Origin of the sequence: Oceanobacillus caeni (assembly GCF_042678465.1) — a bacterium.
Taxonomy (GTDB): domain Bacteria; phylum Bacillota; class Bacilli; order Bacillales; family Amphibacillaceae; genus Oceanobacillus; species Oceanobacillus caeni.
This window is the reverse complement of record NZ_JBHTKV010000003.1, coordinates 1-57671: the sequence shown is the minus strand read 5'-3', so window position 1 is coordinate 57671 and position 57671 is coordinate 1. Positions and strand designations below refer to the sequence as shown.

At 35.4% G+C, this 57671-nt stretch carries 57 protein-coding genes, 2 pseudogenes and 1 riboswitch (1 of these 60 running past the window's edge); of the genes and pseudogenes, 25 read left to right on the top strand and 34 right to left on the bottom strand.

The genetic code is table 11. The features are described from left to right. A protein-coding gene (locus ACFQ18_RS03835; RefSeq protein ID WP_047186574.1) for a sodium/proline symporter crosses the window boundary here: on the bottom strand, positions 1 to 640 show its 5' portion. 824 nt of this gene lie to the left of the window's left edge; only the first 640 of its 1464 coding nucleotides appear in the window; the start codon lies at positions 638 to 640; its stop codon lies off the left edge, out of view. A gap of 111 nt (positions 641 to 751) precedes the next feature. On the opposite strand from ACFQ18_RS03835, the gene ACFQ18_RS03830 reads away from it, so the two are divergent. The 5 genes from ACFQ18_RS03830 to ACFQ18_RS03810 all read left to right on the top strand — a co-directional run bounded on the left by ACFQ18_RS03830 (position 752) and on the right by ACFQ18_RS03810 (position 5703). Beyond that, positions 752 to 1462 carry an L-2-amino-thiazoline-4-carboxylic acid hydrolase gene (locus ACFQ18_RS03830; RefSeq protein WP_379565759.1) on the top strand — a complete coding sequence of 237 codons (711 nt, stop codon included), beginning with the start codon at positions 752 to 754 and terminating at the stop codon, positions 1460 to 1462. Between the two features lie 350 nt (positions 1463 to 1812). Continuing rightward, positions 1813 to 2145: a hypothetical protein gene (locus ACFQ18_RS03825; protein WP_128715735.1), complete on the top strand. Its 333-nt coding sequence runs from the start codon at positions 1813 to 1815 to the stop codon at positions 2143 to 2145. 163 nt (positions 2146 to 2308) lie between these two features. Beyond that, a complete protein-coding gene (locus ACFQ18_RS03820; RefSeq protein ID WP_204797750.1) occupies positions 2309 to 2920 on the top strand; it encodes a TetR/AcrR family transcriptional regulator in 612 nt (203 codons plus the stop codon). Positions 2921 to 3045: 125 nt separating this feature from the next. Then, on the top strand, positions 3046 to 4137 hold the full coding sequence (locus ACFQ18_RS03815; protein WP_204797751.1) for a DUF917 domain-containing protein: 1092 nt from the start codon (positions 3046 to 3048) through the stop codon (positions 4135 to 4137). A gap of 3 nt (positions 4138 to 4140) precedes the next feature. Beyond that, positions 4141 to 5703 carry an ROK family protein gene (locus ACFQ18_RS03810; protein WP_204797752.1) on the top strand — a complete coding sequence of 521 codons (1563 nt, stop codon included), beginning with the start codon at positions 4141 to 4143 and terminating at the stop codon, positions 5701 to 5703. Between the two features lie 324 nt (positions 5704 to 6027). On the opposite strand, the gene ACFQ18_RS03805 is transcribed toward ACFQ18_RS03810, so the two are convergent. The 4 genes from ACFQ18_RS03805 to ACFQ18_RS03790 all read right to left on the bottom strand — a co-directional run bounded on the left by ACFQ18_RS03805 (position 6028) and on the right by ACFQ18_RS03790 (position 8921). Further along, positions 6028 to 6363: a type II toxin-antitoxin system RelE/ParE family toxin gene (locus ACFQ18_RS03805; protein ID WP_060669186.1), complete on the bottom strand. Its 336-nt coding sequence runs from the start codon at positions 6361 to 6363 to the stop codon at positions 6028 to 6030. A gap of 4 nt (positions 6364 to 6367) precedes the next feature. Continuing rightward, positions 6368 to 6616, bottom strand: coding sequence for a type II toxin-antitoxin system prevent-host-death family antitoxin (locus ACFQ18_RS03800; protein ID WP_204797753.1), 249 nt, complete (start codon positions 6614 to 6616; stop codon positions 6368 to 6370). A gap of 458 nt (positions 6617 to 7074) precedes the next feature. Further along, positions 7075 to 7296, bottom strand: coding sequence for a hypothetical protein (locus ACFQ18_RS03795; protein WP_047186566.1), 222 nt, complete (start codon positions 7294 to 7296; stop codon positions 7075 to 7077). A 209-nt stretch (positions 7297 to 7505) separates the two neighbouring features. After that, on the bottom strand, positions 7506 to 8921 hold the full coding sequence (locus tag ACFQ18_RS03790) for an alanine/glycine:cation symporter family protein (RefSeq protein WP_060669185.1): 1416 nt from the start codon (positions 8919 to 8921) through the stop codon (positions 7506 to 7508). A 245-nt stretch (positions 8922 to 9166) separates the two neighbouring features. Between ACFQ18_RS03790 and ACFQ18_RS03785 the strand changes: the two genes are divergently transcribed. The 3 genes from ACFQ18_RS03785 to ACFQ18_RS03775 all read left to right on the top strand — a co-directional run bounded on the left by ACFQ18_RS03785 (position 9167) and on the right by ACFQ18_RS03775 (position 9849). Then, positions 9167 to 9391, top strand: coding sequence for a DUF1659 domain-containing protein (locus tag ACFQ18_RS03785; RefSeq protein WP_047186564.1), 225 nt, complete (start codon positions 9167 to 9169; stop codon positions 9389 to 9391). Between the two features lie 34 nt (positions 9392 to 9425). Then, a complete protein-coding gene (locus tag ACFQ18_RS03780; RefSeq protein WP_047186563.1) occupies positions 9426 to 9644 on the top strand; it encodes a DUF2922 domain-containing protein in 219 nt (72 codons plus the stop codon). Between the two features lie 70 nt (positions 9645 to 9714). Continuing rightward, the gene (locus ACFQ18_RS03775; RefSeq protein ID WP_083452640.1) at positions 9715 to 9849 is read left to right on the top strand and encodes a YvrJ family protein; all 135 of its coding nucleotides are present in this window, start codon (positions 9715 to 9717) and stop codon (positions 9847 to 9849) included. Positions 9850 to 9976: 127 nt separating this feature from the next. Here the strand turns inward: ACFQ18_RS03775 and ACFQ18_RS03770 are convergent, their stop codons facing one another. The 3 genes from ACFQ18_RS03770 to ACFQ18_RS03760 are packed head-to-tail and all read right to left on the bottom strand — an operon-like array spanning position 9977 to position 12783. Next, a complete protein-coding gene (locus ACFQ18_RS03770; RefSeq protein WP_204797754.1) occupies positions 9977 to 11014 on the bottom strand; it encodes a hypothetical protein in 1038 nt (345 codons plus the stop codon). Beyond that, the gene (locus tag ACFQ18_RS03765; RefSeq protein ID WP_060669183.1) at positions 11007 to 11549 is read right to left on the bottom strand and encodes a hypothetical protein; all 543 of its coding nucleotides are present in this window, start codon (positions 11547 to 11549) and stop codon (positions 11007 to 11009) included. Before ACFQ18_RS03765 ends, ACFQ18_RS03770 begins: the two co-directional genes overlap by 8 nt. A 22-nt stretch (positions 11550 to 11571) precedes the next feature. Further along, positions 11572 to 12783: a hypothetical protein gene (locus tag ACFQ18_RS03760; protein ID WP_204797755.1), complete on the bottom strand. Its 1212-nt coding sequence runs from the start codon at positions 12781 to 12783 to the stop codon at positions 11572 to 11574. 300 nt (positions 12784 to 13083) lie between these two features. On the opposite strand from ACFQ18_RS03760, the gene ACFQ18_RS03755 reads away from it, so the two are divergent. From ACFQ18_RS03755 to ACFQ18_RS03740, 4 genes are all read left to right on the top strand, one after another. Beyond that, positions 13084 to 13614 (top strand): superoxide dismutase family protein, encoded by a 531-nt coding sequence (locus tag ACFQ18_RS03755; RefSeq protein WP_204797756.1) that lies wholly within the window; start codon positions 13084 to 13086, stop codon positions 13612 to 13614. 283 nt (positions 13615 to 13897) lie between these two features. Next, the gene (locus ACFQ18_RS03750; RefSeq protein ID WP_204797757.1) at positions 13898 to 15157 is read left to right on the top strand and encodes a hydroxymethylglutaryl-CoA reductase, degradative; all 1260 of its coding nucleotides are present in this window, start codon (positions 13898 to 13900) and stop codon (positions 15155 to 15157) included. A 151-nt stretch (positions 15158 to 15308) separates the two neighbouring features. Next, positions 15309 to 15545 carry a hypothetical protein gene (locus ACFQ18_RS03745; RefSeq protein WP_204797758.1) on the top strand — a complete coding sequence of 79 codons (237 nt, stop codon included), beginning with the start codon at positions 15309 to 15311 and terminating at the stop codon, positions 15543 to 15545. 2 nt (positions 15546 to 15547) lie between these two features. Then, positions 15548 to 16900, top strand: coding sequence for a tripartite tricarboxylate transporter permease (locus tag ACFQ18_RS03740; RefSeq protein ID WP_204797759.1), 1353 nt, complete (start codon positions 15548 to 15550; stop codon positions 16898 to 16900). Positions 16901 to 17448: 548 nt separating this feature from the next. Here the strand turns inward: ACFQ18_RS03740 and ACFQ18_RS03735 are convergent. From ACFQ18_RS03735 to ACFQ18_RS03700, 8 genes are all read right to left on the bottom strand, one after another. Beyond that, positions 17449 to 17880 carry a VOC family protein gene (locus ACFQ18_RS03735; protein WP_204797760.1) on the bottom strand — a complete coding sequence of 144 codons (432 nt, stop codon included), beginning with the start codon at positions 17878 to 17880 and terminating at the stop codon, positions 17449 to 17451. A 177-nt stretch (positions 17881 to 18057) separates the two neighbouring features. Then, positions 18058 to 18672 (bottom strand): PH domain-containing protein, encoded by a 615-nt coding sequence (locus tag ACFQ18_RS03730; protein WP_204797761.1) that lies wholly within the window; start codon positions 18670 to 18672, stop codon positions 18058 to 18060. Positions 18673 to 18959: 287 nt separating this feature from the next. Further along, the gene (gene lacD, locus ACFQ18_RS03725; RefSeq protein ID WP_204797762.1) at positions 18960 to 19937 is read right to left on the bottom strand and encodes a tagatose-bisphosphate aldolase; all 978 of its coding nucleotides are present in this window, start codon (positions 19935 to 19937) and stop codon (positions 18960 to 18962) included. A gap of 15 nt (positions 19938 to 19952) precedes the next feature. Further along, entirely contained in the window at positions 19953 to 20996 is a 1044-nt protein-coding gene (locus ACFQ18_RS03720) for a galactitol-1-phosphate 5-dehydrogenase (protein WP_204797763.1), read from the bottom strand. Between the two features lie 19 nt (positions 20997 to 21015). Continuing rightward, positions 21016 to 22362, bottom strand: a complete 1347-nt coding sequence (locus ACFQ18_RS03715) for a PTS galactitol transporter subunit IIC (RefSeq protein ID WP_204797764.1) — start codon at positions 22360 to 22362, stop codon at positions 21016 to 21018. 255 nt (positions 22363 to 22617) lie between these two features. Further along, the gene (gatB, locus tag ACFQ18_RS03710; RefSeq protein ID WP_204797765.1) at positions 22618 to 22899 is read right to left on the bottom strand and encodes a PTS galactitol transporter subunit IIB; all 282 of its coding nucleotides are present in this window, start codon (positions 22897 to 22899) and stop codon (positions 22618 to 22620) included. Between the two features lie 19 nt (positions 22900 to 22918). After that, the gene (locus ACFQ18_RS03705) at positions 22919 to 23365 is read right to left on the bottom strand and encodes a PTS sugar transporter subunit IIA (RefSeq protein ID WP_204797766.1); all 447 of its coding nucleotides are present in this window, start codon (positions 23363 to 23365) and stop codon (positions 22919 to 22921) included. Between the two features lie 13 nt (positions 23366 to 23378). Beyond that, positions 23379 to 24143: a DeoR/GlpR family DNA-binding transcription regulator gene (locus tag ACFQ18_RS03700; RefSeq protein WP_204797767.1), complete on the bottom strand. Its 765-nt coding sequence runs from the start codon at positions 24141 to 24143 to the stop codon at positions 23379 to 23381. A gap of 227 nt (positions 24144 to 24370) precedes the next feature. Between ACFQ18_RS03700 and ACFQ18_RS03695 the strand changes: the two genes are divergently transcribed. After that, positions 24371 to 25300: a 1-phosphofructokinase family hexose kinase gene (locus ACFQ18_RS03695; protein WP_204797768.1), complete on the top strand. Its 930-nt coding sequence runs from the start codon at positions 24371 to 24373 to the stop codon at positions 25298 to 25300. A 516-nt stretch (positions 25301 to 25816) separates the two neighbouring features. Here ACFQ18_RS03695 and shc read toward each other — a convergent pair. After that, positions 25817 to 27706 carry a squalene--hopene cyclase gene (shc, locus tag ACFQ18_RS03690; protein WP_204797769.1) on the bottom strand — a complete coding sequence of 630 codons (1890 nt, stop codon included), beginning with the start codon at positions 27704 to 27706 and terminating at the stop codon, positions 25817 to 25819. Positions 27707 to 27850: 144 nt separating this feature from the next. Between shc and ACFQ18_RS03685 the strand changes: the two are divergent. Both ACFQ18_RS03685 and ACFQ18_RS03680 read left to right on the top strand, forming a co-directional pair. Continuing rightward, positions 27851 to 28993 (top strand): annotated as a pseudogene (locus ACFQ18_RS03685) (DUF2515 domain-containing protein). Continuing rightward, the gene (locus ACFQ18_RS03680) at positions 28911 to 29375 is read left to right on the top strand and encodes a CBO0543 family protein (protein WP_379565747.1); all 465 of its coding nucleotides are present in this window, start codon (positions 28911 to 28913) and stop codon (positions 29373 to 29375) included. Before ACFQ18_RS03685 ends, ACFQ18_RS03680 begins: the two are co-directional and overlap by 83 nt. Before the next feature lie 717 nt (positions 29376 to 30092). On the opposite strand, the gene ACFQ18_RS03675 is transcribed toward ACFQ18_RS03680, so the two are convergent. From ACFQ18_RS03675 to ACFQ18_RS03665, 3 genes are all read right to left on the bottom strand, one after another. Next, positions 30093 to 31316: a LysM peptidoglycan-binding domain-containing protein gene (locus ACFQ18_RS03675; protein WP_204797770.1), complete on the bottom strand. Its 1224-nt coding sequence runs from the start codon at positions 31314 to 31316 to the stop codon at positions 30093 to 30095. Positions 31317 to 31708: 392 nt separating this feature from the next. Further along, the gene (locus ACFQ18_RS03670; RefSeq protein ID WP_060668843.1) at positions 31709 to 33016 is read right to left on the bottom strand and encodes an LLM class flavin-dependent oxidoreductase; all 1308 of its coding nucleotides are present in this window, start codon (positions 33014 to 33016) and stop codon (positions 31709 to 31711) included. Between the two features lie 79 nt (positions 33017 to 33095). After that, entirely contained in the window at positions 33096 to 33848 is a 753-nt protein-coding gene (locus tag ACFQ18_RS03665) for a 3-oxoacyl-ACP reductase (protein WP_060668842.1), read from the bottom strand. Between the two features lie 143 nt (positions 33849 to 33991). After that, positions 33992 to 34092, bottom strand: a riboswitch (TPP riboswitch). 320 nt (positions 34093 to 34412) lie between these two features. On the opposite strand from ACFQ18_RS03665, the gene ACFQ18_RS03660 reads away from it, so the two are divergent. Beyond that, on the top strand, positions 34413 to 34691 hold the full coding sequence (locus ACFQ18_RS03660; RefSeq protein WP_204797771.1) for a DUF4282 domain-containing protein: 279 nt from the start codon (positions 34413 to 34415) through the stop codon (positions 34689 to 34691). Positions 34692 to 35319: 628 nt separating this feature from the next. Beyond that, positions 35320 to 36084 (top strand): polysaccharide deacetylase family protein, encoded by a 765-nt coding sequence (locus ACFQ18_RS03655; protein WP_052771671.1) that lies wholly within the window; start codon positions 35320 to 35322, stop codon positions 36082 to 36084. A 296-nt stretch (positions 36085 to 36380) separates the two neighbouring features. Here the strand turns inward: ACFQ18_RS03655 and ACFQ18_RS03650 are convergent, their stop codons facing one another. The 9 genes from ACFQ18_RS03650 to ACFQ18_RS03610 form a co-directional block, all read right to left on the bottom strand. Then, positions 36381 to 37217, bottom strand: coding sequence for a DnaD domain-containing protein (locus ACFQ18_RS03650; RefSeq protein WP_204797772.1), 837 nt, complete (start codon positions 37215 to 37217; stop codon positions 36381 to 36383). A gap of 129 nt (positions 37218 to 37346) precedes the next feature. After that, positions 37347 to 37892, bottom strand: a complete 546-nt coding sequence (locus tag ACFQ18_RS03645) for a sigma-70 family RNA polymerase sigma factor (protein WP_257456160.1) — start codon at positions 37890 to 37892, stop codon at positions 37347 to 37349. A 720-nt stretch (positions 37893 to 38612) separates the two neighbouring features. Further along, positions 38613 to 38750, bottom strand: a complete 138-nt coding sequence (locus tag ACFQ18_RS03640) for a hypothetical protein (RefSeq protein WP_204797773.1) — start codon at positions 38748 to 38750, stop codon at positions 38613 to 38615. Between the two features lie 128 nt (positions 38751 to 38878). Continuing rightward, positions 38879 to 39637: an SIS domain-containing protein gene (locus ACFQ18_RS03635; RefSeq protein ID WP_204797774.1), complete on the bottom strand. Its 759-nt coding sequence runs from the start codon at positions 39635 to 39637 to the stop codon at positions 38879 to 38881. A gap of 64 nt (positions 39638 to 39701) precedes the next feature. Then, positions 39702 to 41207, bottom strand: coding sequence for a xylulokinase (gene xylB / locus ACFQ18_RS03630; protein WP_204797775.1), 1506 nt, complete (start codon positions 41205 to 41207; stop codon positions 39702 to 39704). Between the two features lie 170 nt (positions 41208 to 41377). After that, a complete protein-coding gene (locus ACFQ18_RS03625) occupies positions 41378 to 42181 on the bottom strand; it encodes a carbohydrate ABC transporter permease (RefSeq protein WP_204797776.1) in 804 nt (267 codons plus the stop codon). Positions 42182 to 42197: 16 nt separating this feature from the next. Then, on the bottom strand, positions 42198 to 43121 hold the full coding sequence (locus ACFQ18_RS03620) for a carbohydrate ABC transporter permease (protein WP_204797777.1): 924 nt from the start codon (positions 43119 to 43121) through the stop codon (positions 42198 to 42200). 124 nt (positions 43122 to 43245) lie between these two features. Then, the gene (locus ACFQ18_RS03615) at positions 43246 to 44571 is read right to left on the bottom strand and encodes an ABC transporter substrate-binding protein (protein WP_204797778.1); all 1326 of its coding nucleotides are present in this window, start codon (positions 44569 to 44571) and stop codon (positions 43246 to 43248) included. Between the two features lie 74 nt (positions 44572 to 44645). After that, positions 44646 to 45587 (bottom strand): sugar phosphate isomerase/epimerase family protein, encoded by a 942-nt coding sequence (locus ACFQ18_RS03610; RefSeq protein ID WP_204797779.1) that lies wholly within the window; start codon positions 45585 to 45587, stop codon positions 44646 to 44648. 604 nt (positions 45588 to 46191) lie between these two features. Between ACFQ18_RS03610 and ACFQ18_RS03605 the strand changes: the two genes are divergently transcribed. Further along, positions 46192 to 46506, top strand: coding sequence for a helix-turn-helix domain-containing protein (locus ACFQ18_RS03605; RefSeq protein WP_204797780.1), 315 nt, complete (start codon positions 46192 to 46194; stop codon positions 46504 to 46506). Positions 46507 to 46670: 164 nt separating this feature from the next. Here the strand turns inward: ACFQ18_RS03605 and ACFQ18_RS03600 are convergent, their stop codons facing one another. Continuing rightward, on the bottom strand, positions 46671 to 46907 hold the full coding sequence (locus ACFQ18_RS03600; RefSeq protein ID WP_204797781.1) for a hypothetical protein: 237 nt from the start codon (positions 46905 to 46907) through the stop codon (positions 46671 to 46673). Positions 46908 to 47126: 219 nt separating this feature from the next. Continuing rightward, positions 47127 to 47801 carry a LuxR C-terminal-related transcriptional regulator gene (locus ACFQ18_RS03595; protein ID WP_204797782.1) on the bottom strand — a complete coding sequence of 225 codons (675 nt, stop codon included), beginning with the start codon at positions 47799 to 47801 and terminating at the stop codon, positions 47127 to 47129. Positions 47802 to 48269: 468 nt separating this feature from the next. Here ACFQ18_RS03595 and ACFQ18_RS03590 point away from each other — a divergent pair, with 468 nt between their 5' ends. The 3 genes from ACFQ18_RS03590 to ACFQ18_RS03580 all read left to right on the top strand — a co-directional run bounded on the left by ACFQ18_RS03590 (position 48270) and on the right by ACFQ18_RS03580 (position 50109). Further along, positions 48270 to 48521 (top strand): helix-turn-helix domain-containing protein, encoded by a 252-nt coding sequence (locus tag ACFQ18_RS03590; protein WP_047184567.1) that lies wholly within the window; start codon positions 48270 to 48272, stop codon positions 48519 to 48521. Positions 48522 to 49018: 497 nt separating this feature from the next. Next, complete coding sequence (locus ACFQ18_RS03585; protein WP_204797783.1) at positions 49019 to 49498, top strand: excalibur calcium-binding domain-containing protein; 480 nt, start codon at positions 49019 to 49021, stop codon at positions 49496 to 49498. A 122-nt stretch (positions 49499 to 49620) separates the two neighbouring features. Further along, complete coding sequence (locus ACFQ18_RS03580) at positions 49621 to 50109, top strand: competence protein ComK (protein ID WP_204797784.1); 489 nt, start codon at positions 49621 to 49623, stop codon at positions 50107 to 50109. A 207-nt stretch (positions 50110 to 50316) separates the two neighbouring features. On the opposite strand, the pseudogene ACFQ18_RS03575 reads toward ACFQ18_RS03580, so the two are convergent. Continuing rightward, a pseudogene (locus ACFQ18_RS03575) lies at positions 50317 to 50555 on the bottom strand (transposase); the annotation flags it as partial. 154 nt (positions 50556 to 50709) lie between these two features. On the opposite strand from ACFQ18_RS03575, the gene ACFQ18_RS03570 reads away from it, so the two are divergent. Next, positions 50710 to 51282: a hypothetical protein gene (locus tag ACFQ18_RS03570; RefSeq protein ID WP_204797785.1), complete on the top strand. Its 573-nt coding sequence runs from the start codon at positions 50710 to 50712 to the stop codon at positions 51280 to 51282. Here the strand turns inward: ACFQ18_RS03570 and ACFQ18_RS03565 are convergent. Then, positions 51260 to 52201 (bottom strand): Kiwa anti-phage protein KwaB-like domain-containing protein, encoded by a 942-nt coding sequence (locus tag ACFQ18_RS03565; protein WP_204797786.1) that lies wholly within the window; start codon positions 52199 to 52201, stop codon positions 51260 to 51262. The genes ACFQ18_RS03570 and ACFQ18_RS03565 overlap by 23 nt on opposite strands. An 860-nt stretch (positions 52202 to 53061) precedes the next feature. Between ACFQ18_RS03565 and ACFQ18_RS03560 the strand changes: the two genes are divergently transcribed. Next, positions 53062 to 53274 carry a hypothetical protein gene (locus ACFQ18_RS03560; RefSeq protein WP_204797787.1) on the top strand — a complete coding sequence of 71 codons (213 nt, stop codon included), beginning with the start codon at positions 53062 to 53064 and terminating at the stop codon, positions 53272 to 53274. 340 nt (positions 53275 to 53614) lie between these two features. On the opposite strand, the gene ACFQ18_RS03555 is transcribed toward ACFQ18_RS03560, so the two are convergent. Further along, a complete protein-coding gene (locus ACFQ18_RS03555) occupies positions 53615 to 54277 on the bottom strand; it encodes a hypothetical protein (protein ID WP_204797788.1) in 663 nt (220 codons plus the stop codon). Positions 54278 to 55044: 767 nt separating this feature from the next. On the opposite strand from ACFQ18_RS03555, the gene ACFQ18_RS03550 reads away from it, so the two are divergent. Together ACFQ18_RS03550 and ACFQ18_RS03545 are read left to right on the top strand one after the other, a co-directional pair. Continuing rightward, positions 55045 to 57060 carry a DUF6270 domain-containing protein gene (locus tag ACFQ18_RS03550; protein WP_204797789.1) on the top strand — a complete coding sequence of 672 codons (2016 nt, stop codon included), beginning with the start codon at positions 55045 to 55047 and terminating at the stop codon, positions 57058 to 57060. Positions 57061 to 57085: 25 nt separating this feature from the next. Next, entirely contained in the window at positions 57086 to 57631 is a 546-nt protein-coding gene (locus ACFQ18_RS03545) for a hypothetical protein (protein WP_204797790.1), read from the top strand. The last annotated feature ends 40 nt before the right edge of the window (positions 57632 to 57671 follow it).

Genomic DNA, 57671 nt, shown 5'->3' with positions numbered 1-57671 from the left:
TTTGCTGTATTTCTATGAAAGCTACAGTTGGTACGATAATAAAGGCAAGCAACATGAGTGCACTTTGAACAGCGTCTGTCCACGCAACGGACATAAATCCACCCATGCAGGAATATGCAATAACAATAATAGCGACAACAATCGTGCCTAAAGTAATATCAATACCAGAAATCGAATACAACGTTTTTCCTGTTCCTGAAAACTGCCCCGCTATGTAAAATAGGGAAAATGCTCCCATAATAATGGCTGATAATAGTCGAATCGTTCTACCATGCTCTGGGTATTTTACTGCGAAATAATCTGGCAACGTATAGACATTATATTTTTTCCTCTCTTGGTAAAACCTTTTTGCTAAGAAACTCCAAGAAAAGATAATCCCGATAAACATTCCAGACAGTAGCCAAACACCGGACAAACCAGCTAAATAAATGAAACCAACCGCACCTAAGAACATATAAGCTGATTCTGCAGTTGCTCTCTCAGAGAAGGCTAAAACCCATCCAGGTATCTTATCCCCACCTAGAAAGTAATCGGATGATTGCATCTTTTTTCGACTGAAATATACACCGATTCCTAATACAATAAGAAGATAAATAGCTATTTCTGCATAAATGATAATGCTCTCAGTTGTTAAATTCATGATTACTCCTCCACAATTCCTAGTAAACGGATATATTTACAATTATAATAGAATTAGTATAATATAGATAAGAATATTGTCAATCTATTAATTTGAAGGAAGTGTATTATTTTGAGTGAAACAAAAGTTCATATACCACCATTGTCAATGGATAACATTACTGCCAAACTTTTTACACACTTAGAAAAATCAGTCATTACCCAGTTTGGAGAAGAAGGAAAAGCTTTGTTTCAACAAGGAGTTCAAAATTTCGGATATAAAGATGCAGAAGAAATTGCTCTTCAAGCCACTAAAGAAGGCGTAATTCATCGATTATATAGCTATATTCCTAGAAATCATCAAGCGGTGAGGAAATATGAAAATCTAACAAATTATGCTTTAATGGCAAAGCTCTTTGCACAAATCTCTAAAGTTATTGTTGATAGATTCGGAGAAAAAGGAAAAGATGCAATCCGAGAAGGTGTCCGCACTTTTGGCGAGGAACGTGGTCGCGGAATCGCACAACGCGCTCGGGCAAATGGAGAAGAAAATACGAGACAAAACTACCTAACAAACTATGATATGGGTAGAAGTGAACTATTCACCTACACAACGGAATATAAAGAAGGAGAAATTGAACAAAACTTCACCGTATGCCCCTTTGGCCAACAATGGGCAGATGATGATATGCATGAATATGGAATTTTATATTGTGAAATGATTGATCCTGCAGTAGCTAGAGGATTTAATCCCGATTTCAAAGTGGAACATGATAAATATATTTTAAAAGAAGGTAACTGTCATTTCCGGTTTATATTGGAGGACAATAAAGCCAATGAATAATCGGCCGATTCATGAATAACTTAAATGAATTGGCGAAAATTGGTCATAATTGAAAACAACTAAAATGCTAATAAAGCGTATAGAAAAACTAGAAAAATAACTTTATAGGAGATCCATTCTGAAAACGTTTGTTTAAAAAGCTATTCTCTGTTTATTTAGAGAATAGCTTTTTCTATTTAGTCTTTTTTTCACCTTTTAAAGCCGAGATACCATTTACACGGTTGTCCCCGAGTACTGATATCCCTACGGTGTATGCTGATATCTTACACATGAGTACTGATATTACTACGGTGTTTACTGATTTCTTGACCGTGAGCTGATATTCCAAGGTTTATACTGATGTCTTGCTCATGAGTACTGATATCCCTACAGAGTTTACCGATTTCTTGACCATGTGTGCTGATATCTCAACGATATTTACCGATATCTCGCCCGTGTGTGCTGATATCCCAACGATGTTTACCGATATTTCGCCCATGACTGCCGATATTCCTACGGTGTTTACTGATATCTTGTACATGAGTACTGATATCCCAACAATGTTTACCGATATCTCGCCCGTGTGTGCTGATATCCCAACGGTGTTTACCGATATCTCGCCCGTGTGTGCTGATATTCCAACGGTGTTTACCGATATCTTGACCATGTGTGCTGATATCCAGATGACAATTCCTTTTCAGTAAGCTGGGATGAGGTACCCCCCACAACTCCGCCGCTTCACCTACTTTTACAATCCACTCAATATTAAGTTGGTTTCCACTATTTTACTAAAAATAAATTTTTAAAAAATATTGACGATACTAAAAAGTAGTGCTATTATACCTAACAAACGTTAGGGAGGAAAAAATGACAAAGGACAGGATTATCGAAGCGACAATTAGGAATTTTGCAGAACATGGGTATCAAGGGGCTTCAATGCGAAAAATAGCGGAAGGTGTAGGAATTAAGCCAGCATCGATTTATCATTTTTTTGAAAACAAACAGAAATTGTTTATCGAAGCGATAAAAGTAATTCTAAACCATCACTTTTCTAGCATGAAAGAGACCTTTGAACAATATCAAAGTGATTCATTGCACATATTATTTTCTGAATTATTGAACAAGATAACTTTCCATCATACTTCAAACCAGGAAGAGACTAAAGCATATGTGTTAATGGTGAACTCCTCAATTCCTGATATAAAAGAAGAGGTACGTCACTATTTAGAAACCTATGATTCTTGGTTGGTTACCCAATTGATGGAAATAATCGTTATAAGATATCCACATTTAGACACAGAAGAAATAAAAGAAATCATCGATTATTTTATTTTTCTCGGAAATGGTTTATTTTGGGGAATTATCATTTATGAAAAGGACGATATCCAAAGGAATCTGAAACAAGCGACATATTTAATGAATCAATACTTAATTCATAGGTTTGGAAGTGATATAGATGAAGGACAAAAGTTTAATTGAGGATTTGGATTATTTACAAAAACAGGTGCATCAGGTATCGATGCATTTTTAGTAGCCTTTATCATCCAAATCGTTATTGGATTTGTTTTAAAAAATAGGAATACAACTTTCAAGGAGGATGCAGCATGAGATTAATTGGGAAAGAAGAAATAGAAAATATTGCAATCGGAGCAGCTTTATTAGGTACTGGCGGTGGTGGAGACCCATTCGTTGGAAAAATGATGGCACTTCAAGCCATTGAAGAACACGGACCAGTGAAATTACTTGATGTCGATGAAATTGAAGATGATGATATGATTGTCCCTTCTGCAATGATGGGCGCCCCTACTGTATTAGTAGAAAAAATCCCTAGTGGCGATCAAGCACAACAAGCTTTTAAATCATTAGAAAAAGTATTAAATAAAACGATTAAAGCAACGATGCCAATTGAAGCTGGCGGCGTCAACTCCCTGTTACCACTCGCATTAGCTGCATCTATTGGATTACCCGTTGTCGATGCAGATGGTATGGGACGAGCCTTTCCAGAGTTACAAATGGTTACTTTTTATTTAAATGATGTCAGTACAACACCAATGGTTCTGGCTGATGAAAAAGGAAATAATATGGTATTAAATACAGTGAATGGAAAATGGGCAGAAAACATAGCTCGTTCTGCAACAATGGTTATGGGTGGATCGGTCATAAACGCTATTTACCCAATGACTGGAAAACAAGTAAAAGAATCAAGTATCTACCGTTCCTTAACATTGGAAGAGGAAATCGGCCGTACCATTCGAGAAGCAAAACAGAATAAACAAAATCCAATAGACGAGATTTTAAAACTTTTAGGTGGATTTAAACTATTTACTGGAAAAGTTACTGATATTGAACGGAAAACGGATGGTGGCTTTGTACGCGGGATGGCAACCATCGAAGGACTAGGTCAAGATAAAGGGGAGCAATGTTATTTGGAATTTCAAAATGAAAATCTTATGGCAAAAACAAATAACAATATCCTCTGCATGACACCTGATTTAATCTGTGCATTAGATACGGAAACTTCCCTTCCTTTCACAACAGAAGGATTGAGATATGGAGCAAGAACGACAATAATTGGCATTCCTGCTGATAAAAAATGGCGTACCGAAAGAGGAATTGAAGTTGCTGGTCCACGTTATTTTGGATATGACAACGACTATACACCAGTAGAAGAATTGAACAGAAAGGCAGGAAATTAAATCATGAATTATCGTTTAGGTATTGACGTAGGTGGTACAAATACGGATGGAGTTCTTTTAGACCGAAATATGAAAGTTATTCACTCCTTAAAAACTCCAACTACGGAAGACGTAGAAACAGGCATTTATAATACAATCCATCAACTTGTAGAAGAAGCTAAAGTAAATGTTGAAAATATTGAATTTGCCATGCTTGGTACAACCCAATGTACGAATGCTATTGTAGAAAGAAAAAAACTAAATCGAGTAGCCACTATCCGAATCGGTGCTCCTGCCGCGACAGCCATTAAGCCACTTGCCGGTGTACCAGAAGATTTACAAGCAATTCTTGGAGGACACACCTATATGGTTGAAGGCGGACACGAATATAATGGAGACGAAATTAATACGTTAAATGAAGACAGAATTCGCTCCATTGCGGAGGAAATTAAAGGAAAAGTAGATTCGATTGCTCTTACGTCCATCTTCTCCCCTGTAGACCAAACACATGAAACGAAGGCCGAGGAGATTTTACGTGAAGTATTAGGAAATGATATTTCGATTTCTCTTTCTAGTGAAGTAGGAAGCATTGGTTTACTAGAAAGAGAAAATGCAACCATATTAAATGCTTCTATTATCAATGTAGCGAAAACAACTGCAGAAGGTTTTGAAAAAGCACTTCAACATAACGGTATTCATGCTAAAGTCTTTTTCTGTCAAAACGATGGAACATTAATGTCCAAAGAATATACGTTAAAATATCCAATTCTAACCGTTGCATGTGGGCCGACAAATAGTTTACGTGGAGCATCATTTCTATCGGATAATAAGGATGCAATTATTGTTGACGTCGGAGGTACCACATCAGATGTTGGTGTATTAGTAAAAGGATTCCCAAGACAATCATCTCTCGCGGTCGAGTTAGGTGGCGTTCGTACTAATTTCCGTATGCCAGATATTAATTCCATTGGATTAGGAGGCGGAACCATTATTCGCGTTGCTGAGGACAATACATTTACAGTTGGTCCTGACAGTGTAGGTCACCGCCTTCTGGAAGAAGCACTTGTATTCGGCGGTTCCACTCTAACTACGACAGATGTAGCAGTTGCCCTAGGTAAAGTAAAACTAGGAAATCCGGAAAATGTCGCACAACTTGACAAAAATCTATTAGAAGCGATTTACAAGCGTATGGTGGAAATGATAGAAGAAGCTGTTGACAAGATAAAAACAAGCGCAGCCGATATGCCAGTAGTTTTTGTCGGTGGAGGAAGTGTCTTATTTCCAAATGAAATTAAAGGCGCATCTCAAGTATACCAACCCGAAAATGGCGGTGTTGCAAATGCAATTGGTTCAGCTATTTCACAAATCAGTGGGGAAATTGAAAAAATTTATTCCATCAGCAAAGAAAATAGAGAAGAAATACTAAAACAAGCAAAAGAGCTCGCTATTTCAGAAACGATTAAAGCTGGAGCAGATAGTGAAAAGGTAGAAATTGTAGATATGGAGAGCGTACCACTTGCTTATCTTCCTGGTAATGCAACAAGAGTTAAAGTTAAAGCAGCTGGGGACTTGGCAATTCAGGTATAGCTAGCGGGAAGCAGGAATGGTACCACTCCTGCTTCTTTTTTTGAACTACTCTCTGTCATACTAATACTAATCAGCCACGTAACCGACCTTGCTTCAGATAAAAAACAACTCTCCAATCAACTTTCTTCAACGATTTAATTAAAAATTGGAGAAGACCCTTTCTCAAAATACCTTCTCATACATTGAAAACTCATCTAAACCAACATTAATGTGTGGATGCCTATTAAATAAAAGCATAAAAAGATGCGGACCAGATCCGAAAATTCCTAATAGTGCGCACTCAGAGCAAGTTGGGACGAAGGGTCTGTCCCTGTAGATCCCTTGTTATTCACTATTCATTTCACCTTTTTCTTCACCAAGAAGTATTTTTATATAATCTCGTTTTGAATAAAGAATTCGATAAATGGATACATAGACTTTATCTAATTTGTAAAAAACAAGGTAATTTCCACAAATTAAATATCTATAATCTGTTGGAACATCCATTTTCGATGATAACTCAATACCTAGCATAGGGAAACCCTTCAGCTTTTCGTAACACCCCATGATATTTTCAATTGTATCTACCCCAGCACCAGGATTGTCAAGCTCTTTGGTAATGTATTCTCTGATATCAAACAAGTCTTGTTTTGCAAGGGGATTGATTCTTAATTGACACATAAAATTATACTCCTAAGTCTTTTTTAACTTGTTCCTCAGTTAGCCATTCATCCCCCTCTTTTATGGCCCTCTCAGCCTCCATTAATTTTGAAAGAAGCTTGATTGTAGCTTGGTTTTTTTCATATTCCTCTATATCAAGAATAGCAAATCTCCCTCTTCCATTTTTTGTTAAAAAAACTGGATCACCCATAGATATATCTTTTAAAACATCATTATAATTTCTTAAATCAGACACCGGCTTAATATTAGGCATAATATCAACTCCTTTTGTTAGTATTATACCATTATTTTACGTAAAATTATACGTGGATTTTCACAACACTTCATTCTATATAAAATTATAAAAGTTTAACAAGGGACGAAGAATCTGCCCTTTCAGTTCTTTGGTAGTGATTCCCGATATCTTACCACGAGTACTGATATCTCAGTGATGAATTCCGATAACAAACTCACAAGGGCGGATATCTTGTCCGTGAATCCTTTGTCCCAATTCAATAACCGGTCTTTGCAATATATGCGATATAATAGAAACTTTTAACCTAAGACACTCCATCGCCTCAATAATTACCTTTTATTCGAAATAGTGTAGGCTAACCTATAGAAATTTAGAATAATTTTATGTATAATGGATATAGATAAAGAGAGAAGTGTATTAATACACTTCTCTCACAACCTCTACCGTCAGGGTGGTGGTTGTCTTAAATATTTGATTTATTTATGAGAACCACCCTTTTGCTTGTGACGGCGCGGGGTGGCTTTCTTGTCTTCTAGTATGTTTTTCCGAAAGAAAAAAGCACTTGATTCACGCACGATCCCTTTCAGAATTTCTCGTAAAAATTTTAGAAAACTTGACATTTGCCAATCCTTTTCGGCAAATGTCTTAGTTGCACTTATGCAGAGTGTATGCTTCTTTCTGCCAAGAAATGTTTCCATGATTATCACCTCCTTTCCCCAGTAGGAAAGAAGAGCGACAACCAACCACCCTCACAATATTCAGTTGCTACTTTATTTTAACATAATATAAAAGCGTTTTAATCTACTAATTTCCGACAAATACTGACAAAGATTAATGAGTGAAAATCTCCTTACTTATGTAAGCATACTCATCAGCCACAGGAACAGGCAAACCTATCCCCACAGTTCTACTGCTCCCTATCCTCCATCCGTTCCCAACACTCTATTCCATCTTGATTTTCTAATACATCCCGATAAAATACAGGGTCTTTTCCAGCTTTTCGTTGTTTCATGTAATCGTCAAGAACAATCTTGGCAATTTTAAAGAGCCTCGTAATGGCATATAAGTTAATTAACGCCATGATTGCCATGGTTAGGTCGGCAAGTGCCCAGACAAGATCAAAGGATGCAAGGGTTCCAAAGATGACCATGATAAGAACGACAACTCGGTAAATAAATAAAGTTAGTTTACTATCCTTAATATAGTAGATATTGCTTTCCCCATAATAATAATTTCCCAGAATCGAACTAAACGCAAATAGGAAAATGGCGATAGCAACAAATATACCCGCCCAGTCTCCTAGAAGATTGGTAAAAGCAGATTGCGTTATCTGAATCCCCTCTGCATCACTACCTGCAAATCCACCAGAAGCAAGAATAACCAATCCAGTTGCGCTACAGATTAATAAGGTATCAAAGAACACGCCAAGTGCTTGAACGAGTCCTTGTTTTACCGGATGCGAAACGTCAGCAGTTGCTGCGGCATTCGGTACGGACCCCATCCCAGCTTCATTAGAGAATAGCCCACGTTTCACACCCATCATGATGGCTGCACCGAAGCCTCCTCCCGCAACTTGTTCAATACCAAATGCATTAGCAAAAATAAGCCTAATAATGCCTGGTATCACTTCTAAGTTCATCGCCAATACCACAAAGGAGATTAGAATATAAATAATCGCCATTACTGGTACAATGATTTGTGAAACATTAGCAATACTCCTTATTCCTCCAAAAATAACTAATGCTGTAAGAATGGTTAAAATGATAGCAACAGCAGTAGGACTTATTGAAAATTGATTTTTAAAGGCAAGACTAATCGTATTAGACTGAACGGAATTAAATATAAGTCCATATGTAAATGTGATGGTAACCGCAAATACAATACCTAGCCAACGACTTTTTAAACCTTTCTCAATATAATAAGCTGGACCACCTCGGTAAAGATTTTTATCATTCACTTTATATACTTGACCAAGTGTACTCTCAACGAATCCAGATGCTGCACCGACAATCGCAACCAGCCACATCCAAAATAATGCCCCCGGACCTCCAAGTGCCACCGCAGACGCGATCCCTGCCATATTTCCTGTACCTACCCTTGAAGCCGCACTAATAGCAAATGCTTGGAAAGAACTTGTCCCTTTCTTCCCTGAATCAGAATACGCACGTTTATCGGTTATCACTCGAAACATTTCTCTTATGGAAAATTGAACAAAACCAGTTCGAATTGTAAAATATAACCCTAAACCAATCAAAACAATAATAAGTACATAAGACCATAGAAAATCATTTAAATGGGAAATAATACTCTCCATAAATTCCATTGATTTTTGCACTCCTTTCTTATACACCATAATAGTATACCATAAGAGCCATAGGACAGGTTTACTGTCCCAAATTAACTACAAGTACCCCACCCCTTTAACAAAGATATCTTTTTCCAACTTCCCCTTTTTATTCCTTTTTAAACACGAGTTATAACTAGATAAGGAATTTGAACCCTTCTTAAATTTCTCCCCCCTCACCTCGATTCCTTTCGATTGTATTTATGAAAGGAGGTGAGAAACAAATGGCAGCATTCGAATTAACGAAGTCTACATTACAGCTTGTTTTAAATGATGGGAATGATTTAAAAACTGGTATGCCAGTCTACAAGTATAAGAGTTTCAACAATGTAAAAACTTCCGCAACGGCGGATCAGCTATATGCTGTAGCCAATGCTTTTGCTGGTTTACAAGATCGCCCATTATACAACATCATTCGTAAAGACACAGCTGATGTTACTGCTGAGTAAAGGCCGACAAAAATAATAAAAAGGAGTGAGAGAGTTGAGAAAATTAGAGCTTAAATTTACAAACGAAGATGGAAAAGTAGTTACATTTTCACTAGATAATCCTATCGAACCAGTAGATCCTTCAGCTGTTAATGCTGCAATGGATACAATCATCAACGAAAATGCCTTCACATCGACTGGTGGAGATTTGGTAGAAAAGCATAGTGCCCGCATTGTAGAAAACACTGTGGAAGAAATCGATATTGAAATTTAACCTTAAGAAATAGACCAGCCGATGTTTATCGCTGGTCTATTTTACTAAACAAGGATTGGAGGTTTTTTCTGTGGAAGCTTGGATAGCATTCATCACAGATGTTGGTTTTCCTATCGCGGTGACGTTTTACCTATTACACCGTGTCGAGGGGAAACTGAATCAACTGATTGAATCGATACATGCATTGCCGGAGAAAATGAAATAATTAGTAAAACAGCCCCACTAAAAAAGTGAGGCTGTTTCTTTTCCAATAAATTACCTTTTAGTTAGCTAAACCTTTCACACGCGTTAAAGTAGTTTAAGTCAGTTTCCGAAAATAGGCCAATTGAATCTTATTTATTATTTAATTCAAAGTATAAATGTTCCTCTGTAGAATTAAACTTTAAAATAGACTTTTCTTGTAATAGTAGTTCTTTCACAGGTAAAATAATTGGCTGGTTATGATAACTTCCGAGTTTAAATTCTAGTTGGTTTGTACTTTCCTTAGCTTTCATTATAGAAAAAACTAGCTTCTCTGTTTCAGATACTACATAGACCTTGCTTTCCTTTAAATTTAACTTTTTTATATTTCTAAATAAAGTTGTAAAATTTCTATACATCTTTGATTCAGTTTCTGATTTAGTTATATACGTAGACACCTCATTAGGTTCTGGCCTTAAGTGTAATAATAATATATCTTCATTCTTAGTAACAAATCTGAAGGTAACGGTATAACCAGAGATTGGAATATGTTGCCTTAGATTGATTCTTATAAGATTAGATGAAGTTAAAGACACTTTTACAACCGGCTGTAATAAATCAGATACTATGCTGTTCCCCTTCCAATAATCCTCATTATTCAAAAAGTTAACCAGCTGATCTAATTTCATATGTTTATCAATATTTAATGGCTTTGATTTATTAAAAGAGAACATTAATAAAGGCAAAATCACTAAAAGAATTATTAAAATAAAAGATGAAAATACTACCAGTACAGAGTCAAACACTGTTTTGGCATCTAAAGAATAAGCTATTCCACCAAATAACCAACAAACCGCAAGACTATATGAAATAATTATAAACATAATCAAAGTAATCTTATACGCCTTTACGTTTGATAATAACGTTACTAAGTAATTGATTTGTATGATAACTCTATTTTTATCAACTTCGTTTTTATCCTGATTCAATTCTAAACTTATGTCACGTGCTAAGTCATTTGACTTTTGAATTACTCTTTCATTATGTTGACTAAAAACTATAGTTGTTAATGCCAATAATGCAGCAATAACAGCTGACACCCAACCCAGATATTGAATAGAATAAATGCTAATGCCATCCATCAATTCCCAAAGACCAACAGCAAATAAGTATGATATATAGTCATACATTTTGATTACACTTCTCTATAATATCTGTAGAAATCTCTAACAATTTATCTACTTTTGTTTTATCCGTAGTAATTGGATAGGTAATTAACCCATTGGTGTAAATTTTAAGAAGTATAGGATTATTATCGGCAAGCTCCAATTTAGCTTTTATTCCAAAGAAAGGATCTACGTCAACCGAAGTAATCTCCTGACTTAAACTTTCCTTATATTTACAGTTCAAGGGTAATCTAAAAACTTCAATGGTAACATTACTACCTAATAATTTATCCAATACTTTCCCTAAATACTTATAATTTTGAACAGATGATGTGAATAAATAAAAATAATTACTCTTCCTTATAAAGTTTACCATATTCATTTTTCCATACCTAAAGGAATTGGACCATTGAATTTCACCCATACTATTACTTTCATCAAAAAAATTCATGGCATAGAAATGGTCATTATCATCCATAAACATAATATCCTTTAGATTTTTTTCAACATTAACAATATCATTTACTTTAACGATTACCATACTGTTTGAAAGGAACAAGGCCTAAACCCTCCTTATTGGCTCATTTAATATCCAATTTAATTCCACCAAAGTAATCACGAATCTCCTCTTCTTTATCAGGAATTCTTTTAATCAGATTTTCTTCTATCGTTGTTACATATTGTGTAAAACTTTTCTTCGATTGAAAAGCATCTCTTGAAAGTTGATTATTAACAATCTCTGATCCAATTTCAATAGTTTGCTTATCTTCTAGTAGGTTAACAATAGTATAATATAATTCTTGACAAATTTCTTTTAAAATATAGCCCTTTACATTAGGCTCACTAAAAACAATCTTTAACATCCCTTTAAAGTCGATTGTTAATCCCGTGGTAAGTACTTCAACCTTATTCTGATATTTACTAACTGTTATTGTAAACTTAGAAATCTTATCACCATTAAATATACGCTCGATAACATCAGGGTCCGCAAACAAGTTTTTCCCACCTAAAGTTGCATTCTTGACACGAGGTGCTTTATCATTATCAAAGGAAATGGAATCAACACTATTTAATTGATAATCCATTCTTTTTAGCTCATCAAAGATCATGCGTATTACCAACAGAGTCAATGAATCAAAATCTGTTAGTCTTGCATTGGGCATATTTCTAGTTTGTTGGTTAACATATACTTGCTTTAAATTAACAGTCGGACCAAGCGATTCCTTTGTAAATTGAATAAGTTTATTAATAACCTTATTGTATCCTGCAAAAGTACTTAATGCTATTTTTTGATTTAAATCAAAGATAATTCCTATTTTCCCACTATATATTTCTTGTCCTTTTTCACCTGTAGTTGGATCTTGGTAAAACTCACTATATCTGAGCGTCAATTCAACAGTTTTTCCGGTTGTATCCAGATCAATTCGCGGTTCTGTAAATTCGAAGGAATCATATTCAATAAAATCATCCGATTCATAAATTTCCTGTAGCAATGAACTTATTTCAACTGGACTCAAATCAGTTTCAAGTATAGATAAAAAATATGGTTCTCCAACTGAATAACGGTCATTTAGTAAATTAGCTATATCATCTAGTACCTGATCAGACTCATCGATATTATCCCTTACTACCTGCATAACAAATTGCAAGCATTGCTGTTCATTGCCTTGAATAAAGGAGTCCTCGTCTATTCCAAAGTTGTTAGATAAATATTCACCTATTGCTGATAGTCTTTTAATTTTATTATGTCTAATTTTCTGTCTATATATCTTTTCAAATTTTTCAATATCCACTTTATTTCCCCCAATACAGAAAACAGTCAGTTTTTGTTTATATTTTCCTATAATCCTGTATAATTACAGCACTTCTATTTTCTACTCTAATCATTCAGGACTATATACCTAAATACTCCCATATTTCAATATATTTATCAAACAAATTTTTCCGTCTATAATTCCATAAATATATGATGAATCCCTTCTCTAGACTTCCCTGTAAGCTCCGCAATTATATGAAAAAAAGTACTCCCCTCCTCCACCTTGCACAAAATTTTCCTTTGGGCATATGGTGAAAGGAAAAAGGAGGAGAATACGATGTACCCATATGGCTATTATCCGTTCGTTTATATTCCGACAAATTTGTTGAATCCCACAAGAGGTCAAGTTAGCAGAGCTTATGCAGACATCCGTGGAAATGAGTTGACACCGAACTTACGTGGGCGTGTCTATTTTCAAGATGTGCCAAATGGAGTGGAAGTATCGGTAGAAGTGTCGGGATTACCGAAGTATCAGCCGGCCCATGGCAATCAAGCTCCAATTGGTCCTCACGGTTTCCATATACATGAGCATGGAGATTGTTCTGTAGGGGAAAAAACAGATCCTTTTAAGCACGCTGGTGAACATTGGAATCCAAATAACCAGCCGCATGGTCATCATCCAGGTGATTTTCCAGTTTTGTTCTCCAATGATGGTTATGCAAGAATGACGTTTTTTACCAATCGTTTCAAAAGTAAAGACATCGTTGGCAAGTCCATCATGATTCACGAAAATCCAGACGACTATCGTTCACAGCCTTCCGGGAATTCAGGTAAGCGTATAGGCTGTGGTGTGATCCAGGCGTACTAGAGAAACACCTTGACTAAGGGGACGGAACCCGATTACCCTCCCTTTCGTAAGCAAACAAACCGTCCCCTTGCTTCCATGCCTCAATATCCCCACTGCTTTTTAATATAAAAAGGAATCAATTACGCCATCCGATAATTGATGTGCCCACCACCTTCTATTACTTTAATTTCTAACTCTCCTTCCTATGGTATCTTTATCCTCCACATCGTATTCAACTAAGTTGAATACAAATAAATCCAATTGAATAAATATTACTACAGACAACTTTTAGGAGGTTATTTTCATGTCAACTCGTATTCCTGGATTCTATAACTTATTACCTGAAGAAAGGCTATCACAAATAGCCAAAGCTACCAATTTAACGGATAAAGAGCTTGAGATCATTAAGGGGAATAAAGGATTCTCGGTAAAAGAAGCAGATAGAATGATTGAAAATGTCATTGGATATATGCCAATTCCACTTGGGATTGCCGTCAATTTTAAAATTAATAATAAAGATGTCTTTATTCCCATGGCAACGGAAGAACCATCTGTAGTAGCAGCGGCTAGTAATGCAGCAAAGTATGCCTATGACTCTGGTGGGTTTACAACCTCTTATAGTGGGGCAATCATGAGAGGACAAATACAAATTACCGAAGTAAAAGATCCGTATGGAGCATTGGCAAAAGTCTATGAAAACAAAAGAGAAATATTGCAACTCTGTAACAAACAAGATCCCACACTCGTATCACTTGGTGGTGGAGCAAAGAACCTAGAAGTACATGTCATAGATGGACCTACCAAAAAAATGGTGGTAGTTCACTTATTTGTGGATACAAAAGACGCTATGGGGGCAAACGCAGTAAATACCATGGCGGAAGCAGTTGCTCCATTATTAGAAAAGATAACTAACGGCAAAGTGGTTTTACGCATATTATCTAACCTTGCTGACCAACGTATCGTACGTGCCCGTGCCACTTTTCAGGATCCATTTAATGATAATAAAGAAGCAATGAATAAGTTTATGGATGCTTATGAATTAGCAATGATTGATCCATATCGTTCAGCCACACATAATAAAGGAATCATGAATGGAATTTCATCCGTAGTGCTTGCATCAGGAAATGACACCAGAGCTGTGGAAGCAGGTGCGCATGCGTATGCTTCTAGATTGGGGACTTACCGCTCATTGACTCACTGGGAAAAAGGTGAAAATCATAGTATTATAGGTACTATCGAACTTCCCCTTGCTGTCGGTTTAATTGGTGGCGCAACAACTTCTCATCCAGTAGCAAAACTAGCCACAAAAATAATGCAAGTAGAAACAGCTGAAGAACTTGCTAGCAATATTGCTTCTGTTGGTCTAGCACAGAATTTCGCTGCGCTAAGAGTATTAGCTAGTGAGGGCATACAACAGGGACATATGAGACTACATGCAAGAAACCTCGCTTTAATGGCAGGTGCAAAAGACAATCAAATTGATAAAGTTATAGAATTAGCTGCAAAACAAGGGAAGTTTAAGTTTGATGATATTAAAAAGATTGTAAAAGCCCTTTCTTATTAGTCAAAGACTTAAGCTTGTTCATATTTGATATATTTTGCTAATAAATTATTATAAAGAAGTCTTCCATCAGTGGAGGTTTTCCTTCATCCCTCACTGATGGTTACCAAAAAGCTTGAGGTGGGATAAAAAATAAATAGTGGAGGGCGGTACCATGGAAGAGGAAAAGAAGAACCTGGTTGATATTTGGGAAGATCATGTGGATATCAAAGACCTTAGCATAGCCATGGGACTTTGTATTCTTTTTGCACTTGGTGGTTACCTAATTGCTCCAGGAAATGGCCCACAGTCATTAATCTTTGGTATCTTAGGTGGTGTCCTAGGTTTTATTATTAGTAGTATCATGATTAAGCCTAAACGGACCATTATTGAGACATGGGAGGATGAGTAAGCATGGATGTAATGATTATTTTCCAAATCGTCGTTGCCGCAATCCTTGGTGCTGGACTATATACAATCATTGGAATCGCTCCCGGTACAGATGAAACCGCGGTACTAGCACCCGTTACCATTGCACTTGCGTTATTAGGCATTTCTCCATACGTTATATTGGCATTTTTCATGTCTGCGATAGTGGCAAAGAAACTAACCGATTCTATTCCGGTTGCCATTGCCGGGATACCGGGTGGGGTAATGGCTGCACCAATGGTCGAACATGCTATGGTTTTAAAAAGTTACGGTATGCCAGATGTTAGTATAAGAAAAATGTCCTCAGGCTCTGTTATTGGTACATTAGTCTCTATTCCTTTAAGTTTCTTGATTGCAAATGCGATTCTCCCATTTGCCGATAAAATCAGCAGCTATTCAGGTTTAATCTTTTTCTTAGGAACTGTTTTTCTAGCACTTTTGTCAAAAAATAAAATTTTATCTTTAGTCATCATTGTTCCTTTCGCATTACTTATCCAAGGACTCCGTCATTTGTATTGGGGATTAGAAATTATTCCATCAGATTCAACTGTTTTCGTATCCTTCTTTCTAGGTATTACGATCGGACCAATCGCCTTTTCTTTATTTGAACTTTTAAATAAAGACCATCGTAGAAAATTACCTCGACTTGGAAATAAGGAAATACATGTTAACTATTCAAAAAAGGTTAAAGGATTACCAAATCCGTTTAAAGTTCTAACGAAAAAAGAATCCGGCACCGCGGCCTTAGGTAGTGCACTAGGTTCTATTACTTTCTTTCTTACACCAGTTGGGATGACTGTATTTTTAGGTGAGTTTTTAACAAGGCATATTAAAGATCCTGTTCAAAGAGCCTCAAGGGCTATTTCAACAATGGATGCTTTAACCAATGCCTCCTATATATCTGGTACATTAATTCCACTGATAGCTATAGGACTACCATTATCACCAATGGCAATTGGCCCAGCTGCTGGACTATTTAACGCACCACCTATCTTCACTCCTGAACATAATATACATCACATTCTTTCTATGGGTGAAATCATGCTCGTATCTATCATTGGAGCCACAATTGCACTACTTATCACTTTCTATGTAACCATTAAATATGCTACACAAATCTGTTCCTTTGTATTTAAATACATCCCTCACGAGGCACTAATTGGACTTTTCGCGGGACTAGTAGTGATGTTGGCGTTTATGGATGCAGGTTGGATCAACATTTTCGGTGTTATTCTTGTTGCCTTAGTATCAGGGCTACTCCACCGCTATGGAGTAAATTATGGAGTAATGTTCATGATACTGTACGCAGCACCATGGTTATTAGGATTATTTAGCTAAAGGTGCTTGATTCCATGGATTTGAACGATGATAAAGGTGACAAGCCCTATGTTCCATTTAAGTGAACGATATAAATTTGGACGACGGGAGACTCATGCAAATATCTAAATAATGTGCACATTAACGGGGGTTGTCTCCCTTACCTTAGTTAGGGCTGGGCGGTTACTTTTTTCTTTCTTTAACGAAAACAAGAACCAATGTTATCGATCCTATCAACACTAAATTTGATTGTAGTATCAGATTTAATGCCTCAAATGTCGTCAATCTTACCACCCTTAATTTAATCAGCCCAAGTGGGAAGAAAAAATTCTAAAAGTAGAAATCTGGAATATATTTATGTATAATGGGTATAGATAAAGGGAGAAGAACTAATAGTACTTCTCCCGCAACCTCTACCGTCAGGGTGGTGGTTGTCTTAAATGTTTGATTATTTATGAGAACCACCCCTTTGCTATGGACGGCGCGGGGTGGCTTTCTTGTTTTCTAGTATGTTTTTCCCGAATGAAATATGCACTTAATTCACGCACAATTCCTTTCAGAAAATGCATTTATTCAAAGTCTTTACTCAAAATATCAATGCGCTCTTCAAAAGATACTTCGCGATGAATTTCATGTAACATCCATACATACCCAAAGCTATCAGAAAACATAGCATTTGAAATGCCCATTTCCTCCATTCTTGTGACAGGTTGAATTTCTGTTGCATTAGCAGCCATCGCTTTGTCATATACTTCTTGGATGTTTGGAACCACGATATTAAACCAAAATGATTGCCTGTCCCCTTCTTTCGGCGCAAATAGTTGGTATTCAGGATTTTCATCAAGCATATGGAAACGCGTACCGTAAATAGTGAATACCGCTTCGTTATTGCCTACTTTAAAATCTGTCTCTTCCACAACCTCTACATCAAAAATAGCTTTGTACTGCTCTAGTGCAGCTTTACTATCTTTGACAACAAAATCAAATTCCACTCCATTCATCGTTTGGCACTCTCCTAACTTCTAATTACTTTTTATCGTCTATTACACTATCTTCCACATCACACTTGTTTTTATTCTACTTTATTTACACCCATTTAAACAACACGAAGGCGCACGGAATAACTTAAGTTTATCAGTGGCATTGCTCTAGTCATTATACATTAGCAAGTTCCCTTGTTAATTTTGAATATACTTATTAAAGATATCGCCAAAATCTTTTCGAGTATTATCATTGTATGTCGTATTTAGCCAATCAAAAGCAAATTTTGTAGCTTTTTCAAATTCATTAGCAATAGTTCCTTCTCGAAAGCGATTGTCGGTGAATAAAGTTTTGGATAAATCAAGACTTTCTTTCGCATAACCTAGGACACGTGCATCACTATCTTGAATGTGCGAAATAGTAACTAATGATTTATACAGATCAGCAATAGCCTCGCCTTCTTTTTTCTCAATATCTACAGAAATGGCTTGTCCACCTATCGTGAATTTTATTTCAAGGTCCAAATCAATCGTACCAGCGGTTTCAACAGTGACATTTTGAATGGGGTTGCAGTAGTAATCATATCGATAAATATTTCGCTTACTGCTCGTTGCCTTTTCCCCATCTAAGTGGATTAAGGCACGATTCGTGAAACAATATTCATCCGATTTCGATTTAATCAGAAAATGAATTTGTTCCCCTTCTTCATGTAATACATAATCATCTGATTCCGTTTTATCAAAATCATCTGGCCGAATAATTTTACCAATATCACTCAATCCTAGTGCATCACTAGCAATCTTTTTAAACATGTAGCACATTCTCCTCCAACGAAACTACCCACAGCAGGAATTATTCATCCGGTACTAGGAGTTGTTTCTTTGATAAATTGTCCTAACAATACTATTTTAACGTAATTTATAAATTAGTAGAAATATGAGGGCGATACTTATATAAAAACTTCTTGAATTCATTCGTGAAATTTGGGAGGGGTTGTGTGGGAGGTTGTTGCACACGTCTTTTAAAAAAACGTATTAGATAACAAGAAAACCACCCGTAGGAAGCATAAGGGTGGTTCTTGAAAGAAATAAATACCTCATTATTTAACAGCTACTTTATCTTTCCAAGAGCTAGCTGATTCATATAAAACTTTATTAAGATCTTCAATATTATTTCTACCTTCTGATCTCATCCAATCTCTACAAGCCGCTTCACCTTCTTCAGCAAAGACACTTACACCATTTTTCCAAGTTGCACGCCCACATAGTACACCATTAAATGTAGATCCCGCTTCTTTTGCAAATACAATTGTTTCTTGGAACAATTTAGCAGAGACTCCAGCACTTAAGAAAATAAATGGAACATCAGTTGCCTCACTTTGTTCTTTAAAATATTGAAGTGCTTCTTCACGTGTATAAACAACTTCATCGCTAGAAAAGCCTTCTACAAAGTTCATATTAACAGGAACTTCTACCTTTAATACATCGACATGATATTGGGGTTTCGAAAATTCCTTCATCGCTTTAATTACTTTAGACGGTTTTACCTTTGCATAGTCTTTTCCTTTTACATCGTCATTTTTAGCATCATAAGTTACAATTTCCAAAAAGAATGGAATATCCTCAGCAAGGCATTCTGAACCTACTCTTTCCATATACACATGCTTAAATTCATTGATCTTATCATCTTCATCAACATCATAATATAATAAGAATTTAACAGCATCAGCACCTTGTTCTTTCAAACGTTGCACAGACCATTCTTCTAATAAATCAGGCAATCTTCCTGGTTCTGTTACGTCATATCCAGTTTTTTCATAGGCAACAAGTAAGCCAGCATCTTTATCTCGTTTTCTTGAAGCAGGAAGTCCATATTCAGGGTCAAGTAAAATAGATGTAGAATAAGGAGTTAATTCTTCAGAAACAACTTCTTTAAAATTAACAATTGCATTTTCATCCTCAGAAGCAATCATTTTTTTCAATGAACCGCGTTGGTCAATTGCCAAAGCTCCAATAATTCCATCTTCATTTGATAAACGTTTTAATGCTTCATATTTTTTTTGACTAATTGTAATCATAAAGGTACCTCCAACTTAATTTTCAGGTGATATTTTATAAAGTAACTTAACATGATGTGAGTCCTTTTCAATCATTTTATTGAAAGGAATTTCCTTATCTTCCAGTTCGAACTCTCCAGTAATTAGTGGGGTAACATCGATTTCTTTTGTTGCCATATATCGAAGTGCTGCTTGCCATTCATATCCTGGGAAAGGACTACTGTAAGACATCCAAGAACCTCTTATTTCTAATTCACCACGAAGAATTTTTTCAAAGACTTCAGGTTTAAATGTAATGTCTTTTTTACACGTACCAATATAAACAACCTTTCCACGTTTCGCTACATATTCAATAGCTTGGACTTGTGTAATATTGCTACCCGCTGTTTCATAAACGATTTCCGGTTGTTCATTAGTCTCAAAATATTGATCCATTGAATCTTTAAGTGGATTAATTATTACATCTGCACCAATCTCTTTTGCTAATTGAAGTTTTTCCTCGTTTAGATCAACAACGATAATTTTACCTGCTCCTTTAGCACGTAATGTCAGTAATGTTAGAAGACCAATTGTTCCTGCTCCAAGCACTAAAACAGTTGCTCCCGCATGAACATTTACACGATCAACACCATGTATTGCAACCGTTAATGGTTCTACTAATGCTGCTTCTTTTAAAGAAAGTTCATTAGGGATTTTAAAGCAGTTAATTTCTGGTGCAGCAACATATTCTGCCATTGCACCGTCTTCTCTAGAACCAATAAAGCTATACTTTTTACACAAAGCAGGTTCACCTTGTTGGCAAAACTCACATTCACCACATGGTACAAGTGGTGCTACAGCTACCCTATCTCCAACCTTTAGTTTTGTAACATCTTCACCAACTTCGTCTACTATACCAGAAAACTCATGTCCTAATATTTGTGGGAAAGAATGAACTCCTCCGTTAAAGTACCTTGGAATATCTGATCCACAAATTCCGCAGTAGCCAACTTTTATAACTACTTTTCCTTTTTCAGCCACTGGTTTATCGACTTCGACTAAGTTAAATTTTTCTACGTCAACTACATTAAGTGCCTTCAATTGTTTCACTTCCTACTGTTTATTCTTGATCGTCTTCTACATAAAGGGTTTGCTTTTTATATTTTCTAAATGTATACCAGAAGCAAAATACATAGACTACTAGGATTATGGAGAAGCCTATTCCCATTTCTACAGATAGTCCTTTTGTTAATAAATAAGTAATTGGACTACCAGCTTGGTCTAGGGAAGATACACGATCTCCCTCATCTACTAATCCGACATTTTGACCCAATTTCGTTTGTACATTAATCATTTGGTTAGAAATCCAAATGGTAACAAACATGATAACAGACCCAGAAATTAAAGTTCTAAACAAGTTACCTTTATGGATCGCTACAGCCATTGCCACGAAGAAACCAATTGTAGCTAAGTCACCAAAAGGTAATACTTGGTTACCTGGTACAAGTGCTGCAATTACAATGGTTAATGGAACAAACAATAAACTTGCTGAAATTACTTGAGAGTCACCTAATAATAGAGCCGGGTCTAAACCAATTCTAAAGTTACTGCCACTAAAGCGTTTATCAAGCATTTTCTTGGCTGCATCTGATATTGGCAATAAACCTTGCATGATAAGTTTAACAACCATCGGCATTAATACCATTACTGCGGCCATTTGAATAGCTAATTGTAATGCTTGTCCAACTTCATATCCGGCAAGTAAACCAATAATAAAACCAAGGATGGCTCCAATAATTGTTGGTTCTCCAAATGGCCCCATTTTTTGTTCAATTTTTTCACCGTCAATATTAATTTTGTTAATTCCAGGAATACGATCTAATAAATCATTTATAGGAGTTGCGAACACACCCATGTATGATGAGGTACCATGTGGTATAGCAATTCCTTCTAATCCAAAGTATTTATCTGTAACTTGTCCAAACATGTCCCCAAGTTTATAAGCGATAATCGCATGTACAATTACACCAACAATACCAAGAGCAAAATTTCCTGTTGCAACATACACAATCGCTCCAGTAAATGCCATATGCCAAATGTTCCAAATATCGACGTTTACAACTTTTGTCATACGTAATAATATCATGATGATATTAACCGCAATCGCAATCGGGATTGCAATTAGTCCCATGGAAGATGCCCAAGCCATTGGGGCTGTACCAGGCCAACCTAAGTCAACTACAGATAGACCTAAATTAAAATTATCCGCCATGGATTGTGCTGCAGGTCCTAAATTTTGATTTAACAAATCTACAACTAAACCAATACCAATAAAACCAATACCTATCGTTATACCCGAACGTAGAGATTTACCTACCCCTTGTCTTAATAACAATCCAATAATGAATATGACAATCGGCAACATTACACTTGCACCTAAATCAACAATATATTGTATGACTGCCATGTAGTTCTCCTCATTTCTTGATGAAATTTTTCTTTTTGTATATAATGGTAGTAAGTATATTTTTTTATTGTGGCTAGGCTATTTTAGTACTAAAATAGCCAGCTTTTTTCTTTATTTGGATAACAGTGGGGATGGATTCCTTCATCCCCTATTTATCTTCCTATACAGGCAGTTGATCTCCTACCTTCTTTGTTTCCCAAAAAAGCTTGGGGGTGGAAGCCTTACTGCCCATTTAGGTGGGATAAATTTTTTACCTTATTTCCTTAAAACATCTAAAATTTGTTGTTCCGTTTTCTCTACACCAATACCTGAAATAAATGCAACACCATGAATAACTGGTACTCCAAGGTCTTTTGTTACTCTAGCTGTTGTTACGATTAAATCGGCATTATCTTTTTTCGATTCCAATTCATTCACTCTATACTGAGAAACATCTGCATCGATTCCTTCTCTTTTAAGTAATTCTCTAATTTTTTCTGCTGCTACCGTTGAAGTTGCTACTGCTCCACCACATGCTACAATTACATTCTTTTTCATTTTGAATTCCTCCTAAAAATTATAGATTTTGCTCAATAATTTCTTTCATTTGTTCTGTATTTTCACTGTCAATGAGACCTTGAATGAATCCTTCTTTTTGGATGGATTCTATTAATTTCTGTAATGTTGTTAAATGCTGTTGTCCATCGCCAATCGCTAACATAATGACAACTTGAACATCAACTAAATCTTCCTCACTCCCTCCCATTTCATTAAATGAAACAGGTTCTTTTAATGTAGCAAAGACGAGTCGGTCTTCATTTACTAACTTTCCATCTGTATGTGGAATTGCCACACCAGGATTTACTGGTAGCCCTGTTGGAAATTCACCTTCCCTTGTTTTTAGCGCTTCCACAAAACCTTCTTTAACAATATTATTTTGAATTAATTCATTACCTAAAGTTTCCAACAATTCCTCTTTACTGTTCACTTGTATATCTTTTTTAATATACTTTAAATCAATCACTGTCTGTCCCCCTCTAAGAATCCGCTATCACAAGTTTTACATTATTTTTTAATACATTTGATTGAATTCCCTCATCAATTACTTTATCTGTAATAATAATGTCTAAATCAGAAAACTTGGCGACTGAATTAAATGCTGTGGCTCCAAATTTACTATTATCTGCAACCACTATTTTATTTTGGCAATGTTTCAACATACGCTTTGAAATTTCTGTTTCTCCAATATGATGATTGGTAACTCCGCTTATTGTATCGATTCCACCACAACCGAAAAAACCAATATCTACAAAAATATCTTCAATATTATTAGTTGCAAAAGGCCCATAAAGAGAACCTTCATTTTTCCTTACCACTCCGCCTAAAATCACAAGATTAATAGATTCACGATGAATAAGAAGATTAATTATTGGTATCGTATTGGTTACAACGGTAATATCTTTTAAATGCAATAGTTCTTCAGCCAACATGTAGGTTGTTGTACCATAATCAAGATAGATAATGTCACCATTCTCTACATACTTCGCAGCCTCTTTTGCAATTTTACGTTTTGCAAACTCATTTTTTGTTTTCCGCCGTTCATAATTTGATTCCTGGTTTGGGGTATCTAATACAGCACCACCATGTACCTTTTTTATTAAGCCTTCTTCTTCTAATTCATATAAATCCTTACGTATAGTTTCCCTTGTAACCTTAAGTTTCTTGCTTAATGCTAGTATTTTTACCGATTTATTTTTATTCAGGATCTCAAGGATTTGAGATTTCCTTTGTTCCGAGTTCAACGTCTTACCACAACCTTTCTTGTAAGCGTTAAATTAATATTAACCCAAAAAAAATGAAAACGCAATACTTTTTGGCGAATATTTTTGCATTTCTTGTCAAAAATTTGGCATTATCTCCACAAACTTGGTTTTATTAACGTTTTCACTTTGTTTTCGTTTGCATATTTCATAAGTGATATTGTTTTTTTCTTTTGCATTTTGTATTATGGGAAAAAGGAGTGATTTTAATGATACATTTAATTTGTCCAAATCCAGCTATCGATCGAACGCTTTTAATAAAGAATTTTAGTTCTGCAATACCTAATCGCCCCTATGAGGTCAAAGAATTTCCTGGTGGGAAAAGTTTCAATGTAGCCTATGCCCTTAAACGAGAAAACCCAAATGCTAAAGTTGCTATTCACACCATAATCGGCGGGCATAATGGGGAATATTTAAAGCAATTAGCCGAGGGAAAACAATATCAAATTATCGATACGGCCGTTAAACAAAACACAAGATTATGCAATATTCTTGTTGATACGGAAAAAAGTACTATCTATCCTGTTTACGAAAAGGGCCTTCAACTAAGTGATGACATTTTAAAGGATTTCAGTGCTCAAATCGTCTCCACAGTCCAGGACAATGATACGGTAGTATTTTCTGGTTCCTTAATGAAGGGAATGCCAGATGATTATATTGTTCAAATTACCCAAAAAATAGATAAAGAGAATGTTAAAATTTTCGTTGATACAAGTGGTAGGCCTCTTGTAGAAGCATACAAATCCAATCCTTACGTCATAAAGATTAATGACGAGGAAATTATGGATTTATTTCCAAATGAAACATTGAGTACGAAAGAGGATTATATTCAATTAATAAGAAAAATTGACCACATCCCGTATTTTATTGTAACGTTGGGAGCAAAAGGCGTTATTGCTAAAATGGAGGATCAATTATTTTTTGCAAAGGCAAATGAAATTAAAGCAAAAAACCCAATAGCTTCTGGAGACTTTTTTTTAGGAATTTTAACGCATTGTATTGAAAGCAATCTTAACCATGAAGAAACCTTAAAGCTTGCCATAGCTTACTCTACTGCAAATTGCTTAAATTGGTACCCAGAAGTGAATCAAGAAGATGTTAACAAAGTTTATCATACGGTATGTTTGGAAAAATTATAAAAGTATCAATAGCGCTTGGAAACTTTATCCTAGCGCTTACTTTTTTCCCTATCACTGCATCTAAGCATTTATATGGTAGTAGATTCCTTATACGATACTGAAAGTCTTTCTTTCATAACAACTGTTGTTAATCCTGTCGCTGGATAAAAATAAAACATTTTTTTGAATAATGACTGGTTCTTGCTTTCCAAGGTATGTTCGAAGGGTGACGGGGGTGTTGGTATCCCGTTGGCGAGCCTAACAGTTGTATGCACATCATCCTCTCCCCTTCTTTCCCGAAATGTCATGTGCCTTTTAAGAGAAGCACTTCCATCCGAAGAAGAAATAGACAGTCTTTTGGATGAAGAGGATGGTGAATAAAATGTCGTCGCTATTAATCTATTTCCAATAAAAAAGGTGCAAGATTATAAAAACATATAAGATTGCACCTTTTTTATTAACTTACTGCAAGGAAATAATAACCCTCTTCTAACATTTGTTTTGATATGCTCCTGTAGCATCACGCCTCCCTCCCCTTCATCCTAAAAACTTATTCCGATAATGACTCAAGGCCAACAGAGGAAAAATATATTGGTAACTATGGTAATGAATATAAAACCCACCTGCCATTCCTTGCCCTTTTGGATAGGATAAGGTCCAATCCTTTTTATGAGAATTGTCTAGTAAAAACTTTACCCCCTTCTTTATCTCCGGTGTGACATTGTCGGATGCCGCAATGAGCGCATCCAATGCCCAGGCAGTATGTGTTAATGTGCTACTTTCAAGTGGGGTATAAGTTTGATTGATATCACTATAACAAGATTCCCCCCACCCTCCATCCGGGTTCTGAATGCTTTTTAACCATTTTAGTGATTGCCGAACGGAAGCATGCCCTGGATTCACACCGGTTGCAATCATACCGGTTATAGAAGCCCATGTTCCATATATATAGCAAATTCCCCATCTTCCATACCAGGAACCATCCATTTCTTGATGGCGAATTAGCCAATTCACTCCATTTTTTATGGCGATATGATTTTTGGACAAGTTGGTGAAGTTCCCGTAAAACTCCAGGGTCCTTCCTGTCAAATCTGCGCTAGAAGGATCCGTTAATAAATATTTAGCCCCTTCAATCGGGATAAACTTCACAATCTCTTTATCCACATTTTTTTCAAAAGCAGCCCAGCCACCGTCTTGATTCTGCATAGAAAAAACCCAGTTAATTCCTCTGTCCCAAGCCTGGCGATAAATGGGCTCATTCCGCAACAAATGAGTAATAGATCGTAAGGAAGCAGTTGTATCGTCTATATCCGGGTTCATGGTGTTCCGATCAGAAAATCCCCATCCACCTGGTAAACCGGATGGATTATGAATTACCCAGTCTCCATAACGGGAATGTTGTCGAGAAAGTAAGTAGTTATTGGCTTGTTGAATCATTGGATCATCCCAAGGAATACCAGCACGTTGCAGGGCATCATTGATTAAGGAAGTATTCCAGACGTTAGCCGTGGTGTATTGCATATGCGTATGACCATCAATCTGACAGGCCATGCCTTTTAATCCCTTTACTGCTTTTGTGATAATGGGATCATTTTTAGGATGCCTGAGGGCTAATAACGAAAAGATCATTAAAAAGGTGGAACTGAAATAATTATATAAGGTCCCATCCGGTTCAATCCGATCTAAGATATATTTTTTCGTTTGTTGGATGGCTAGTGAATGAATGTGTGCGGGAAGCCCGATGATATGTTTGATTCCTTGTTGAATAAAGAAATAAAAAGAACGCCACTCCCCGGAACGAATGAGGAAGAATTCGTCATTTTCCGCATCTCCCCTTGAAAGGAACAAATGAGAAAGATCGGGGCTTCTTTTTGTTTTCATCGTGAATTTTTGATCGGCTAGTATTAACAACGGAGCTATGTTTGTTCTTCCATAAACGGAAAAATCAAAGAAGTTAATCGGGAAAGATACTGGCAAAAGGATAAATTCGACTGGAATAGGAAAAAACGCAGGCCATTTATATTGACCAGTTAGAGCAAGCATGATTTTAGTAAGCATATGACTTTTCCCAATCCCGCCCCATGCTAAAATGCACCTCCTTGCAGCTACTAATTCTTTATCCTCCTTATCTCGGTAACCAGAATATAAAAGTGCATAATAGGCTTCAACGGTAGCAGATAAATTTCCGTTTTTCTCATCATAAAAAAGTTTCCAAGACCCATTTTTCTCCTGCCTGCTAAGGATTCTTTCGACTAAATCTTGAATGAGCTTTTCATCATTTATTTCTAATGTACGCAGTAAAATAATCATATAGGCATCCGTATAAATGCCTGTTTCAAAAGGATAATCCCAGGACCCATCAGAGGATTGATCATTTCTCAATACCTCGACGATTCGATTGATTTCATCCGTTATTTGACTTTTCACAATTACACCCCCAAAACAGCTATATCATTTTATTCCATCTCCACGGTAAAAATTCCAAATAACCTTGAACACACACTTTTATCTTTTCATCATTTATTCCCATACACATCCATAAAATAATTGGGAAAGGAGTGATACTCCCTCATGCAATGTTTAAAAAAGAAATGGGCCAGTCAAAAAATCCCACCAGAACTAACAGCCATTAAAAAGGAATTAACAAAGAAGTCAAGGCCCACCATTCATGAAAATCAATTAAATGCTACGGAATATAATTTAATCAAATACATTCATCGTGAAACGAAAAAAGGAAATGTAAATAATGTGACAAGAACGAATGCCTACTTGGATTTTTATAAAAAGCACCCTGAAATACACTGGGCATTTCTAGGTCATATGGTTTCTCGAAATGGCGGATGGAACATGACCGATTTAAAAGGAAGTCTATTATCTAGGGTTTTATCCAGGGGCGAACAGAAAGAGTTTTTCACTTTTTTGGAGCGAGGCAATTGGTTAATCTTTCAGGACATTTATCCGCAATTACTACTTTATGAAGAAAGTGTAAAAAGAAACACCAATCTTTTTTACCTTTTGCCATTGTTTCATGTCTCCTATTTCATGAGAGTCATTTGGAATTACTTCTACCAAAACAAAGATCGATACCTCTTGACCGTCGCACTTATTGTCAATGAACAAAGCTATTTGGAAAAGAGAGTCATTCAGAATCCTTATTATCAATCTACTGTATTGCAAACACTGGAATTTAAACTGCAGGAGTTATTGGATTTAAACCAAATTATCTTTCCAACCCTTGATGGAAAAATAATCGGGCAAACCATTCACCAATTCGCCTCTTTGCATGACCGGATTTTGTTAGGAAAACGTTTATATCAATTACTTTATGATACAGAAAACTATCTATCTATTTATACGTGGGCAATCCAACACCCCCACACAGGCTCAAGGAAAGATTTTTGGCCGCATGTATTTAACGATATCGATGAATCCGTCCCCTGGGGTCCTTACCAGCGAAGAATAAAAGACTGTCGCATCAAGTCCGGCGCCCCAAAACTATATAGTCCCATATTAAAATTCGCATGGAGTAATGTGGAATAGAAAGAAGCAGAGAAAGAGGACTGGTATTCGGATTGGAAAGTCATTCATTATTTAAAAAAAGATATGTCTAAAGGAAATGGAGCTATTTATCATGAATATTGTAAAACACTGGAGACAATCGAATTCTCAATCCTCGCGAAAGAGGCCTTATTACCGAAGAAGTCAAAGAATTAAAAGCTATGTATCTACCATTATTTTGGCCTCACTTATTGGAACATATTTAGATCTCTTGCTTGTAGGGGCAGGTCTGTATTCTTTCCCAAGCCGTCCCTTTTCAGAAATATTTACCATTAATATCTTATTCACGCTTTGTATCCTGCCGTTATTTTCCCTAATTATTATTTTTGTATTAAAAAGGTTACATAAATTACTTAGGTATCTTTTCCTATTCATTTGCAGTTTAGTTGCATACATAGCAGAACAAACTGCAGAACGATTAGGCTTATTTATTCATTCTATGGATTGGAAACATGAATTTTCTCTAGTTGGTTACTTTCTTTTTCTTATCGTTATTTGGATGTTTTATAAATGGTTTGAAAGCGACCATGAGCCATGAGTAAGGTGGACAGTCCCCGCATCCCATGGAGGGAAGATCCACGGTTGCATTAGATTACTAAAAGTTAAATGTGCTGCAAAGATTGGGGCATTTTACCAGATTAACGTAGTGGGAATCTGACAGCAAAATAAAAAGGAAGAAGTCTGACTCTTTGGCCTAAACTATGTGTAAAATAGTTCTCGGGGATTTGAAGCAAAATTCTAGAAAAAAAGAAAAGGCGCTCTATCATAAATGTATGCTTCCCGGCAAATACATTAGAAAGAGGCCTTTTCATGAATACAATTATATCAAAAATTAGCGAATTATTAAAGGATACAAATGACTTAATTGAGTTTGAAGAACCTAAAGTTTCGTTTGCAACAACATTTAGTTTTGATTTATAATGAATATAGAAACAGCGTAAAATAAAAGAGACTGGACGCACTAACGCCCAGTCGGTGCAACATACATGCCGCAAAATAGCGGCTAACCAATTTAAAGGACTATGAAATAGTCATCTTTCCTTGGTAGGGCAGAGGGGGCTATTTCTTTTTGTTTATATGGACGACAATTGTTATAGTCAATGTTTTATACCAAAGGTTCGTTTAACTTTAAAAGGAAGTACTCGCTTATTACTTACGGAGTACTTCCTTTTATTTTTGGTTTATGAAATTTGTCTAGTGAGATAAGGGGTCTGTCCCCCATGGTTCCCTTTTTTTGTCTTCAAATTAGTATTCATTATTTTAAAATGGTAACATTAACTGTTCTATTTCCCCATTTATATGCTTCGGCCTTTGTTGGAACATGAACATCAATTTTATTCCCTTTAATGCTTCCGCCAGTATCGGCAGCAACTGCATAACCATAGCCATCGACATATACTTTAGATCCTAATGGAATAACAGATGGATCCACAGCTATTACTTTCGCATTTGGATTTGCATTCAAATCTACACCAGTAGACGTGATACCTGAGCAACCATCACAATTAGCCGTATATGCAGTAGCAGTTGCTTGAATTACATTAAGTTCTGCATCGTCTTCGGAATTACCTTCTGATTTAGTAGATTCTGCTTTTTCATCCGCTTCTACAACTACTTTTTTATCTGCTTGAGATGCCTCTTGGCTGACTGGCTCTTGAGCCTCAACTTCTTCTGGTTCTGTTGCTGGTTCCGGTGCCTCAACTTCTTCTTCTGGTTCTGTTGCTGGTTCTTGAGCTTCGACTTCTTCTTCTGGTTCTGTTACTGGTTCTTGAGCCTCAGCTTCTTCTTCTGGTTCTGTTGCTGGTTCCGGTGCCTCAACTTCTTCTTCCGGTTCTGTTGCTGGTTCCGGTGCCTCAACTTCTTCTTCTGGTTCTGTTGCTGGTTCCGGTGCCTCAACTTCTTCTTCTGGCTCTGTTGCTGGTTCCGGTGCCTCAACTTCTTCTTCCGGTTCTGTTACTGGTTCCGGTGCCTCAACTTCTTCTTCTGGTTCTGTTACTGGTTCCGGTGCCTCAAACTTTTCTGGTTCTTGAGCCTCGACATCCTGAACTTCTTCTGTTGATATGCTTTCAGTCGCAACTTCTTTTGCTGGCGCTGTAACTGTTTCCTCCGAGACAGCATCATCCGTGGTAGATATAGTTGGAATGTCAAGCACTTGACCAATAAAGATAAGATCTGATGTGAGATTGTTCAGGGATTTTATATCCTTGACCGTTACATCAAATTGATTAGCGATCCTGGATAATGTGTCCCCTTTTTGTACTATATATTGTTCGTTTATGAATAATAGTTGATTCGGATAGATAATAGTTGACGTCAACTTATTTATATCCATTAATTTCTTTACTGTAGTGTTATGTTCTCTTGATATATCCCATAGCGTATCACCTTTTTGTACTTTAACTTCTGCTGCTGAAACGTTAGTTACTGTTACACTAGCGATAAGCATTCCTGCAGTTATCGCAGTTACTAACTTTTTCATCTTAAATCTCCCTCCATATTCTTCCAGATGTTATTCATTTTAACATAGATTTACAAAAGAAATATGACAAATGTATTACAAAGGTTTGTTTAGATTGCAGGGCCAAAGGGACCTTCCCTGTGATCCTTGTGATTCTATTAATTTTATAATTTCATAGACACAAGAAGAGGGTCTCCCCTCTTCTTGTGTCTCGACGATTATAAGACAATCATCCTTCATGCAAATAACCAGGTCCATGCCAAAACCTAAGCAACATACATGCCTTGTACAGAGCGGCTGACCTAGTAAAGTTTTTTGCAGAAATAGCTCACCTTACTTGACGGCAGGGTGGCTATTTCTTTTTGTTTAGATAGGCGACAATAGTTACGATCATTACATGAACATGATTCGAATTATGTTAATCCTAAATGTTCACGGAAAGTATGACCTTCATATTTCTCTCTGAAAATACCTCTTTTTTGCATTTCAGGAACAATTAGTTCAACAAAGTCTTCTAAACTACCAGGCAATGTAGGAGGCATAAGATTAAATCCATCAGCCACACCAGCTTCAAGCCAGACTTCCATCTGATCCACAATTTCTTCGGGCGTACCTATCAGCGTGTGATGCCCACCGCCCGCATTAAGATATCCTAATAATTCTCTTACGGTAGGTCGGGTATCATTAATAATTTCTAGTATCGTTTCGTAACGTCCGATTGGTCCAGTAAATTCTTCTACAGGAGGTAGTTGAGGTACTTCTTTATCCATTTCCCAATTCGAACAGTCTTGTTGAACAAAGAAACTCAACTGGTTTAAAGCTGTTTCAATAGGTAATTGCTCATCTAATGCTGCTTTTTTTTCTAAGGCTTCTTCATGAGTACGACCTACATAGGTTACTAAGCCCGGAAATACTTTAATATGTCTATTACTGTCTCCACTTTGTCTAACTTGTTCATCTAATTTTTCACGAAATCTTTTTGCCTGCTTCAAGTTCCACGATACGGAATAAACCGCATCGGCATATTTTGCCGCCAATGCAATACCTTGTTTAGATGCCCCCGCTTGCATTGATACTGGTTTGCCTTGGGGGCTTTTTGGTGTGGTGGATGGGCCATACACCTTAAAATAAGTACCAGCGTGATTAAATGGCTGAATGTTTGAAGGATCGATCAATTTCCCTTCTGCTCGATTATGTACAAACTCATTACTGTCCCATGAAAGGAATAACTTATTCATTAAAGCAGCAAATTCATCTGCTTTCTCATAACGTTTGTCATGAGGAGGCAGTTCATCCATACTATGATTTAACGCCTCCAAATCAGTCATAGAAGTAACGAGATTCCAACCAACACGTCCTTTTGTAATATGGTCTAAACTTAATAATTGTCGTGAAGCTGTGAAAGGATTAGAAAAAGTACTTGAAATGGTTGAAACTAATCCCACATGTTTTGTCACTTGAGAAATAGCTGTTAAATTGACTATTGGATCAAACCAAAATGCTGGCATATCACTAGAATCTTTAGCCGGAAAGGATTGATTATCAGCAAAGAATACTGCGTCAAAATAACCTTTTTCCGCTAACTGTGCTAAGGATTGGTAATATGAAATGTCCCCAATACGTTCAACGCTTGAGTCAGGCATTTGCCAAGCAGCCTGATGGTGCCCACATCCATACAGCAAGACACCTAAGTGTAGTTGTTTTTCTTTCATCTTTGGCATTTGTCATACCTCCAAACAATTATTATTCACTATCTTATATACTCCGTTTTTGAAAGACTATCCATTGTCATTTAAGCTACTAGTTCATTGTCAAACCGCCATCTACTGTGATATTTTGACCTGTAATACCGTGCGCATTTTCTGATGATAAAAAAGCGACCATATTGGCTACATCTTGAGGTGTGGTCACCTTCTTCAGTGGCGTCGACTGAGCAATTAAATCAAATACTTCCGGTGTTGTAACAGCACTGGCATGAGTCGTTTTTAATAATCCCCCTGAAACGACATTCGCTTTTATACCATATTGTCCTAATTCAGAAGCGATATTACGTGTAAAACCTATTAATCCAGCTTTAGCTGTTGTATATTCATGGTAAGGTACAACAGGATTTTGATATAAATTAGTACCTATACTTATAATACTTCCATTTTGTCGTTCAATAAATTGAGGGATGACGCTTTGAACTACATGAAATGCTGCTTTTAACGTACCATTTAGTTGTTTTTGGTAATCAACCCAGGTGAGTTCTGTGAAAGGTTTCTGTTTGTTTGGATCAAACTTAAAGTCTACTAATGCATTGTTGACAACAACATCTATTTGGCCAAAGTACTCCGTTGCTTTTTTTATCAATGTATCTACTTCTGTGCGATTGGTTACATCAGCCTGAATGGCAATAGCATTTTCTTCACCAATCTCAGAAACAAGCTTCTCAGCGGCATCCTGACTTTTATAGTAATTGATAACCACTTGAAATCCTTGTTGTGCTAAGGTCTTTACAATAGACTCTCCTAAACCTCTACTACCACCTGTTACTAATACTGTTCTCCCCATCATAACCACTCCTATATTATTAATTTTGATGAAACTTAAATAATAAAGTGATAAATAAAAAAATACGCAACCTTCACATAGAAAAGTTGCGTAAAAAGAATTAACTACATATTAAGAAAAAGGCATAATCACCCTTTTAGTATGTAATAGAATTTACACTTTCCTACGCTAGTTTTAACTAGTTCAGGTTCAAAGGGTTTGAGTAAATACTCATCTCAGTTAAATAACACCCCTAGTGAATATATTTAAGTTATAGTCAATGTTATAGTCTTCAGAAATTTATGTCAAGGGAATATGGCTGTTTAAGTATTTCTATCATCCCTTCAAAAATAACTCCAGTACCTTTTCCCATTCATTTATAGTTAGTTGCATACATAGTGGAACAAACTGCGCTTCATTGTTAAGTTTAAACTTTTATGCTAAAATTACCCTTTGCAAATCAAAGAATTTAAAAAGTCATCAGTTCTAATACTTCCTATAACGAAATAGAAATAAAATGAAGTGTTTTTTATGAAAGGAATTTTATTTCATGATGGATGGACTACGAAACAGGGAGGTGAATAAATGAAAAATTTTATTAGTTTTAATAAGATGATTACACCAACAATCATTAAAGTGCTTTTTTGGGTTGGAGTAGGCTTCTCTATCATTCTAGGACTTCTTCAAATTATAGCTGGTTTTGATTCTTACTTCGGTGGCGGTTACCAAATATTTATGGGTATATTAACTATCATATTAGGACCTATCTTTACAAGGGTTTATTGTGAATTATTAATTTTATTCTTTAAAATGCATGAAACAATACAAGAAATTAATGAGAAATTAGGTTTAAAGGATAATTAATTTTAAATGGAATATTTGATGTTAGCGTTAAAATTCTCGTGTAAGTTGTTAAAAGCTCTTATTCAAGAATGATCAAACGTTTGTTTTAAAAGGTTAGCCAGAAATTACTGGTTGGCCTTTTTTTATAAGGTTTTATTATAGCGGTAGTCGAGGTAGACGAATCAAACGTAGGAGACTTGATCCCGTAAACAAATTTATATCAAAAAATGCGAAAAAGAACAAAATCACCCATATTCACCATTATTCCCTGAAAGATTACAAGGAAATATTTCATTTCCCGGGGAATATCGACAATTTATTCTATAATTTATAAATATAAAACATTTTTTCTAAGTTGTTTATTTCTCTGAGACTACCCTTTTGCTTCCTACGGCGTCGGGTGGTTTCCTTGTTTTCTAATATTTTTTTCCGAAGAAATACGCACTAGTCTCACGCATAATTCCTCTTTGTGCACCTTATCACATTGTCATATACAACATAGTGCCTTAAAGCATTGGGGGCTAACATATTGATTAAGGACTCCATGATGGTATCCAACACATTAGCACCTCTACCCCTTCGTAACCCCTTAAACACACTTACCATATAGTAAAGATAAATGGGCAAGTTTTTAAACATGGAGGTTCATATGCACACGAATCATTTTAATTCATGGTATCGGAGTAAATGGGATAGGCAAATGGGGCAAAGTCAACCAGTAGGAGGAGCGGAAATGACAAGCAGAAAGCCTCATTTAGTGGCGAATTCGATTTTACAGAGGGAATATCCCAACACCGTTGTTTTAAGAGGATCCCTTAACGAAAATAAAGTAGCTTTAACTTTTGATGATGGTCCAGATATACGCTTTACCCCCCAAGTGCTGAATGTCCTTAATAAATACAAAATCAAAGCTACCTTTTTCCTGATGGGGGCTAGAGCAGTTGAACATTCCGATATCGTGAGAAGAATGCATGCAGAAGGGCACGTCATTGGTAATCATACGTATTGGCATCCTAATCTGACAGAAGGAAGTTTAGAAAGAGTTCATTGGGAAGTGACTTCAACAGAGGAAGTACTTGCACAGATTATAGAATACCGTCCACGATTATTTCGTGCCCCTTATGGTGCGTTAAACCGAGAGATTGTCGAATTAATGAGGCAGATGGGGTATTCTGTCATTCTCTGGAACGTCGATTCTTTGGATTGGAGACAATTGGGTACGACTGTTATTTCTGATATTGTCTTAGCAAATACGGAACCCGGATCCATTGTACTGATGCATGACGGTGGTGATTGGACAATGGATTTATCAGGCACTGTCCATTCTTTACATGACATTATTCCACGTATACAGCAAGAAGGAATAGAGTTTGTAACAATTCCTGAATTATTGAATATTAGTAAAGCAAAATAAGGGGGCACCAGTGGCAGAGATTCACCGATCCATTTAGCTCATCTTAGCAGGGGGCCAAGATGTAGTTTTCCTTACTGATCCTCTCCCTGTTAGACTAGGCTCATTCGTCGTCCTTTTATAAAGATTGCGGAAAAATTGCTAGCATCGGCAAACTTGAGATTTTTGAAGCATATTTGGCGGTTGGGTAATCGTCCAGTTGTCGTCTCCCCTATGAAGGCGACTTTGGAAATACGCACGAGTAACGGATTCCCGCTCTCGATAAGGTCTAACACATTGGACGCGCCCCCCCTTACGCTCTACACATACCCCAACTCCTCCTTCAACCTCCTAATCTTCAACCTCGTCACTTCCGCTTCTTCCGGATCAACTTCCATCCTTTTATTCTCACGCTTTTCCCTCTGTTCCTTAAACCAATCCGGAATCACCTCTTCACGATTCCCACTGGTAAAATAGTGATACCGCCGCCGTTGTTTCCTTTTTCGAAATTCCACATCTTCTGCTCGTACTGCATCCACACTTCGAATCCCTTTCTTTTTCCATGCCTGCAAGATACTTTTCACATAACCCCAACTTGTCCTATTTTGCTCCAATGCCCGTTTCATCGCTTCCATCACTAATGCTTCTCCTACATCGTCCACCCAATCACTCATGGACTCGATGACGAATGGGCTCATGACTCCAAAGTTTTCTTGATAGAAACGAAATACTTCTCCTTCCCCAGCCTCCTGTTTCGTTACCGTTTCTTCTGCCATCCCTTTCCGTGCTTCCCTTTCCCTAGGTAGTTCCGTCTCAGTTGAATTCTCATCTACTTCATACCCAACCGAATCCACCTGTTGCGCGTCTTCACGATTCTCTATCAAACTAATCATTCGATAAACTGGTGCTTGATTGCCCCTTTTAGGTTCATAAGCAATGTATCCTTTTTCCTTTAGCTCCGTTCTCGCTCTCTTAAAACTAGATTCATTCAAACCAGATTTGATCCTTAAAACCATTCCAGCTACACGAAATTCGCTCTTCCACCTCGTCTTGTTATTCATATGCATCAACGCATGCCATAAAGCAACTGCTGAACTAGATAGTGGGTTATATTCCAGCGAATCATAAAAAGCATTCATTTCCCTTATGTAATTCATCCTTCTCTCCCTTTCCTTCCATCTCCAAGATTTTACTTTCACGTAAAATTCACCTTCCCCCAGACTTTTCAGTGAATCCAAGTCCCAGGGAAGGCTTTTTATGCTAAACGAATAGCACGTCTACCAAATTTAAATCCCATCACTGTCTTTAAAATAAGCTCGCAATTTCTTCCTCGCTTGCTTCCCCCAGTCTTTCACAGCTTCCACAGATACATGTTCCTGTTCTGCAATTTCCTTCAGTGACATATCCCGAATGATATAAAAATACACCCATTTCCGCTGTTTCTCGGTAAGCAGAGAAAATACGCGCTCCCAGGAATCGCCATCTTCCATATCCATTCCACTTGTGTCCAGGATTGGCATTTTCGAGTCGCCATATTTATTTCCGTCATAGGCAGTTAAAATTTCCTTTTCCACATAGTTTTGTTCGTTATCTTCATCATTGGTTTTCTTCCGGATAAGATCGATGAGGCGATTGCGAATGGTGTAGTTGAAGTAAGTGGCGAGGGGGCCTTTATTGGGCTCATATTTCTGGTAGGCTGTCCACATGGCATACATCCCTTCCGAATAAAAATCCCCATACGGATCTCGAATGCCAAGCTTGTGCATGTGATAATAAATACGTTTCTCATTTTGTTTGAAAATATCTTCAAACAAGTCGTCGTTTTTCTTCAAGTACAAAACCTCCTTTTTTTCAGTGTGGCAAAATGTGATATCCGCATCTAGCATAATCAGACCGATGAAAACTGTAAAGGTTGCTAACTTCGCATTTCTGACAAACTCCGACATGTTTCTACAAGATTCTCCCCTGTTTTTCTGCAGAAATGACGTTTCTGCAAGAGGTTTTGTAAGTTAGCTAGTTTTTTCATATTTTTTATATTGTTTTTGTCTATTTTTGTCGAAAACGTAAAAAAGGACAGCTTGATTAAATTTCCAGCCAAGCCATCCCCATTAGTATTAGATTCTATTTCGTTTTGTTTCTTTTTGTTTATATAATGTGTCCGCACTTCGGTTCGTACTGTGGTTCTTTCTTTGGACCACACCCCAGGCAATAACCGGTCCACATTTCTGTCCAATTTTGTAAAAATTGATATCAAGAAATGGATCAAACGTTTGTTTGAAATCTACCTGTACGGTCGTTTGTGTGTAACTAAAAATAATAGATAAATCACCTGTTTATGTCACACCGCGAAAAACTTGACACATACATTTCTAAATCTAGCGGCAAAACTACTTGGTTCATGGTATAATGTTTAAACATAAGGACACCTCCAAAATTATTGTTTGGTCACTTTAATTTTATCAAAAGGTGTCCTTTTTGGTTATTAAAATAACGACAAAAAAAGGCGTGGGGTCTACACTTTTTAGTGTAAGCTCCAACGCCTTAATTTTTAATTACTGGAGTTTTGTCCCAGCCTCATCCATTGTATCTGAATCACACGCACCAAAGATATGCATATCAACCAACCATGGTAGCATGCTATATTGAAGTTTCAGCTCTAATGGAGCATCAGAAATGCTACTTGCATCCAAAGTATGCCCCTCTTTTTCTCATCAACTTTAATATCCCCATTTTAATAGCACCCTTCTAACCATAAATATTCGGTCCCATTTTCACACGAACGTTTACCATAATGATCCACCCAAAACTTATATAATTTTTATATACTTAACTCATCTACATTTAAAGTAAGCAATGGGATTCGTTCTTCATACTTTTTGACTAATTCCTCATTATATCCGTCAGAACCCTCTATATTGCCGCTTAAAAAGACTGGAGGCTCAAATCCCTGATCAGCCATCAAACGAATCGCTTGTGCAAAAATGCTATTTAAAATTATAGCGCCCATAACTGTTGATGTTGGAGAAAACGGCACTTTTACTTTTTCATATGTTAACGCCGCATCACCTTTTACAGAAAAGTTATCAAGTACTAGATCAACTGAATTAAATAAATGCTTTCCACTATGATGACGTGAAGGTTGGCTTTGAGAATATTCAATAGATGTTATACCAATGACAAACGCTCCCTTTTCCTTTGCATATTGAGCCACATCAATTGGAACAGGATTTCGGCCCGATGTTGATATGACAAAAACGACATCATTTGGCTCTATAATTTGTTCTTTTAAAAAGGTTTCCGCGAGGTGACTTTGTCGCTCAAGCTGAGAGGAACGAACAGCACCTTCATGAAGCATCAGTGGCTCAACTAAAATTGGCTTTATTGGGACTAATCCACCTGCACGATAAAATACCTCTTCAGTTAAAATGTGAGAATGCCCACATCCAAAAAGTTGAACTATCCCCCCTTTTTCAATACCTTCTGCTACCTTAGCCGCCGCTTCATTTAACTTTTCTGATTCGCATTCCTCTACCTTTGATAAAATGTCTCTTACGCTATCAAAATACTTTTTAATCATCATTCTCGCCCCCATAATATATGTTTAGTACCCATCATTAAAAAAGTCCCTCATCGTAAAAGCTTTAATGTATTTGATGAAAATAACGATTAACCGATTGATAAATTGCTTGGTACGATTCAAATAGTGTCTGATAGGTTTTATTTTTATCCTCATCATATGTTAGTAATTCTTTTCCTTTTACTATACTCTGAACCGCTTCTTCAATAGATGAAAACAACCCCACTCCAACTCCGGCAATAATAGCTGCACCTAGTGATGAAGCATCACGATTTGCAAGTGGTACAATGTCACATCCTATAATATCCGCAATCATTTGACACCATATCTTATTGCGGCTTCCACCAGCGCCAATATGAATCGTTTCAACATGAATTCCCATATCTTTTATGGCATTTACATTTTCAAGAATGTTATAGCTTATTCCCTCTAGTACAGAATGAAGTATTAATGATTTCTTTTGGTTTAACCCCAGGCCAATGAGCGCTGCTCGATCGTGTGGATCATAATATGGTGTCGCACTACCAACTAAGAATGGTAAAAATAAAAGACCATTACTACCAGGGTTATAGTCCTTCATTTCCGATGTTAAAAGGGTCAAGTTCTGGTAGTCAGTTTTAGACATTACATCCTTATTGTGTAATAGCTTGTACGCCCATTCTACACCCAATCCTCCTGTAAATAATGTCCCCATTGTATAAAACGTATCTTTTAGAACACTATTGTGAAACGTGACCTTACCTATCCCTTTTTTATGAAACGTCGGAACACGTATGACGACTTGCCCCGATGTACTTAACGTAATTGCCATTGTCTCATCATCAATTGCACCTGTACCAAGCTGACTACATGCCATATCGGCACCACCAGTCACAACAGGAATTCCTTCACGGAGACCTGTTAGTTTAGCTGCTTGTTTGGAAACTCCCCCAAATATAGAAAGACTATCATATAATTCAGGAAAAATATGTGTTGGAAGACCAAGCTCTTGAATCAATTCCCAATTCCAATCCTTCAAAAAAGGATCATATAATAATGAATTTCCAGCATCTGTAGGTTCTGTCCCGAATTTGTTAGTCAATTTATAACGAATATAGTCCTTTGGAAATACGAAAATGGCAGAGTTCCCAAATAATTGAGGAAGGTTTTCTTTAATCCAAAGTAGTTTCGAGACCGTAAAAGCATCAATTGGCTTATTTCCAGTTCTTTCTACAAAGTCATCATAATAATAGCGATTTAAATAGTCCGTTTGCGCCTTAGAGCGTGTATCAGAAATCAATATGCTAGGATATATGGGAGTTCCGCCACTATTCATAAAAACCAGTGCGCTCATATGTCCTGATAAGGATATCGCCACAATATCATTTGTACTAATATGTTCTACACATGTTTTGATTGCTTTTTGAGACGCTTGCCACCAGTCTTCAGGGTTTTGCTCAACCCAATCTGGATTACAGCTAGATATCGAATACCCGTGCGAATCAGTGACTATTATGTCTCCTGATTGATTCATCACGATAACTTTGACAGAAGTCGTACCAATATCTACTGCCATAACATATTTATTCATTTGTATTGCCTCCTTTCTGTGTTCCTAAAAATCTAGCTTTTTTTAGGAAGTATCTCATCTTTATTTACTAAAGGACACACCCCGAAGTAGCGTCCTTTTTTCACTTACCTTTTCTAATCCCACATTTTGAATAAAGTATAGTTGAATAGACAGCATCCATTAGTTATTAACTATTTAACGGAGCCTTCCGTTAAGCCTTTAATGAAATATCGACCCACAAAGGCAAAGAAGATAAGAACAGGCAATAAGGTTAACACTGCTCCGGCTGTTGTCCATCCCCATCGTATGGTGTATTGACCCATAATCTGGTTCATTCCAATGGTAAGGACTTGATTAGCCTCACTTGAAATTAGAACAGACGAAAAAGCGAATTCAGTCCAAGAGACAACAAACGCATAGACAGCTATTGTAGTTAATCCCGGAACAATTAAAGGTAGAATGATTTGGAATAATATTCGAATTTTCCCCGCACCATCGATTGCTGCTGATTCATCCAATGACTCCGGAATATCTTTGAAAAATCCACTCATAAGCCAAGTCGCAAAAGGTGCTGCAAACGTTACATTTATAATAATTAATGACCAAATGTTATCTATTAAATTAACGCTATTCATTAATTGATAAACAGGTACTAACAGCAACATCGTTGGGAAAATAAATGTTGCCAATATGAGATAATAAAAGAATTGTTTCCCTTTAAAATTCAAACGATAAAATGCGTAGGAAGCAGGGACAACAATAATAGTTGTTATAACCATCGTTCCAAACGAAACAATAATACTATTCTTCAAGTTATTTAAATAAGGAGTTTCGGTTAATAACATTTGATAGTTTTCAAGTGTCCATTCTTTAGGCCATAAATCTGGCTGTAAAATTTGGTCAGGTGTTTTGAATGAAGATATGATGACCCAGTAGAACGGAAAGGCGATAAATAATACGAGCAAGGATACTAAGATCCATTTGACAATTTTCAACTAATATCCCCCCTTATTAATCCTTAGGTGAAGCGAATTTTATATAAACAATTGCAAAGATGACTAGTATCACTGCTGTGATTAACGACATAGCTGAAGCGCTACCTAAAGAATAGTTTTCAAAAGCTTCCTGATAAATGAATACAGGAATTGTTTTGGTAGATCCGGCTGGACCACCCTCTGTTAATACTTGAATTAAATCAAATATGTTAAACATCCAAAGTGTTCCGACAAGTCCTAGCACAAACGTTAGATTTTGAAGAGAAGGTAATGTAATATGGAAAAATTCTTGCCACTTATTGGCTCCATCAACTGAAGCAGCCTCATAAACTTCTTTTGGAATACCTGCTAAGCCTGCCAAAATTAAGATAGCTAGAAATGGGAACCAGTGCCAGCTATTAATGATTACAATGATTGGTAATGCTAAATTAGGATCCCCAAGTAAGTTCAATGGTTGATCGATAATATGAAACGACAACAACAAGTGATTTAGTATTCCATAAGATCCATTAAAAATCCATTGCCAAAAGATAGCGACAACGATTGTCGGAATAATCCATGGAACAATGACCCACGTACGAGCTAACTTAGAAATTTTACTACTTCTATTTAATAGTAGGGCAACGGAAAAAGCTAAAAGGGTTTGAATGAACATATTCCCAATAACCCAAAATAAGCTTTTTCCCCAAGCGCCCCAATAATTGGGGTTTGTTAAAGCATTCTTGAAATTATCAAAACCAATAAATTCTCCAGTTGATCCAACAAATCCTGTACTATAAAAGCTTTCTTTTACCACTGACAAAAGGGGAATGAACACGGTTGCAAGTACCCAAATAACAAGTGGCCCAATTAATAAATAAGGAAAGCTTATTTCTAGATAATCCTTAAACCCTCTCTTTTGCTTACTTGTTGTGAACACCGAGGTTTCATTATTTTTCAAGATTTTACCTCCTATCTATATGAGATCAGAAATTGCTTTAAACGCAATTGAAAGTTTCAAGGTTTCATAATATAAGTATCTAGAAAATCATGACACCAAAAAATCCAAGTGTAGACCGCTTTTGTTATTCTTGAACTGCTGCTTCCATTTGTTGCTGTCCCCACTCTACCGCTTCTTCTACCGACATATCATTAACGGTAATTTGCTCAAGTGTTTGTGAAATAATGTTTGGTCCTGTAATTTGGCCAATTTCCGAAGAGACGCCATTAGTGAATCCAAATAGGGCACCATTTTGAGATGCTTCAATGAGCACATTTAGTTGCTCCGAATATTTAGATATAATTGGGTTCTCCCAATAAAGATCGGATTCAACACCTGTTGTTGTTACAGGTAAGAATAAACCTGGTTCTGCATTGACAAAGGTTGTGTAATTCTCTGGCTCATAAAGATACGTAAGGAATTTCTCTACAGCTTCTTGTTTCTCCTCATCATCTGTAAGCATCATTATTCCATTAGAATAGTAGATACTTCCAACCTCACCATGCTCAGCAATAGGCATTGGAACAACTCCTAGTTGATCAGCAGATAATCCAGATTCTTCTTCAAAAGGAGCTAAATATTGTCCCTTTTCAATAGCCATTGCAACTTTTCCACTGTTAAATTGAGCTTGAGGCTCTCCCCATGTATAGGTGTTACTGTCTACAGGTGAATATTGTAGTAATTCAACATACTTCTTATAGGTATTTATCGTTTCAGGTGTATTAAACGTAATGTTATTTTCACCATCAATTATATTTTTTGCGCCACCTGATACTAAGAAGCTGTATAATACTTGATCTGTTGCTTGTGATTTAGATGCTGGTAAAGCAATACCATAGACGCCATCCTTAGTTAGTGCCTTCGCAGCAGCCGTTAATTCATCCCAGGTTGCAGGTGGTTCAATATTTGCTTCTTCAAACATATCTTTCCTGTACCATAATGCTTGTACAAAACCATAGATTGGAACAGCCCATGTGTGATCATCATATTGATACGGGTCTAAAGAAGCATCAATAAAATCATGTTTTTCATCCAATGCTGCCACAATGTCATCCATAGGTTGAATAACTTCTAAATCTTTAATTAATGTTGTGTAGTCCGGTAAGGTAAAAAGTAAATCTGGCCCGTTACCCGCTTGTATGGCTGCCGGGAATTTAGAATATGCATCATCCCAACTTTGAACTTGTGCATTAACTTTAATATCAGGGTTTTCACTGTTGAAATTTTCGATAACTTGGTTAAATATCTCTACACGATTAGGTGGTTCTTCCATGTGCCAAATGGTTAGCTCTACTACACCTTTATCACTATTTGAATCAGAGTTACCTGTTTCATTCGAATTTCCGCAACCCGCTAATAGCAAAACAAGTGAGATTAGAATGAAACTTAGTACGTTAAGTCTATTTTTCATATTCATCCTCCATATAACGCTCTATCATTCCTCCACGCCCTCATAGCATGGAGGAATGATAAAGTATTTTTTGTTTATTTTCCCCAGCCATTATCTAACAAATATTCTCTTGATTCTTTTGCCACACGGTCAAAGTCAGAAAGTCCAATTCCTGAAGGTTCACCTACGCCAAATAATCCACCAGCTTGCCATGCTTCCCATTCAACACTACTGTATTCTTTATAATTAACTGATTTAAGTGCTTCTGTCATTTCAACAAAGTCTACATAACCGCCACCAAACCACACATGCTGTGATTGAATAATGTTAGGGAACCCAACTTCATCTTTCACATGGACAACTTTAATACGATCACCTAGCTTTTGAATAGCTTCCTTAATCGGCATTTTTGGTTTAACGGTTGTATAGAATGTTCCAACGTCAACGCAGCAGTAAACATTGGAGCGATCTACTAGTTCCAAGAATTTTAGCATCGATGGAATATCGTTAATAATCGTCCCTTGAAGCAACTCAATACTAACATCGATATTATACTGTTTCGCATAATCAGCCACTTCTTGTGTAGCTGTAACGGCTTGATTCCATGCTTCTTGACGTGTAATTAGATTATATAATGGGGGATCATAGTACCCATCTCCAAGCAATGTCACAACTGTTTCGGCTCCCATATCTGTTGCTGCGTCAATAGCCTTTTTAAATTTTGCTATTCCGTTTTCACGATCAAAATAACGTGGTGAAACGAATGTTGTATGACAAGCAATGGAAGCAAATGCTAAATTGTGCTTGCTTGCTGCTTGTTTAATTTTAGTAACTTGATCTTCATAATCACTTGGTTGTATTTCTTGGATTTTCGGAAATACAACATCAAAACCTTCATAGCCATATTCTCCAATTCTATTAATACACCAATCAAGAGATTTATCTCCCCAAGAATTCCACGCTGGCCCACAGTTATCTAAACGTCCCCATGGCATGTTTGGCCATACTTCAAACGACAGTTTTAATTTATTTGTCAATTCAATTCCAACCTTTCTTTTTTTATAATAAATATCAATATATAGTTGTACTAATGTCTATACCACTTAAGTTAAAAAATTTTAATGATTAAACTCTCAATCTCAATTGAAAACCTAAACCGATCTGCACGATAGAGTGAATGAACATATTTTATTGGGATGTTATTTCAACAAACGACAATCATTTTATAGAAAGAAATGAATCACCTATTTCTAAACCTAAATTCAGCATCTATAGTTTTTAGACTGTTTGAGCGACTCTATCGGCAACTTCTGACGTAAGATTATCTTCTGCAATCGTTTTCTTTTAAATTTTTTAAAAATGAGTTTTTACTATTGGGTTTAGCAGCTACTATTTCTCAATAAGCTCACCTCCTTCTTTTTAAAGAACAATCAAAAAGCCTTTAATAAATGGTACACCTCCAAATCAATTAATTTGATTTCCAAAATTCTTTGAAAGAATACCATTTATCTGCATTTTATGACTATTAATTCTAAAAGTCAACTAAATTATGATTATTAATTCTAATATCAATTTACTTCTACACTTTTCTATTAGACAAGCTAAACTATAGTTAGATAATCTACGATAAAGGAGTACAATATGGTAGATAATAATAGAATTGGTATCCGACTAAAAACACTAAGAAAAGCGAAAAATTTAACAACTCAAGATCTAGCTAATAAGGTTAACATCTCACAATCCTATATTAGCCGTTTCGAAAATGGTCGTGCGATTCCTGATATAGATATGCTAGAGAGAATCCTACATGCACTTGATACAAATCTATCATCCTTCTTTTCAACCGATATGGAAGATGTACCAATAGATCTAATCCAATTAATGGATACTGTTAAAACACTTAGCCCTGAAGCTAGAATAAAACTAAATGAGTTTTTAAATCTTGTGAAAGATTGAGAAGCTAAAGACCGTGTTTATCGCGGTCTTTTTGTTTTGTAGTTAAAAGTTCATTAAAAATCCCTGCAACATTAACTGATATGACAATCGAAACGACAAACCTGTATCTGTGGACTTTTTATGTGCTTTAACAAATCAAACTTAATGTTGTCTCACACATTGCCCTAGATCCCAAAATTCTCTAATTTCTCTTTTACCGCATTTGGATTAACCTTTTTCTCTTCTAAATCTATTAATTCTACTACCTCTAATAATGAATAAATAATATCATTTTCGATATACACCTGATCATCTAGTAGATTACAAATGATTTGAACAAGTCGATTTTTCATATCGGATAATATCCATTTTGTGTGTAGTTCATCCGTGAGTTCCTGCTTAATAGATAACTCTTTTTTCATATAACCACCCTTTTCACTAATTGTCTTCATAATTTGTTATATATAGTTTACTAAGTATTTAAATAAAAGGTTGTACGCATATAGGTACCGATTAGTACTTTATTCAAATATATATTTCTTTCCATCACGTCAAGAACCATTATTCCCTAATAAAAAAGCTGCAAGAATCAATGGGATTAACATCTCATCAATTCTTGCAGCTTTTTAACTATTAACCAATTAATTTATCTCCACCCAACCATTACGAATAGCAGTAACAACAGCTTGCGTACGATCGTTACAATTCATTTTTTGTAAAATACTACCAACATGGTTTTTCACTGTTGCTTGACTTATGCCTAATTCTTCTGATAGCTCTCTATTACTTTTTCCATTAGCTAGTAACTGTAGTACATGGCATTCCCGTTTTGTTAATAGATGTAGCGGTTGCTTATGGTATCCTACTTTATTTAAGCGATTTGGGGCATTGTCTCTTGCTAACCTCCGGTACTCTTTAACAATATTATGTGTAACCTTTGGATGTAAATATGAACTACCATCACTCACTATTTTTATAGCTTCAATTAATGATTCTATATCCATCTCTTTGAGGAGGTAACCTTGCGCACCCAATTTTAATGCTTGTGTAACAAAGCATTCATCATCATGATCAGATAAAATGATAACCCTCACATGTGAAGAACACTCTTCAAAGATTGATTCTATCCCTGGAATATTAATTTCCGTTAATACAATATCTGGATTTTTCTCTTGTATTAACTTTTTAGCTTCGTCAACATTATTACCTTCTGCAACAACTTCAAAATTCAATTCATGATCTAAAATCCTTTTAAGAGCTTGGCGAAACAACTTCTGATTATCAATTAACACAATCCTGATTTTTTTATCACTCATTTTAATTCCTCCAAAAGATAATGACCAATCTTAAATTCTTAATAATAAGTATAATCGATTAAAAAATAATTGAAACCGTTTTCCCAACATACTCCAAATAATTGGATAATTATCTTTAGTAGTATAATGCTCTTTTATTTTTCTAATTGTTATTTATGTTGTACCTATTACACCGTGTTGAAGGGAAACTCAATCAATTGATTTAAGCCATACATGCCTTGCCATATAAAATGAAATAAGTCTGTAGATCAAACATTTGTTTTAAAATCTAGCAGATCTTGCTTTCCCTAGTTAAAGTAAGATCTGCTTTTTATTTGTAAGGCCAAAATGACACTTTATTAAAATTATATCCATCCACAGTTTCCCTTTATAAAATCTGTTTCCCTAATGCAAGAAATAGGGTGTATACACGGTGTCCACGCGCTTTCATTCAACGGATAATAACTTTAAAAACTAAGGGGAATATCATTGAAAGATAATAGAAGGTATAAATACCGGGCTTACATTGTTGGTGATGCCATTTATAAAAAAAGAAAGTCGATGCTGAAAACTCAAGAAGAATTTGCTGAAATAATTGGAATAGATCCGAAACAGTTAGGTGAATTAGAACGTGGCAATGCTTTTCCAAATTTTATAACAGCTATTAGATTACGAGAAAAGTTAGATATTAGCATTGACGAGTTAATCGATGAAATAATTGAAGATTTCCCGGATAAATAAACTGCTCCTAATTTTGGTGCCCCCTTTCCCTCTACAACCCAAATTAAACCACTTCTAAGTATTTTATCCCCCTCCCCACGAAGCAAGAAAAGCTGTTGATTCTCTCACAATCATGTTCCCTAGATTAATCCAAACCAAAAAAATTTCCCTACCAAAGACGCCGTTAACTATTTTATAAAAAGGAGAATTTAAATGATCTTCATTGCACTATTAGGATTTCTAGCTATTATTTTTTCTATTCTTTACATAATTGTTCACTTTATTAAAAAAATAAAAGATAAACAAAGGATATTGTCTAAAAAATATTTTATACTGCACTTCTTGGTGGATTTAGTCTATTTATAGTTGGGGTAGCCTTCGCTGACACAGACGAACTAGCCCAAATAAACGAATTAGAAAAACAGAATCAATCCCTATCCGACGAAAATGACACTCTTAAACTGGAAAATAAGGAACTAAAAAGTAAAGTAACAGATTATAAAAATGAGAAAGAAGAGTTGGAAACTAAAGGGATTGAATTCGAGAAAAAGATAGAATCCTTGGAAGAGAAAAAGAAATCCCTGGAGGATGAAAAGAATACATTAGAAGAAAAAGTAGCCGAACTAAATAATAAAAACGCAGATTTGGATAACAAAGTAGCAAAACTAACAGAAACAAATACAAATTTAGATGAAAAAGTAGATAAACTAACTCAAACAAATACAGACTTAAATAACAAAGTAGCAAATCTCGAAACAGAACTTAAATCGGCTAATAGTAAAGTAGCAAGTGTAGAGGCAAGTACCCAGACTACAAGTCAATCTACTAGTAACAACTCTACTAAAAGTTCCGCTTCCAGCTCTAGCAATACCAGTTCGAATGTTTACTATAAAAATTGTACAACCGCAAGAGAAGCAGGAGCAGCACCTGTTCATCGCGGCGATCCTGGGTACGGACCGCATTTAGACAGAGATGTGGACGGAATTGGGTGTGAGTAACAAATAAAATACAGAATCGAAATAGTACTGAAAAATATTCGCATTATTCCTCTAAAAGTTAAATGGAGAAGGCATCTTCCTTCTCCCATTCCACAACTATCAATCAAAAGGAGCCATCCTCTATGAAAGATATCTTAAGTCATTATTCCATTCATTCAAACACCATGGCCCTATTACCCTCAAATCATAAAGATTACGATACCATTGTGAAAGAACCAGATAGAGATATTTACGTAAAGCAAAAACCGCTCGAACTGATTAAACAAGCTTGTTTAGAAAGATTTGCTACATATGAAGGTGTAAGGGAAGCTGTCCAACACAACACTGGATTCAAACGAAAAGTCCCCATACCGATTAATCCACACCTAAACCTTTACTTCTTCCCCACGCATGCAACCAACCATTTTGACTGCTGCTGGATCTCCTATTATCATGTTCTTCGGATTGAAAAAAGCCTCACCAATCATCCTTCTTCAACCATTCTTTTTAAAAGTGGTGAAATCCTTCATCTAGATGTATCTCCTTATGTATTGAAAAAGCAGATGGAGCGGACGTTGGAATGTATGGAGGGGTATTTAGATTGGCAAAATAAAAGTGTAGTGGTTTGCTAGTCATGTATAGTGCCTTAGACATTTATTTACAGTCCCGTTCATATGGTTGCATAAACATATTAAGAGTGACACTAAATCCCTGAACATGGAACTCATATGTTAAAATAAAAACACTTTATTTGTGTACTATAACTTCATGTGGTAGTGTTCACCAAAATGAGTCGTGGTAATTATTGTAATTGTTTATAAACCTTTGGAAAATAGCATTTTCCTTTTCAAGTCACGTAATCTTTTTTGAAGTTCACTTTCTTTGCCTTCTGGCTTGAGATTACCACTACCAACAAGGCCTGTGTCAGATTCATAACGATACTTTTTCCCCCAGTTGTGTAAAGTCCGCTCAGCTAAGTCTAACTCTCTAGCCGTTTCTGAAATTTTTTGACCTTTTTTTCTACAAATTTTACAGCATATAATTTAAATTCTTTGTCATAACTTTTACGCTTTATCATTTAAAACACTCCGATCTATTTCTTGGGTTTCATTATACAATCCCAATTCGATTTGCCCAATTTTAGTCAATAATAAAGAGTGTATTGATGATAACCGAAGAATATTATACTTTAAAAATATGATACAATATAGGTGCTAGGAGGTGTGGCTTTCTTGGGGCAACTATTCAAATTAGCAATGTTTATTACATCGTTTATCCCTTTATGGGCTACGGTAATATTTATTGACACACTGAATATAATAAAACATGATGTGAACCTTTTAACAGAATATATTAGTATACTAACAATAATAACACTTAATATTCTTTCAATACTTATCATTCTAAAATCCATGTCAAGTATAAAGGCTTCTGAATATAAGCCATACAAGGTCATAGAAGTTAGACAGGAAAAAGGAATAACATCGGAATTTTTACTATCCTATGTGTTACCCCTTTTTGCCTTTGATTTTACTCTGTGGAGTGAGGTTGTTCAATTTTTGATTTATTTCATAATTTTGGCTTTCTTATGTGTCAGAAATAATAACATATACGCAAACTTAATATTTGAAATTAATGGATATAAATTTTTTGATTGCGAATTAAAGTGGAAACCTGAACAAAATGTCAAGACTACCCAAGTAATAGTTATTAGTAGAAATAACATATCCTCTCAAAGAGGTAACACTATTGAGGTAGCTTCACTTAATAAACCATTTCATCTTATGAAAGATTTAAAGGGATAGAATTAGGTACCTCACAAACACCGTCTGTAAACATATTATATTTAGTTTTCCCGCAAATAGCCTTTGTAAAGACATCAGCTTGCTTTTCGTCAATTAAATCGAATTTTTTACTTGTATAATCGTATGGGATTTTAAGCTCGTCCACTAAAATTTTTAGGTTGCTTTCCTGCTGAATATTATCTATGATTCTAGGATCAAAAGTAATAAATTTTTTTGGATGTTGACCAGATAGTGCAAAGGAATTATAAGATTTAAAGTCTTTTATAACATTAGCTTCCCTAATAGTTTGTAAGGAGTTTTTACAAACTACTTTATGAGAATACTCCATATGAAAAATACTCTCAAAATTATTATTAATAGTATATAAGGTGTCTTTATATATTAATGCGTCAAAAGTTTTACCAAATTGAATAAGTGGTTCGCTAATCTCTTTAATCTTGTTATGCCTTGATTCGAAAATCTTAGCTCTATCTTTTTTGTATGTGTAGATTGGATTTTTTCTCGATAGCAAATAAATATTTTGATCATTACTATCATCATTATATGTTCCAACAAAAATAAAAGCTTTTGATTTTATTTCTTTCAATTTTGTGTAATCATCAGAAACACTAAGGCTTTGAATTAAAGAATCCCAAGGTTTTGAAATCAACTTATTAGAAACACTAATCTTATCCACAACATTTTTAGAGTTCGCCCCGGTATATTCTTGAACTTTCCTTCCATATCTATCTATAATTGAATTAAATTTCGAGCACATATCGTTTATTGTATTTTTTAATACTTCGTCAGACTGGAAATTGAGTGAATAGCATGTATATTCATACGGCCTTGACTTATGATTATAATTTATCACGTCTAGTGACCATGATTTAACAGTCTTTACCATCTCTAATCCTTCTATTAACAAATCATACGACATTGAACCAACTCCATTAAAATTTTAAATTTATTATACCTTTATTATATCATATTGTGTTAATTCAATTAATTTAGGTATTAAGACTCTCAGTTCAAGGTGTCTTTAGTGCCTTTTACTAGTAAAATTTATGAATTTCCATTGTTATTGTGCTGAGTTTGTTCGGCAAAGTCAAATTCTCTAGCTGTTTGTGAAACCTTCTTTGGCCTTTTTCTTGTCCAAGTTTTACGGCATATAACTTAAATTCTTCATCAGTGAATATTTCATTCAAATAGAACCATCATCACGGACAATTTGTGCACTTGTATCGGCAGAATTGAACCAGATTCATGGAAAGAGAACTACCCCCTATAATAAAGATACACTGATTTTCAGTGAATTTTTATTATAGGGGGTTATTTCGTGACATTTTAAAGCTAAATAGTCAAGGGATGAGTAAAAGGAGCATTGCTTCCAGCTGTGGATGTTCAAGAAACACTGTCACCTCTGTATTTAAACCGAGTTATTGAGTGTGATATTTCTTGGCCTCTTTCAGATGATGTATCGGACCGTGACTTACAGGGTTGGCTATTCCCTAAAAGTCTAAAGCTCAAAATCATCGAATGACTTATTTTGAGAATATTCACAGAGAACTAGCTAAGAAAGGAGTGACGCTAACTCTATTATGGGAGGAGTATTGTCAGATGTGATTTATTGATGGACAAGTATCTATGCGAGAACGTCACGGTATAAAAAATAGTTAACCACTTTAACTGAGTAAAAATGATACATCCATTCTATGATTTTTTATAGTTATGAGACAAAGCAGAAGGAGGTCATTGAACTAAAATGAAAAAGCCTATATATAAACTGGATATGAAGAAATGGATAATTTACAGCTCATCGTTGATTTACTGAATTACTTCAGAAAATTAGAAGGAATGGTTATTGAACTTAGAAAAGAAGTAAATGAATTAACGCCTAAAGGGAGACATATTCCTTATGATGAACTTCATAGTGATGTTTATGAAGTGTTTGAAGATTATCCAGCCTATGAAAAAAATAGTAGATTCATCGAGCTATTCTTTAAATACTAGATTAATATAACATTAAATACATCTATAACGTGGGGATTTTTCTCCCCTCTGTAGATGTATTAATTTGGTCAAAAATAGATAAACTGGTTCTCAGTCCTTTAAAGTGGTTCTCTTTTAACGAAATACTCAAGCGGCCGGTAAAACCCTCCCAAATATTTCTATAAAAAGTTATTTTGTCCATAATAACCCTATCTTTCATCACCATAATTCGACAATAAGTTATATTTTCCTTCTATGATGTTCATTATTTAAGTAATTACATATCGGACAACAAGCCTTAGTAATAAAAAAAGCACCCTTATTGGATGCTGAAACGGTGATTATCATATTTTAAGTATTTCTATTTGTTAGGTTTTCCTTCTTTATCTTTATTGATAAGTTCAGATAACTTGATAAGATTCCTTTGTAGTTCCTCTTCCTTGTCCTTGCCCATCCAACTACCAACACCACGAAAACTAGAAGGATTATAAGAACCAACAAGACCAGCTAGACCAAGACTACCGGAATTTTTATCTTTCTGTTTTATATCCTCGTTTTTTTGGACATACTTTTTAATAAGCGACTCTATGTCATCCGAATTTACTTCCTCTTTATCTTTTATAATGTCTTTTATTTCATTCACAAACTCCTTTTTCCATTCATCTGATTCTGTCATTATTTTAACCATCGATTCTCTTAACTCGTGCAGATCAGCCATCTTTACTGTTAGATCTTGAATTAAGTCATATGCACTTTTATTTGTTACACGTAACTTATCAGCAGTTTCTTTCAAGTCCATAATAGATTGTCTTTGCCCTGCCACATCGATTAAAGTCATGACAATTGCAATTACTGATAAAATCAGCGAGGAAACGGTTGATGCAGTTCCCATCATGTTACTAGCGTTATCTGTCCCACCAAATGCTATTATAAGAAAAAAGGAAAGCACGATTACAAAAATTATAATAATGTAAACTAAATGGCTAACACTTATATAACCTTTATTACCTAACCTGTTCCCCATTAACACTTCTCCTCTACTTTTACTTTATTCAATTTTATCATATTAGGTAATTGTTACCACTATTGATTTTTAAGAGAATTATATAATAGTGACCAGAAATTTTGGACATAGTTCAATAAATGAGCGGTATTATGGATTACTTACTATAGCAAAAGAAGCTTACATACAACCATTAACCGAATCAACTAAACAAGCGTGTTTAAAGAGACTTATTACATATGAAGGCGGATAAGGAGAGATTATCTAAAATTAACTCTAAGTCTTCAGACACCATCCCATTTTTCAAATTTTGATTTGATGAACTTTTTACATAGCACGTATTTGGGAGGTGTCAAGGGACGACGAAAGAAGGGGAAAATCCTTTACCCTTGATAGCTTTCAAAGGAATGCTACCCTCATTAAATGAAAAAACAAAACGAAGTATGTTTAAATAAAAATCCATATTCGTTATTTCTAATTTCGATAAACAATTTTCATCAGAACCAAAAATAGGTTATTATCATGTACGCAAAAATGCTAAACTAAAAGTTTTTATACAAAGTTTTTCTCTTATTTTAAAATAAGTTTATACTTACCTTATTAATTTCACTGAAGGGGTACCAAAAAAAACCATTCATCACTATGGTTTCATATGATATAATCTATTATTGTTATTAATTATATATAAGAATTTATTACCGTATATCCAATAGAGGATATAAGTCCTATTTTATATTGCAAATAAAAAATACAAGGGATGGATAATAAAAAAAAGGGGTATTAAAAATATGTTTGAAATAAAATACTTTGACTTGCACAAAGGAAACTTTCATATTTCTTTTTCATCTGAACAGGATATTATAGATGACTTATTAGTTAGCTTTAGAGTTAGAGATAAAGATATCTGGAATTCGATTGAGTATAGTGAAGAATTAGTAGTTAAACCAACTAGTAATGGGTTTAATTATATTATTAATTTTGATCCTATCTTGTTTTTAACTGAATTCCCTTTATTAAAAGGACAAAAGAACATTATAGACCTTCATATTAAATATAAAAATAATTACCATGTACTTAAACATATTTTTAGTAAAGAAGAATTTAATAAAGCACATGGTTACGTAAATATTGATAATAAAGTTAAATTAAAACCATATATAACAAAAGGGAATAAGTTGTCTTTTAAAATACTAGTAGAGAAATCAACACCTTATGTTGAAAATATCCAATTAAGTAATAAAGAATTAGTAGTGACTTTGAGTGAAACAATGGTTCATGAGGCTTATCCAGAGGTATTAACGTTAGAAGAAGAAGGATCTGGTCTAAAAAAGGAAACTTTTACGCTTACTCATAATGGTCATAATCAGTACGCCATAACTACTGATAATATTAGCATAAGTAATTCCTTTAAAGAAATGGTAAAATTTCGACTTCTAGCAAAATATAAGGTTAGTAATATAATTTATGATGTACCAGTTAAATCTAATGAAAAGAACGATTCTTTGGAGAACAAGGAAGCTCTAAATTTAGATTCTATACTTTCCCTATCTTTTTTTAAAACTAAAAACCAAAACATAATATTTAGATTAGAAAAAAATAATCCTGTGGTTGTAATAGAAGAGTATAAGCTAGTAAAAGATAATGCTATTAATTTGGTTGTGAATTTAGAGGATTTGAATAACCTGGTCCCTTCTAAAATAGAATTCTTCCTTAGTAAGAAGTTCAGTGTAAAAACAGAAATGTTTTATCAAAAGTTAAAATCTCTTGAACACATAAAGCAAGCTGGAAATAAAACAAAAATAACATTAAACCTAACAAGTCTTTCAAGTATCAATAACAGTAGACAAGAAGAAATTTATCTATTAGTAAAATTTATCATAGATAACAGAGAATATATCCAAGGCGTTAAAGCAGCTCAAAAAATAGATGAAAAGCTTGAAGCCGATAAGTTCTCGATAAGAGTATTAGGTGACGATAACCTAAAAGTTAAACTAAATAGTAACAAGAGGCCATATAACATCGCAATATTGGGATCATGTTATTCTAGATCAGCTTTCAATTCCACAAAGAAATACTTTAACCCCGATTATAAAAGGTATTTTAAGGTGAGCTATACAAATTTTCAACCTTCAATTATAAGTATGATAAGCAATCCAATACCTTTTAATAATGATTATTTTAATGATCTTGATGAATCCGATATTACGCACGCCAAAAGGGAATTTAATAAATCCGTTTTTTCCGATTTAAAAAAGGAAAAAATTGATTACTTAATATTAGACTTTTTCGTAGATGCAACTCACGGAGTTATAAAAATAGGAGACGATAAGGTAATAGGTTTGAATAGTTCTATAAAACGTTCTAAATACTACAAAGATTATTTAGCAACTCACGGTACACCAATAAATAACCGACATAATGACTTTCTAAATAAATGGGAAGATGCTTGTCTAAAATTTATAAATAAAATTAAAACTATTATTCCAGGAAACAAAATTATTTTAAATTCTGGCGGGCTAACAGATAAATATTATGAAAAGAATGGAAGTATACAATCGTTTATAAAAAAAGGAAACATTAGTGAAGAAGAATTCATTCATTTTAACAACGTATGGAATTATATGAATAACTACTTTTTAAACAATTTACCCGAAGCCCATTTCATAGATATGAATAAGTTTGGTTATATTGGTAGTTTTGATCATCCCGTAAGTCCAGGTCCCCATCATTTTGAGAGCAGTTACTACAAAAAATATATGGAACAATTATTAAAAGTAATTACAATAAATGAACGATTAATTTAACTCATTAGGAGGATGATCAGGATCAATGAAGGTACGTAATAACCAATCTAAATTAACCTTAGATTATTTCGTATGGAATGGAAAAAAATTAGAAATCGGAATTTGTAAAGAATCCATTAATAGCGATATTATAATTAGTTTCTTACTTAAAAATAGAAAAACAAAAACTTCCATTACTCTTGATTATAGTTTTGATTTAGTAGGCAGGACAATTAAATATACTATACCCGTTAACCAATTAGAGACTCTAACTCAAGGTCGTTGGGATTTTTACTCAAAATATAAGACTAATAATAAAACTGTTGTGCAAAGGTTGGGCTTCTTCGACTCTCCTGTAGCATCAAAGGTGATACGTTATCAAAAACCCATTTATAATAAAGGGGAAAATGCATTCATACCATATATCACTGAGAAAAACGGACTATCCATTAATTGCAATAATTTAATGAATCTACAAAGTGAAAGTTACAATGTGATTAGAAAAGTATTAAAGATAAAACAAGCTAATATTATCAATAATAAATTAATACTACATAGATGTAGTATAGATTTATGGACACAACTTGGTTAAGTCATTAATATTAAACTAACGAAAGGTTGTGTCCGAATCA

Excerpts from the sequence above, each read along its gene's own strand:
- ACFQ18_RS03635 (WP_204797774.1), bottom strand. The coding sequence starts at position 39,637 with ATGATTAAAAAGTATTTTGATAGCGTAAGAGACATTTTATCAAAGGTA.
- ACFQ18_RS03795 (WP_047186566.1), bottom strand. The coding sequence starts at position 7,296 with ATGGAAACATTTCTTGGCAGAAAGAAGCATACACTCTGCATAAGTGCA.
- ACFQ18_RS03545 (WP_204797790.1), top strand. The coding sequence starts at position 57,086 with ATGAAGGTACGTAATAACCAATCTAAATTAACCTTAGATTATTTCGTA.
- ACFQ18_RS03655 (WP_052771671.1), top strand. The coding sequence starts at position 35,320 with ATGCACACGAATCATTTTAATTCATGGTATCGGAGTAAATGGGATAGG.
- ACFQ18_RS03750 (WP_204797757.1), top strand. The coding sequence starts at position 13,898 with ATGTCAACTCGTATTCCTGGATTCTATAACTTATTACCTGAAGAAAGG.
- ACFQ18_RS03785 (WP_047186564.1), top strand. The coding sequence starts at position 9,167 with ATGGCAGCATTCGAATTAACGAAGTCTACATTACAGCTTGTTTTAAAT.
- lacD (WP_204797762.1), bottom strand. The coding sequence starts at position 19,937 with ATGATTACAATTAGTCAAAAAAAATATGAAGCATTAAAACGTTTATCA.
- ACFQ18_RS03665 (WP_060668842.1), bottom strand. The coding sequence starts at position 33,848 with ATGGGGAGAACAGTATTAGTAACAGGTGGTAGTAGAGGTTTAGGAGAG.
- ACFQ18_RS03805 (WP_060669186.1), bottom strand. The coding sequence starts at position 6,363 with ATGTGTCAATTAAGAATCAATCCCCTTGCAAAACAAGACTTGTTTGAT.
- ACFQ18_RS03675 (WP_204797770.1), bottom strand. The coding sequence starts at position 31,316 with ATGAAAAAGTTAGTAACTGCGATAACTGCAGGAATGCTTATCGCTAGT.
- ACFQ18_RS03735 (WP_204797760.1), bottom strand. The coding sequence starts at position 17,880 with ATGAATGGAGTGGAATTTGATTTTGTTGTCAAAGATAGTAAAGCTGCA.
- ACFQ18_RS03695 (WP_204797768.1), top strand. The coding sequence starts at position 24,371 with ATGATACATTTAATTTGTCCAAATCCAGCTATCGATCGAACGCTTTTA.
- ACFQ18_RS03565 (WP_204797786.1), bottom strand. The coding sequence starts at position 52,201 with ATGTCGTATGATTTGTTAATAGAAGGATTAGAGATGGTAAAGACTGTT.
- ACFQ18_RS03600 (WP_204797781.1), bottom strand. The coding sequence starts at position 46,907 with ATGAAAAAAGAGTTATCTATTAAGCAGGAACTCACGGATGAACTACAC.
- ACFQ18_RS03740 (WP_204797759.1), top strand. The coding sequence starts at position 15,548 with ATGGATGTAATGATTATTTTCCAAATCGTCGTTGCCGCAATCCTTGGT.
- ACFQ18_RS03605 (WP_204797780.1), top strand. The coding sequence starts at position 46,192 with ATGGTAGATAATAATAGAATTGGTATCCGACTAAAAACACTAAGAAAA.
- ACFQ18_RS03790 (WP_060669185.1), bottom strand. The coding sequence starts at position 8,921 with ATGGAATTTATGGAGAGTATTATTTCCCATTTAAATGATTTTCTATGG.
- ACFQ18_RS03670 (WP_060668843.1), bottom strand. The coding sequence starts at position 33,016 with ATGCCAAAGATGAAAGAAAAACAACTACACTTAGGTGTCTTGCTGTAT.
- ACFQ18_RS03660 (WP_204797771.1), top strand. The coding sequence starts at position 34,413 with ATGAAAAATTTTATTAGTTTTAATAAGATGATTACACCAACAATCATT.
- ACFQ18_RS03555 (WP_204797788.1), bottom strand. The coding sequence starts at position 54,277 with ATGGGGAACAGGTTAGGTAATAAAGGTTATATAAGTGTTAGCCATTTA.
- ACFQ18_RS03755 (WP_204797756.1), top strand. The coding sequence starts at position 13,084 with ATGTACCCATATGGCTATTATCCGTTCGTTTATATTCCGACAAATTTG.
- ACFQ18_RS03815 (WP_204797751.1), top strand. The coding sequence starts at position 3,046 with ATGAGATTAATTGGGAAAGAAGAAATAGAAAATATTGCAATCGGAGCA.
- ACFQ18_RS03820 (WP_204797750.1), top strand. The coding sequence starts at position 2,309 with ATGACAAAGGACAGGATTATCGAAGCGACAATTAGGAATTTTGCAGAA.
- ACFQ18_RS03615 (WP_204797778.1), bottom strand. The coding sequence starts at position 44,571 with ATGAAAAATAGACTTAACGTACTAAGTTTCATTCTAATCTCACTTGTT.
- ACFQ18_RS03770 (WP_204797754.1), bottom strand. The coding sequence starts at position 11,014 with ATGTATGACTATATATCATACTTATTTGCTGTTGGTCTTTGGGAATTG.
- gatB (WP_204797765.1), bottom strand. The coding sequence starts at position 22,899 with ATGAAAAAGAATGTAATTGTAGCATGTGGTGGAGCAGTAGCAACTTCA.
- ACFQ18_RS03595 (WP_204797782.1), bottom strand. The coding sequence starts at position 47,801 with ATGAGTGATAAAAAAATCAGGATTGTGTTAATTGATAATCAGAAGTTG.
- ACFQ18_RS03825 (WP_128715735.1), top strand. The coding sequence starts at position 1,813 with ATGAGTACTGATATCCCTACAGAGTTTACCGATTTCTTGACCATGTGT.
- ACFQ18_RS03580 (WP_204797784.1), top strand. The coding sequence starts at position 49,621 with ATGAAAGATATCTTAAGTCATTATTCCATTCATTCAAACACCATGGCC.
- ACFQ18_RS03810 (WP_204797752.1), top strand. The coding sequence starts at position 4,141 with ATGAATTATCGTTTAGGTATTGACGTAGGTGGTACAAATACGGATGGA.
- ACFQ18_RS03550 (WP_204797789.1), top strand. The coding sequence starts at position 55,045 with ATGTTTGAAATAAAATACTTTGACTTGCACAAAGGAAACTTTCATATT.
- ACFQ18_RS03730 (WP_204797761.1), bottom strand. The coding sequence starts at position 18,672 with ATGTTTAAAAAGATTGCTAGTGATGCACTAGGATTGAGTGATATTGGT.
- ACFQ18_RS03715 (WP_204797764.1), bottom strand. The coding sequence starts at position 22,362 with ATGGCAGTCATACAATATATTGTTGATTTAGGTGCAAGTGTAATGTTG.
- ACFQ18_RS03800 (WP_204797753.1), bottom strand. The coding sequence starts at position 6,616 with ATGCCTAATATTAAGCCGGTGTCTGATTTAAGAAATTATAATGATGTT.
- ACFQ18_RS03560 (WP_204797787.1), top strand. The coding sequence starts at position 53,062 with ATGGATAATTTACAGCTCATCGTTGATTTACTGAATTACTTCAGAAAA.
- ACFQ18_RS03745 (WP_204797758.1), top strand. The coding sequence starts at position 15,309 with ATGGAAGAGGAAAAGAAGAACCTGGTTGATATTTGGGAAGATCATGTG.
- xylB (WP_204797775.1), bottom strand. The coding sequence starts at position 41,207 with ATGAATAAATATGTTATGGCAGTAGATATTGGTACGACTTCTGTCAAA.
- ACFQ18_RS03650 (WP_204797772.1), bottom strand. The coding sequence starts at position 37,217 with ATGAATTACATAAGGGAAATGAATGCTTTTTATGATTCGCTGGAATAT.
- ACFQ18_RS03680 (WP_379565747.1), top strand. The coding sequence starts at position 28,911 with ATGAATATTGTAAAACACTGGAGACAATCGAATTCTCAATCCTCGCGA.